The organism is Xanthomonas sp. 3307, from assembly GCF_014199735.1.
Classification (GTDB): Bacteria; Pseudomonadota; Gammaproteobacteria; order Xanthomonadales; family Xanthomonadaceae; genus Xanthomonas_A; species Xanthomonas_A rydalmerensis.
Genome location: NZ_JACHOG010000012.1, coordinates 1 through 57,671 on the forward strand (window position 1 = coordinate 1; position 57,671 = coordinate 57,671).

At 68.1% G+C, this 57,671-nt stretch carries 43 protein-coding genes and 1 tRNA gene (1 of these 44 running past the window's edge); 22 read left to right on the plus strand and 22 right to left on the minus strand.

What is annotated here, in order from left to right:
- Window positions 1–100: 100 nt before the first annotated feature.
- Genes GGR64_RS19700 through GGR64_RS19710 form a run of 3 tightly spaced genes read right to left on the minus strand, consistent with a single transcriptional unit; the run spans window position 101 to window position 7,799 of the window.
- The gene (locus GGR64_RS19700) at window positions 101–3,178 is read right to left on the minus strand and encodes an efflux RND transporter permease subunit (protein WP_184647957.1); all 3,078 of its coding nucleotides are present in this window, start codon (window positions 3,176–3,178) and stop codon (window positions 101–103) included.
- Window positions 3,175–6,681, minus strand: a complete 3,507-nt coding sequence (locus tag GGR64_RS19705) for an efflux RND transporter permease subunit (RefSeq protein ID WP_184647959.1) — start codon at window positions 6,679–6,681, stop codon at window positions 3,175–3,177. Before GGR64_RS19705 ends, GGR64_RS19700 begins: the two co-directional genes overlap by 4 nt.
- Window positions 6,681–7,799: an efflux RND transporter periplasmic adaptor subunit gene (locus tag GGR64_RS19710; protein WP_184647960.1), complete on the minus strand. Its 1,119-nt coding sequence runs from the start codon at window positions 7,797–7,799 to the stop codon at window positions 6,681–6,683. The genes GGR64_RS19705 and GGR64_RS19710 overlap by 1 nt, the downstream gene beginning before the upstream one ends.
- A gap of 194 nt (window positions 7,800–7,993) precedes the next feature.
- Here GGR64_RS19710 and GGR64_RS19715 point away from each other — a divergent pair, with 194 nt between their 5' ends.
- Window positions 7,994–8,377: a cytochrome c gene (locus tag GGR64_RS19715; RefSeq protein WP_026143839.1), complete on the plus strand. Its 384-nt coding sequence runs from the start codon at window positions 7,994–7,996 to the stop codon at window positions 8,375–8,377.
- 7 nt (window positions 8,378–8,384) lie between these two features.
- Window positions 8,385–8,846: a cytochrome c gene (locus GGR64_RS19720; RefSeq protein WP_019800789.1), complete on the plus strand. Its 462-nt coding sequence runs from the start codon at window positions 8,385–8,387 to the stop codon at window positions 8,844–8,846.
- A gap of 240 nt (window positions 8,847–9,086) precedes the next feature.
- On the opposite strand, the gene GGR64_RS19725 is transcribed toward GGR64_RS19720, so the two are convergent.
- Window positions 9,087–10,805 (minus strand): transmembrane repetitive protein, encoded by a 1,719-nt coding sequence (locus GGR64_RS19725; protein WP_184647962.1) that lies wholly within the window; start codon window positions 10,803–10,805, stop codon window positions 9,087–9,089.
- 13 nt (window positions 10,806–10,818) lie between these two features.
- A complete protein-coding gene (locus tag GGR64_RS19730; RefSeq protein ID WP_010343876.1) occupies window positions 10,819–11,415 on the minus strand; it encodes an NfuA family Fe-S biogenesis protein in 597 nt (198 codons plus the stop codon).
- Between the two features lie 85 nt (window positions 11,416–11,500).
- Here GGR64_RS19730 and GGR64_RS19735 point away from each other — a divergent pair, with 85 nt between their 5' ends.
- The 4 genes from GGR64_RS19735 (at window position 11,501) to GGR64_RS19750 (ending at window position 15,135) form a co-directional block, all read left to right on the plus strand.
- Complete coding sequence (locus GGR64_RS19735) at window positions 11,501–11,842, plus strand: 4a-hydroxytetrahydrobiopterin dehydratase (RefSeq protein WP_160969936.1); 342 nt, start codon at window positions 11,501–11,503, stop codon at window positions 11,840–11,842.
- A gap of 5 nt (window positions 11,843–11,847) precedes the next feature.
- The gene (locus tag GGR64_RS19740) at window positions 11,848–12,285 is read left to right on the plus strand and encodes an energy transducer TonB (protein ID WP_184647964.1); all 438 of its coding nucleotides are present in this window, start codon (window positions 11,848–11,850) and stop codon (window positions 12,283–12,285) included.
- 85 nt (window positions 12,286–12,370) lie between these two features.
- Window positions 12,371–13,192 carry a zinc transporter ZupT gene (gene zupT / locus GGR64_RS19745; RefSeq protein ID WP_184647966.1) on the plus strand — a complete coding sequence of 274 codons (822 nt, stop codon included), beginning with the start codon at window positions 12,371–12,373 and terminating at the stop codon, window positions 13,190–13,192.
- A 125-nt stretch (window positions 13,193–13,317) separates the two neighbouring features.
- A complete protein-coding gene (locus GGR64_RS19750) occupies window positions 13,318–15,135 on the plus strand; it encodes a DUF3300 domain-containing protein (RefSeq protein WP_184647968.1) in 1,818 nt (605 codons plus the stop codon).
- A gap of 45 nt (window positions 15,136–15,180) precedes the next feature.
- Here GGR64_RS19750 and GGR64_RS19755 read toward each other — a convergent pair whose 3' ends face one another.
- On the minus strand, window positions 15,181–16,170 hold the full coding sequence (locus GGR64_RS19755; protein WP_048490262.1) for an RluA family pseudouridine synthase: 990 nt from the start codon (window positions 16,168–16,170) through the stop codon (window positions 15,181–15,183).
- Window positions 16,171–16,564: 394 nt separating this feature from the next.
- On the opposite strand from GGR64_RS19755, the gene GGR64_RS19760 reads away from it, so the two are divergent.
- Window positions 16,565–20,089: an Rne/Rng family ribonuclease gene (locus tag GGR64_RS19760; protein WP_184647969.1), complete on the plus strand. Its 3,525-nt coding sequence runs from the start codon at window positions 16,565–16,567 to the stop codon at window positions 20,087–20,089.
- Window positions 20,090–20,750: 661 nt separating this feature from the next.
- Here GGR64_RS19760 and GGR64_RS19765 read toward each other — a convergent pair.
- The gene (locus GGR64_RS19765; protein ID WP_184647971.1) at window positions 20,751–21,398 is read right to left on the minus strand and encodes a response regulator; all 648 of its coding nucleotides are present in this window, start codon (window positions 21,396–21,398) and stop codon (window positions 20,751–20,753) included.
- A gap of 451 nt (window positions 21,399–21,849) precedes the next feature.
- Here GGR64_RS19765 and GGR64_RS19770 point away from each other — a divergent pair, with 451 nt between their 5' ends.
- Window positions 21,850–22,314, plus strand: coding sequence for a GNAT family N-acetyltransferase (locus tag GGR64_RS19770; protein WP_184648028.1), 465 nt, complete (start codon window positions 21,850–21,852; stop codon window positions 22,312–22,314).
- Between the two features lie 48 nt (window positions 22,315–22,362).
- On the opposite strand, the gene GGR64_RS19775 is transcribed toward GGR64_RS19770, so the two are convergent.
- Window positions 22,363–23,550, minus strand: coding sequence for a DUF2252 family protein (locus GGR64_RS19775; protein ID WP_184647973.1), 1,188 nt, complete (start codon window positions 23,548–23,550; stop codon window positions 22,363–22,365).
- A gap of 329 nt (window positions 23,551–23,879) precedes the next feature.
- Between GGR64_RS19775 and GGR64_RS19780 the strand changes: the two genes are divergently transcribed.
- Window positions 23,880–24,458, plus strand: coding sequence for a DUF3617 domain-containing protein (locus tag GGR64_RS19780; protein ID WP_221236302.1), 579 nt, complete (start codon window positions 23,880–23,882; stop codon window positions 24,456–24,458).
- Window positions 24,459–24,822: 364 nt separating this feature from the next.
- On the opposite strand, the gene GGR64_RS19785 is transcribed toward GGR64_RS19780, so the two are convergent.
- Genes GGR64_RS19785 through GGR64_RS19800 form a run of 4 tightly spaced genes read right to left on the minus strand, consistent with a single transcriptional unit; the run spans window position 24,823 to window position 27,835 of the window.
- Window positions 24,823–26,127 carry a hypothetical protein gene (locus GGR64_RS19785; protein ID WP_184647975.1) on the minus strand — a complete coding sequence of 435 codons (1,305 nt, stop codon included), beginning with the start codon at window positions 26,125–26,127 and terminating at the stop codon, window positions 24,823–24,825.
- Window positions 26,120–26,665 (minus strand): hypothetical protein, encoded by a 546-nt coding sequence (locus GGR64_RS19790; RefSeq protein ID WP_184647976.1) that lies wholly within the window; start codon window positions 26,663–26,665, stop codon window positions 26,120–26,122. The genes GGR64_RS19785 and GGR64_RS19790 overlap by 8 nt, the downstream gene beginning before the upstream one ends.
- A 34-nt stretch (window positions 26,666–26,699) precedes the next feature.
- Entirely contained in the window at window positions 26,700–27,275 is a 576-nt protein-coding gene (locus GGR64_RS19795; RefSeq protein ID WP_184647978.1) for a hypothetical protein, read from the minus strand.
- The gene (locus GGR64_RS19800) at window positions 27,272–27,835 is read right to left on the minus strand and encodes a hypothetical protein (RefSeq protein WP_184648030.1); all 564 of its coding nucleotides are present in this window, start codon (window positions 27,833–27,835) and stop codon (window positions 27,272–27,274) included. The genes GGR64_RS19795 and GGR64_RS19800 overlap by 4 nt, the downstream gene beginning before the upstream one ends.
- Before the next feature lie 224 nt (window positions 27,836–28,059).
- Here GGR64_RS19800 and GGR64_RS19805 point away from each other — a divergent pair, with 224 nt between their 5' ends.
- The gene (locus GGR64_RS19805) at window positions 28,060–30,411 is read left to right on the plus strand and encodes a hypothetical protein (RefSeq protein WP_184647980.1); all 2,352 of its coding nucleotides are present in this window, start codon (window positions 28,060–28,062) and stop codon (window positions 30,409–30,411) included.
- Between the two features lie 141 nt (window positions 30,412–30,552).
- On the opposite strand, the gene GGR64_RS19810 is transcribed toward GGR64_RS19805, so the two are convergent.
- The 3 genes from GGR64_RS19810 to serS all read right to left on the minus strand — a co-directional run bounded on the left by GGR64_RS19810 (window position 30,553) and on the right by serS (window position 33,515).
- Window positions 30,553–30,642: transfer RNA gene (locus GGR64_RS19810), tRNA-Ser, on the minus strand.
- Between the two features lie 212 nt (window positions 30,643–30,854).
- The gene (locus GGR64_RS19815; RefSeq protein ID WP_184447803.1) at window positions 30,855–31,844 is read right to left on the minus strand and encodes a LysR family transcriptional regulator; all 990 of its coding nucleotides are present in this window, start codon (window positions 31,842–31,844) and stop codon (window positions 30,855–30,857) included.
- A 390-nt stretch (window positions 31,845–32,234) separates the two neighbouring features.
- Window positions 32,235–33,515: a serine--tRNA ligase gene (serS, locus tag GGR64_RS19820; protein WP_184647982.1), complete on the minus strand. Its 1,281-nt coding sequence runs from the start codon at window positions 33,513–33,515 to the stop codon at window positions 32,235–32,237.
- A gap of 131 nt (window positions 33,516–33,646) precedes the next feature.
- Between serS and GGR64_RS19825 the strand changes: the two genes are divergently transcribed.
- Together GGR64_RS19825 and GGR64_RS19830 are read left to right on the plus strand one after the other, a co-directional pair.
- Window positions 33,647–34,300, plus strand: coding sequence for an energy transducer TonB (locus GGR64_RS19825; protein WP_184647984.1), 654 nt, complete (start codon window positions 33,647–33,649; stop codon window positions 34,298–34,300).
- 105 nt (window positions 34,301–34,405) lie between these two features.
- Complete coding sequence (locus GGR64_RS19830; protein ID WP_184648038.1) at window positions 34,406–34,657, plus strand: hypothetical protein; 252 nt, start codon at window positions 34,406–34,408, stop codon at window positions 34,655–34,657.
- A 393-nt stretch (window positions 34,658–35,050) separates the two neighbouring features.
- Here the strand turns inward: GGR64_RS19830 and GGR64_RS19835 are convergent, their stop codons facing one another.
- Entirely contained in the window at window positions 35,051–36,505 is a 1,455-nt protein-coding gene (locus tag GGR64_RS19835; protein ID WP_184647986.1) for a PLP-dependent aminotransferase family protein, read from the minus strand.
- Window positions 36,506–36,891: 386 nt separating this feature from the next.
- Between GGR64_RS19835 and GGR64_RS19840 the strand changes: the two genes are divergently transcribed.
- The 4 genes from GGR64_RS19840 to GGR64_RS19855 all read left to right on the plus strand — a co-directional run bounded on the left by GGR64_RS19840 (window position 36,892) and on the right by GGR64_RS19855 (window position 44,406).
- Window positions 36,892–39,360, plus strand: a complete 2,469-nt coding sequence (locus tag GGR64_RS19840) for a TonB-dependent receptor (protein WP_184647988.1) — start codon at window positions 36,892–36,894, stop codon at window positions 39,358–39,360.
- A gap of 85 nt (window positions 39,361–39,445) precedes the next feature.
- Window positions 39,446–41,218, plus strand: coding sequence for an ABC transporter ATP-binding protein/permease (locus GGR64_RS19845; protein WP_184647990.1), 1,773 nt, complete (start codon window positions 39,446–39,448; stop codon window positions 41,216–41,218).
- 46 nt (window positions 41,219–41,264) lie between these two features.
- Complete coding sequence (gene trxA / locus GGR64_RS19850) at window positions 41,265–41,597, plus strand: thioredoxin (RefSeq protein WP_184647992.1); 333 nt, start codon at window positions 41,265–41,267, stop codon at window positions 41,595–41,597.
- A 1-nt stretch (window position 41,598) separates the two neighbouring features.
- The gene (locus tag GGR64_RS19855) at window positions 41,599–44,406 is read left to right on the plus strand and encodes a S9 family peptidase (RefSeq protein WP_221236303.1); all 2,808 of its coding nucleotides are present in this window, start codon (window positions 41,599–41,601) and stop codon (window positions 44,404–44,406) included.
- Between the two features lie 208 nt (window positions 44,407–44,614).
- Here the strand turns inward: GGR64_RS19855 and aroA are convergent, their stop codons facing one another.
- The 3 genes from aroA to serC form a co-directional block, all read right to left on the minus strand.
- Entirely contained in the window at window positions 44,615–45,931 is a 1,317-nt protein-coding gene (gene aroA, locus GGR64_RS19860; RefSeq protein ID WP_184647994.1) for a 3-phosphoshikimate 1-carboxyvinyltransferase, read from the minus strand.
- Between the two features lie 563 nt (window positions 45,932–46,494).
- On the minus strand, window positions 46,495–47,643 hold the full coding sequence (gene pheA, locus GGR64_RS19865) for a prephenate dehydratase (protein WP_160970989.1): 1,149 nt from the start codon (window positions 47,641–47,643) through the stop codon (window positions 46,495–46,497).
- Between the two features lie 78 nt (window positions 47,644–47,721).
- The gene (gene serC / locus GGR64_RS19870; RefSeq protein WP_184647996.1) at window positions 47,722–48,807 is read right to left on the minus strand and encodes a 3-phosphoserine/phosphohydroxythreonine transaminase; all 1,086 of its coding nucleotides are present in this window, start codon (window positions 48,805–48,807) and stop codon (window positions 47,722–47,724) included.
- Between the two features lie 154 nt (window positions 48,808–48,961).
- Between serC and msrP the strand changes: the two genes are divergently transcribed.
- Complete coding sequence (gene msrP / locus GGR64_RS19875; RefSeq protein WP_184647998.1) at window positions 48,962–49,930, plus strand: protein-methionine-sulfoxide reductase catalytic subunit MsrP; 969 nt, start codon at window positions 48,962–48,964, stop codon at window positions 49,928–49,930.
- A gap of 105 nt (window positions 49,931–50,035) precedes the next feature.
- Window positions 50,036–50,665, plus strand: coding sequence for a protein-methionine-sulfoxide reductase heme-binding subunit MsrQ (gene msrQ, locus GGR64_RS19880; RefSeq protein ID WP_184648000.1), 630 nt, complete (start codon window positions 50,036–50,038; stop codon window positions 50,663–50,665).
- Here msrQ and GGR64_RS19885 read toward each other — a convergent pair.
- Complete coding sequence (locus tag GGR64_RS19885; RefSeq protein WP_160970985.1) at window positions 50,634–51,434, minus strand: FHA domain-containing protein; 801 nt, start codon at window positions 51,432–51,434, stop codon at window positions 50,634–50,636. The genes msrQ and GGR64_RS19885 overlap by 32 nt on opposite strands.
- A 116-nt stretch (window positions 51,435–51,550) precedes the next feature.
- Between GGR64_RS19885 and GGR64_RS19890 the strand changes: the two genes are divergently transcribed.
- A complete protein-coding gene (locus GGR64_RS19890; protein WP_184648002.1) occupies window positions 51,551–51,826 on the plus strand; it encodes a polyhydroxyalkanoic acid system family protein in 276 nt (91 codons plus the stop codon).
- Window positions 51,827–52,316: 490 nt separating this feature from the next.
- On the opposite strand, the gene GGR64_RS19895 is transcribed toward GGR64_RS19890, so the two are convergent.
- Window positions 52,317–53,036 carry a hypothetical protein gene (locus tag GGR64_RS19895; RefSeq protein WP_184648004.1) on the minus strand — a complete coding sequence of 240 codons (720 nt, stop codon included), beginning with the start codon at window positions 53,034–53,036 and terminating at the stop codon, window positions 52,317–52,319.
- Between the two features lie 87 nt (window positions 53,037–53,123).
- On the opposite strand from GGR64_RS19895, the gene GGR64_RS19900 reads away from it, so the two are divergent.
- The 3 genes from GGR64_RS19900 to GGR64_RS19910 all read left to right on the plus strand — a co-directional run bounded on the left by GGR64_RS19900 (window position 53,124) and on the right by GGR64_RS19910 (window position 56,368).
- Window positions 53,124–54,389 (plus strand): patatin-like phospholipase family protein, encoded by a 1,266-nt coding sequence (locus tag GGR64_RS19900; protein WP_184648006.1) that lies wholly within the window; start codon window positions 53,124–53,126, stop codon window positions 54,387–54,389.
- Between the two features lie 127 nt (window positions 54,390–54,516).
- Entirely contained in the window at window positions 54,517–55,167 is a 651-nt protein-coding gene (locus tag GGR64_RS19905) for a phasin family protein (protein ID WP_160970980.1), read from the plus strand.
- A 199-nt stretch (window positions 55,168–55,366) separates the two neighbouring features.
- Window positions 55,367–56,368: a restriction endonuclease gene (locus GGR64_RS19910; protein ID WP_184648008.1), complete on the plus strand. Its 1,002-nt coding sequence runs from the start codon at window positions 55,367–55,369 to the stop codon at window positions 56,366–56,368.
- A 295-nt stretch (window positions 56,369–56,663) separates the two neighbouring features.
- Here GGR64_RS19910 and GGR64_RS19915 read toward each other — a convergent pair whose 3' ends face one another.
- A protein-coding gene (locus tag GGR64_RS19915; RefSeq protein ID WP_184648010.1) for an SDR family oxidoreductase crosses the window boundary here: on the minus strand, window positions 56,664–57,671 show its 3' portion. Its footprint extends 981 nt past the window's final position; the window shows 1,008 of its 1,989 coding nt (coding positions 982–1,989); its start codon lies beyond the right edge, outside the window; it ends in the stop codon at window positions 56,664–56,666.

Genomic DNA, 57,671 nt, shown 5'->3' on the forward strand with positions numbered 1-57,671 from the left:
AGCTCCTGCACCTCGCCTATGGCGTCCTCAAATCGGGCACCGCGTTCGACCCGAAAAGGGGCCTTGCCTGCTAGGGGATAAGACGGTATCTACGAAAAGCTCATGCGGCTTGCGGTGCGGCGACACCACGCGCGCGCTGCACCAAGCCCGCCGCGCCATTGCTGAGATCGTCGAGCATCGCGTAGATGGTCGGCAGAAACAGCAGGCTGACCACGGTCGAGAACGCCAGGCCGCCAGCGATGGCGCGGGCCATCGGGTAGTAGGCCGGACCGTCGCCGAACATCTGCGTGGTGGTCAGCGAGATCGGCACCATCGCCAGGATCGCCGTGCCCATGGTCATCATGATCGGCCGCAGGCGCTCGCGCGAGCCTTCGATCAGCGCCTCGGTGCGGCCCAGGCCGCGCCGGCGCAGGTTGTTGATGTGCTCGATCATCACGATGCCGTTGTTCACCACCACGCCCATCAGCACCAGGATGCCGATGAAGGCCATGATCCCGAAGCTGGTGCCGGTGATCCAGAACAGCCAGAACACGCCGAACACCGAGAACAGCACGCCGCTCATGATCGCCGCCGGGAACAGCAGCGATTCGAACACCGCGGCCATCACCACGTAGATCATCAGCAGCGCGATCAGCAGGTTGAACAGCATCTGCTGGCTGGCCTGGTCGTCGTCCTGACCGTCCGCACCGTCGAAGCTGTAGCGGTAGCCGACCGGGAAGCTGACCGCCTTGAGCGTGTCCTCGATCGCCTGCTTGGCTTCCGGCGCGGTGACCTTGGCGCCGAGATTGGCGGTGATGGTCAGCGTGGTCTGGCGGTTGGTGCGGGCGATCTGGGTCGCGGCCGCGCGCGGTTGCGTCTCGACCAGGCTCAGCAGCGGCACGCTGCGCCCGTCCTGGGTGCGCACGTTGAAGCTGTCCAGATCCTCCGGCGAGGTTTGCTCGGCGCCGGCGAAGCGCACCCACACCGGCACCTCGTTGTCGCCGTGGCGGAACTCGCGCAAGGAGGCGCCACGCAGCGCCAGGCCGACGAAGCTGGCGACCTGCTCGGCGCTGAAGCCGAACGCGGCGGCACGCTCGCGGTCCACCCGCACCGCCAGTTCGGTGCTGCGGTCGCCACTGTCCACACGCACGTCGCGCAGTTCCTTGCGCCGCGCCAGCACCGGCACCACGTCGTCGGCCAGCGCGCGCAGCGCCTCGGTGGAGTCGCCGACCAGTTGCACCTGCACGGTCTGCCCGCCGCCGTTGCCGCCATCGCCGCCGTTGCTGTTGCCGACGTGGAAATCCACCCGCGCCGAGCGCGGCAGTTCCTTGCGGATGCGTTCCATCAGCGCCGGCAGGTCGCGGACCTGCTTCAGGTCCACGGTCAGCGTGGTGCTGCTGCCCTCCTCCTCGCTGAACCAGGAATACACCTGGGTCACGTGGTATTGCGCGCGGCGCGCATCGATGAAGCGTTCGAGCCGGGTCACTTCCTCGGCCATCTGTTCGCGCGTGTAGACGCCCTTCCACTGGTAGCCGATGAAGACCTGCTCGCCGCCGTCGCCGCCGAACATGTCCTTCTTGGTCTGCATCATCGGGATCACGCTCAGCGCGCTGATCAGCACGATCGCGCTCACGCTCCAGCCGCGGTGCGCCAGCGACCAGGCCAGCACCCGCGCGTAGCGGCGCTGCAGGCGCGGGATCAGTCCGTGCGGGGAATGCACCAGCGCCGGGGTGCGCATGCGCGCCGACAGCATCGGGATCAGGCTCACCGCCACCAGCCACGACGCCAGCAGCGACACCGAGATGGTGATGGCGATCTGCGACATGAAGATGCTGATGTTGTTGGTCTCGCCGAACAGGTTCGGCACGAACACGATGCAGTGGCACAGGGTGCCGGCCGACAGCGCGATGGCGACGTTGCGGGTGCCGACGATGGAGGCGCGCTGCGGCTGGTCGGGCATGCGCTCGCGCTCCTGGTAGATGCTCTCCACCACCACCACGGCGTTGTCCACCAGCATGCCGACCGCCAGCAGCAGGCCCATCATGGTCAGGATGTTGAGGGTGACCCCGGCGAAGTACATGAAGCCCAGGGTGATGGCGAAGCAGATCGGGATCGCCAGGGTCACCATCAGCGTCGACGGCCAGTGGCGCAGGAAGAAGAACAGCACCGTCACCGACAGCAGCAGGCCCACCGCGCCGGCTTCGGCCAGTTCCGCCAGCGACGAGGTCACCGCCTTGCCCTGGTTGTCGATGACCTTGATCTGCACGTCGCTCAGCGCCGGCTGCTTGCGGATCTGCTCGACCTCGGCCAGCACCGCGCGCGAGACCTCGACCAGGTTGGCGCTGCGCTCCTTGAACACGTCCAGGCCAACCGCTGGGCGTCCGTCCAGGCGCCGGCCGTAGCTCATCCGGGTCGGCTTGAGCCGCACCTCGGCGATGTCGCCCAGGCGCAGGCCCTTGCTGTCGATGACCAGATCGCGCAGCTCCTGCAGGTCGCGCAGTTCGCCGATCGGCTGCACCCGCAGGCGCTGGCCGTTGTCGTCGATCTGCCCGGCCGACAGCGAGAAGTTGAGCTTGCCCAGGCGCTCGCTGAGCTGGTTGAGGCTGAGGTTGTGCGCGCTGAGCCGGTCCGGGGCGATGGCGATCTCGACCTCGTTCGGCGGCGCGCCGGACACCGACACCTTGGCCACGCCGGGAATGCGTTCCAGGCGGCGCTTGAACTCGCGATCGAGCATGTCGTACGCGCCGGTCAGGTCGGCCGCGCCGGCCAGGCGCACCTTCAGCACCGGCTGGTCGCTGCTGGACCACTTGAACACGTTGTAGCGCCGCAGGTCCGCCGGCAGATCGGCGCGGATCGCGTCGATGCGCTCGCGCGCGTCGGAGGCGGCGATGGCGATGTCGCGGTCCCAGTCGGAGAACTCGATGAAGATGTTGGCGCCGTCGGCGGTGGCGGTCGAGCGCATGCGCTTGATCCCGGTCATCGTCGCCAGCGCTTCCTCGGTCGGCCGCACCAGGTTGCGCTCGACCTCGTCCGGGGTCGAGCCGGTGTACGGCAGTTGCACGAACAGGAACGGCGCGGAGATGTCCGGCAAGGCCTCCAGCGGCAGGCGGAAGGCCGCGATCAGCCCGACCACCACCAACGACACGAAGCACATGATGGTGGTGACCGGACGGCGAATGCTGAACTCGGCGACGCTCATGCCGGCGCGCCCTCACCGCCCTGCAAGCGCTGCTCGCCGTGCTCGCGCTGCCGCGCGCGGCGTCCGCGCTCGGCGTAGTACGCGTCGGCGCGGCGATCCAGGCGGTCGTAGACCACCGGGATCACCAGCAGGGTCAACAGCGTCGACACCAGCAGCCCGCCGATCACGGTGATCGCCATCGGCGCGCGCACCTCGGCGCCCTCGCCACTGGCGATCGCCAGCGGCAGGAAGCCGAACAATGTGCACAGCGTGGTCATCACGATCGGCCGCAGCCGCGAGCGCGCCCCTTCGATCAGCGCGGCGCGCTTGGCCACGCCCTCCTCGCGCAGCTGGTTGACCTTGTCGATCAGGATGATCGCGTTCTTGGTCACCAGGCCCACCAGCAGGATCAGGCCGATGAACACCACCACCGACACCGGCTTGCCAGTCAGCAGCAGCGCCAGCACCGCGCCGACCAGCGCCAGCGGGATGGTGAACAGGATGACGAACGGATGCAGCAGCGACTCGAACTGCGAGGCCATCACCAGGTACACCAGGAACACCGCCAGGCCGAACGCGAACAGCAGCGAGCGCGCGGACTGCGCCAACTCCTCGCCCTGCCCGCCGATGTGCATGCCGACGCCGGCACCGAGCGGATCGCGCGCCACCATCGCGCCGACCTCGCGCACCGCGCCGCCCAGGTCGATGTCGCGCAGGTTGGCCGAGACGATCGCCACGCGGATCTGGTCGGCGCGGTGGATTTCGCTGGGCCCGGTGGTGGCGACGACGTCGGCGACCGCGTCCAGGGTCACCGGCCGGCTGCTGCCCGGATTGACGATCAGCCGACGGATGCTGTCGACGCTGGCGCGGTCGCTCTGCTGCGCGCGCACCAGCACGTCGATCTTGCGGTCGCGGAAGCTGTAGCGAGTGGCGACGTCGCCGCGCACCTTCTTCACCACCACGTCGGCGATCTGCCGCGTGGTCAGGCCCAGCGCGCCGGCGCGCTCCTGGTCGAAGCGGATCTGGATCTCCGGGAAGCCCTCCTCCACCGTGGATTTGACGTCGGCGAAGTGGCCGTTGCCGCGCAGCAGCGCCGCCAGTTTCTGCCCAGCGTGCTGGATGGTCTGCAGATCCTGGCCGCGCAGTTCGATCTCCAGCGGCGTGGAGAAACTGAACAGCTCGGGCCGGCTGAAACCGACCTGCACGCCCGGATGGTTACGCATCGTCGCGCGCATGCGCTCGCTCTGCTGCGCCTCGAACTGCGCACTGCCACCGCCGGCCATGGCGATGGTCAGCTTGCCGATGTTCTCGCCGCTCTCGGTGGGGCTTGCGTCGAGCCGGGTGCCGCTGCCGCTGACCCCGTACAGCGCCTGCACGCCCGCATCCTTGCCGTGGACCTCCTGCAGTTCGCGCACCAGCGCGTCGGTCTGCCGCAACGGCGTACCGGCCGGCAGTTTCACGGTCATCTCGAAGCGGTCCTGCGCCAGCTGCGGGATCAGGTCGGCGCCCAGCAGCGGCGCCACCGCCAGCGTCGCGGCGAAGGCCAGCGCCGCCAGCCCCAGCACCCAGCCCGGACGCGCCAGCGCGCCCGGCAACAGCCGCAGGTAGCCGCGCTCGGCCAGCGCGTACGGCGCCATCGCCAGGTCGCTGGCCTTGCGCATCACCGGCGCGACCAGCGCCACCGCGCCGCGCCACAGCCGCACGCACGACCAGGCCACACCGAAGCACACGCCGCGCACCGCCGCACCGGCCCCGCGCCGGCTCCAGGCCAGCGGCTTCAGCCAGCCGCGCTGCGGCTGCCAGCGCGCCGCCGCCGGTTCCACCGGGAATGCCAACGGCGGGCGGCCCTTCAGCGAACTGAGCATCGGGATCAGGGTCATCGACACCACCAGCGAGATCGCGATGGCGATCGCCACGGTCAGCGCCTGGTCGCGGAACAGTTGCCCGGCCACGCCTTCCACGAACACCAGCGGCAAGAACACCGCGATGGTGGTCAGGGTCGAGGCGACCACCGCCATGCCGACCTCGCGGGTGCCGACGATCGCCGCATCGAGCACGCTCAGGCCGCGCTCGCGCGCCTTGGCGATGCTTTCCAGCACCACGATCGAGTCGTCCACCACCAGGCCGGTGGCCAGCGCCAGCCCGCCCAGCGACATCACGTTGAGGCTCAGCCCGAGCTGGCCCATGAAGAAGAACGTGGTCACGATCGACACCGGCAGCGACAGGCCGATCACGAACGTGCTCCAGCCATCGCGCAGGAACAGGAAGATGATCAGGATCGCCAGCAGGCCGCCGATCACCGCATCCTTCTTGACGTCGCCGATGGCGTGCTCGATGAAGCGCGACTGGTCTTCCAGCGTGGTCAACTCGGCGTCGGCCGGGATCTGCGCCTGCAGCTGTTCCAGGCGCTTGCGCAGTGCCGCGGCGGTGGACACGGTGTTGGCGTCGCCTTCCTTGTAGATGGCCAGTTCCACCGCTTCCTTGCCGCCCAGGCGGATGATCGCCTCGCGCTCCTTGTAGCCCTGCCGCACCTGCGCCACGTCCTTGAGCCGGATCGGCATGCCGCCGGCGACTATGGTGGTCGTGCTGGACGTCGCGCTCTGCGCGGCCGACGCGGCCGCGATCGCGGCTTCCGAACCGGTGGAGGCGGCGATCGCATACATCTGCTGCAAGGCGGCGTCCGCCGCGTTGCCGCCGGCGCCCTGGGTGGTGAGCAACAGGTTGCGGATCTCGTCCAGGTCGGCGAACTGATTGACCGTGCGCACCAGGTAGCGCTGCGTGCCCTGCTCCAGGCGCCCGCCGGAAAGATTGACGTTCTCGTCCTTGAGCCGCGCGATCACCGTGTCGATCGGCATGTTGAGCTGCGCCAGCCGCTGCTGGTCGATATCCACCTGGATCTCGTCCTCCAGGCCGCCGCCGACCTTGACCGCAGCCACGCCCGCCACCGGCTCCAGCTTCTTCTTCAGATCCTCGTCGGCGTAGCGGCGCAACTGGGTCAGCGCGCGCACCGCCTCGGCGTCGCTGTGCGCGGCGGTCTTGCTCGACAGCACCAGGCGCATGATCGGCTGGGTGGACGGATTGAAGCGCAGCAGCACCGGCGCCTTGGCCTCCAGCGGCAGCGACAGCGCCTCCATCTTGTCGCGCACCTCCAGGCTGGCCTGGTCCATGTTGGTGCCCCAGGCGAACTCCAGCACCACGTCGCTCTGCCCGGTGCGCGACACCGACTTGAGCTTGCGCAGGTTCTTGACCACGCCGACCGCTTCCTCCACCGGCTCGGTCACCAGCGTCTCGATCTCCGACGGCGCGGCGCCGGCGTATTCCGTGCGCACGGTCAGGGTCGGATAGCTCAGGTCCGGCAGCAGGTTCACCTTGAGCCCGTGCAGCGCGATCGCGCCGAACAGCAGCATGGTCAGGGTGATCATCGCGATGGTCACGCGGCGGCGGGTGGCGAATTCCACCAGGCCGCCGCCGTGCGCAGCGGCGGGCGCAGGCGGCGCGTGCGCGTCGGGATCGGCGCCGTGCATCAGCGCGCTCCGGCGGCGGTGGCCGGCGCGGCGTCGGCGACCTCACGCTGCGGCGCGATCACCTGCACGCGACTGCCGTCGCGCAGCGCGACCTTGCCGGCGGTGACCACCTGGTCGCCGGGCTGCAGGCCCTGGCGGATCTCCACCCACGGCCCTTCGGCATAGCCCAACGTCACCGGCACCCGCGCGACCTTGCCGGCGACCACGCGGAACACCGCCGGCTCGCCATCGTCGAGCAACGCCAGCCGCGGCACCACCAGCGCATCGGCGCGCTGGTCGTAATCGATGCGGATGCGCCCGAACATGCCCGGCTGCAGCGCCTGCGCGCCCTCGTCGAAGGCGCAGACCACGCGGAAGGTACCGCTACCGGCATCCACCACCGGCGCGATGCGGTCGACCCGGCCGCGGAACTGCTTGCCCGGCAGCGCATCGGCCAGCAGGGTCACCGGCTGCCCGGTCTTGAGCGTGGCCAGTTCGCGCTCGGGCACGTTGAGCGTGGCCTCCAGGCGCGAATCGTCAACGATGCGGAAGATCGGCGTATTGATCTGCACGAAGTTGCCGGTCTTGATCGAGCGCGAGGCGATCACCCCGGAGATCGGCGCCGTCACCGTGGCGTAGGACAGTTCCAGCGACGCCAACTGGTGTTGCGCGCGCACGTTGGCCAGGTCGTACTTGATCTGGTCGACGTCGGCGGCGCTGACCAGTTGCTGGCCCACCAACTGCTGCGAGCGCCGGTAGTTGTTCTCCAGCTTGCGCAGCTGCGCCTCGCTCTGCGCCAGCGCCAGCCGCGCACGGTCCGGATCCAGCCGCACCAGCGGCTGCCCGGCGCGCACCTGCTGGCCCTCCTCGGCCAGCACCGCCAGGGCCACGCCGGAGGTCTTGGCCACCACCTGCGATTCGGCGCGGGCCTCCAGCGCCGCAGTACCGCTGTAGCTGGCCGCCACCGCGCGGCGGCTGGCCGCGGCCACCTCCACCGGCACCGCCTCCGGTACCTTCTCGCTGTCGGCGGCCTTGGCCTTGGCTTCGGCGGCCGGCTTGCAAGCGCTGAGCAACAGCGTGGTGGTGACCAACAGCGCGGCAGCGCAACTGGCAGTGCGGCGCGTGAGCGGTCGCGTCATCGTCGTATCCCCGGTGGATGGCGTAAATGGTGTTGTAGATAAGTAGATCACCAATCGACGCCATGACGAATGCCCCAAAGGTCACGGGTCCCTCGCCACGGCCAGTTTCGGAGCTGCGAAAGGTGAGGCTATACTCGGGCCGTTCCGTGTTCCCCCACGCCGGAACCCCAATCCGTCCTCCGGACCACGAAACCATGCGCACGCAGCCGCTAGCCGCTTGTTTTGCTCTGGCCGTACTCGTTTCTGTTGGGGCCGCCCCGGCCATGGCGCAGACCGCGCCGGCGCCCGCCGCTCCCGCCGCCGCAGCCGCGGCACCCGCGCCCGTGCAGGGCAATGCCGCCAATGGTCGGGTGCTCACCTATACGTGCCAGGGCTGCCACGGCGTCACCGGCTACAAGAACGCCTACCCCAGCTACCGCATCCCCAAGATCGGCGGGCAGTCGGCGCAGTACCTGACCCAGGCGCTGACCGAATACCGGCTCGGCAAGCGCAAGCATCCGACCATGCAGGCCCAGGCGGAAAGCTTCTCCGACCAGGAGATCGCCGACATCGCCGCTTTCCTGTCCACCCTCAAGTAGGCCTCCCATGCCGAACGCCGCGCACGCCTTGCGTCCCGCCCTCGTCCTGCTTGCCGCCCTGTGCCTGGGGGCCTGTTCGCAATCGCAGGTGGAATCCACCAGCAAATCCGCCGGCGACCCCGGCCACGCCAGCGGCGAGCACGGTTCCGGCTCCTCCGCCGGCCTGCCCGGCGGGCGCATCGAGGCCGGCGACAAGCTGGCCCACGCCAAAGGCAAGGCCACTGGGCAGAGCTGCATCGACTGCCATGGCGCCGACGGCAACGCGCCGATCGACCCGACCTATCCCAAGCTCGGCGGCCAGTACGGCGACTATCTCGCGCACGCACTGCAGGCCTATCGCGGCGGCACCCGCACGCATCCGCTGATGAGCCCGCAGGCGGCGCAGCTGAGCGACCAGGACATCGCCGACCTGGCCGCTTACTTCGGCTCGCGCAGCAGCCAGTTGCGCGACCTGCACGGCGTGAACTGAGCGGACCATTGCCAGGCATCCGGCACGTCGCATGACGTGCCGGACGCTCGGGCGATCCCGGGCATCAGCAGCGTGGTGTGCGGTGTTCTACGCGCCGATCTCGACGTCTCGCTCGGCATAGGCCGACTCCCCATCGCGATCGGCATGACCGGTGTGCAGCCAGGCATGGCGCACGCCGTCCCGGCGCATCCCGCATCGCACAGCGACAACGAACCCGTCCCGATCCAGTCATCGCCGCGCTCAGCGGCTGCCGTTGTCCTCTTGCAGTTCGCGCTTGAACGGCACGTTCGGTGGCGGCCGCGCGCCGGCCGGCTGCTCGTTGAGATTGGGATCGGTGATGCCGCAGCCGCCACCCACCTGCAGGATCGAGATCACGCAGGAAATGCTGCTGGTGGTGCCCGGAATCGGGATCTTCACCGACTTGATGCCGCGCCGCACCCACTCCTCCAGCAGAGTCGCGTTCGGCAGCCAGTACTTGTCGAACGAGGTCGGCGTGTAGTCGTATGGCGGACGCTTGAGCCACTCCCCGGCCTTTTCGATGCGCTCGCGGGTCCAGCTGTCGGTCTCGGACCCGGGCGCGCTGCGCGCAGGCGTCTGGTCGTTGCCGCGGCCGTCGGCCAGGCGCACGCTGCCGTCGGCATTGAACAAGCCGCCGCCCTTGCTGGCGCCGGCACCGGCATCGCCGGGGCGGTTGCGCGCAGCCGCGCCCCAGTCGTCGCCACGCTGCGGCGTGGCCCAGCCACCATCGCGAGCGACCGGGGCCGGGCCGCTGCCCGGGGCCGCGGCCTGGCTCCCGGGCGGCGCGGTGCCGGCCGCGGGCGCGGTCGGCTTGGCGGGCGCACTGACGGCGGCACCGGCTGCTGCGACCGGCGCCTGCTGCGCTGTCGGCGCGCTGGCCGGCGCTGCGTCCGGAGCGGTCGCCGGTGCTGGCATGGGCGCGCTCGCGGTAGCGGTGCTCGGCGTCGGCACTTCGATCTGACGCACCTGCGGCACCTCGGCGCTGCGCGGCACCGGCGTGGGCGCCGGCGTGCGCAGCCGGGGCGCCGGAATCTGCACCTGCGGCAGCGGTGCCGGCACCTCGCGTTCGCGCACCTGCACCTGCGGTGCGACTGGGCGCGGCACCGCGATGTCGCGCGGGCGCAACTGCGCCACGGTCGGCATGTCTGTGACCACCTCGACCTCGCGCACCGGCACCTGCACGTCCGGCGGCACCACCGCGCGCGGTGTCGGCACCGGCACGCGCACGCTCGGCGGCGGCGGCAGCACGAAGTCGCGGGTGGGCGTCGGGGTCTCGGTCACCTGCAGCGGCTGCTCCGCCGGCGGTGGCGGCGCACTGGCCGTGGTCTGCGTGGGTACCGGCGGAACGGGAGCTGGAGCGGGAACCGGAGTCGGCGCAGCGGCCGGTGCGGGCGCGGCAGCAGCCGGCGGCGTCGGGCGCGAGCGCGTGGTCGCGGCATGCTGCGCACGCGGGGTCGGCGCCGCCGCCGTTGCAGCGGCGGCCGCCTCGGCCGGCGCACCGCCACCGCGTTCGGCGGGCGTGCCGCGGCCGACGAATTCCACCTGTACGCGCCCGGCGGCGTCCGCGTCGGCGCGCGGCGGCAGCCAGCGCACGAACGCCACCCACAGCAAAAACACCGCGAATAGCAGGTGCAGCAACAAGCTCAGCAGGACGGCCAGGCGCCGCCACCAGCGCTGGTCGTAGGGCGCCGGATCCCAGTGCTGCCACCACAGGCGGCGGAACGCCTGCCACAGCGGCAAGGCCGGCAGGCGCAGGGTCGCAGGCGGCGACGCCGGCGGCATCGCCGCGATCAGCTCGGGGGCCGCGAACGGCCGAGGCACGGCCGGTTGCGCCGCGATCCAGTGCGCCCACGCGTACGGCAGGCCGGTGCGGCGATCGCGCAGCAGCTTGCGCGGCGTGCGCGCCAACAACGCGTCGAGGATGTCGGTGGCGCGCGTCACCGGCAGTGGAAAGTCAGGCGGCCGAATCGCGCGGAATGTAGGGGGCGCTGCCGCTGTCGTGGTCGGTGGCGTCGCGCACCGCGGTCACGCCCGGCACGCGGCCCATCAAGGTCTTCTCGATGCCCTGCTTCAAGGTCACGTCGGCCATGCCGCAGCCGTGGCAGCCGCCGCCGAAGCGCAGCAGCACCACGCCATCGGCGGACACTTCCTGCACCGCCACGCGGCCGCCATGCTGGGCCAGCTGCGGATTGACCTCGTTTTCCACCACCCAGCGCACCCGTTCCACCAGCGAGGCCGCCTCGCCCGGGGCTTCGCCCTTGATCTTCGGCGCCTTGATGGTGAGTTGCTGGCCGGTGCCCTGGGTGACGTAGTCGATTTCCGCGCCGTCGAGCCAGCCGACGCTGTCGGCTGCCACGTACAGAGTGAAGCCGGCGCAATCGATCGCCCATTCGTCGCCGGCCAGGTCCGCCGGCTCGGCGAACTCCAGCCGCGCATCGGCGCGCGGGGTGCCGGCATCGACCGCGCTCAGGCGTACGCCCATGCCGGGCACGGCCTCGCGTTCGAGCAACTTGCGGAAATGGGCCTGTGCGTTGTCTGAGATCTGGATCATGCGGGTATTCTAGACCCTTCCACGCCCTGCGCTCGTCGCGGGCGGTATGTTGACCGGCCCTGTCCGTTCCACTGCAGAGACCACCATGAACGACCTGATCCCGCTCGTCCAGGCCCATTGCTCGCCCTGCAAGGGCAGCGAATACAAACTGACCCAGGCGCGCCTGGCCGAACTGCTGCCGCAGGTGCCCGGCTGGGAAGTGGTGGAAAACGGCACCGCGATCAGCCGCACCTTCCGCTTCCCCGACTATTACCGCACCCTGGCCTTCGTCAACGCGCTGGCCTGGATCGCCCACCGCGAGGACCACCACCCCGACCTGGGCGTGCACTACGACCGCGTGGTGGTGCGCTATTCCACCCACGATGTCGGTGGCCTCAGCGAGAACGACTTCATCTGCGCCGCCAAGGCGTCCGCTCTTCCGGAATGAACCCGATGACCGCCACCGCTACCGCCCGCCGTCTGCTCCCCCTGGCCTGCCTGAGCGCCGTGCTGCTCAGCGCCTGCGGCCAATCCCAGCAATCGCAGCAACACACCGTGGCGCAGCCGCCGACCGAGGTCGCCGCGGTGAAGACGCCGCCGCCGGACTATCCGATCGACGTTGCCTGCGCCGGTGTTGGCGGCAAGGTGGTGCTGAAGGTGGTGGTCGGCGTGCAGGGCAAGCCGACCGAGGTGGACGTGGTTGCCGGCAGCGGCCAGGCCAAGCTGGACGCCTCGGCGCAGGAGGCCGTGCGCGGCTGGACCTTCAAGCCCGCCACCCGCAACGGCCAGACGGTGCCGTGGACCATCCAGGTGCCGGTCAATTTCAATCCGCCGCAGCCGCGCCCGGACCGTTGCTTCGCGCTGGACGCCCAGGCGCACAAGGCTGGCTGAACCATGGGCGCGCGCGGCGCGCCTTCACGCGACACCCGCACCGCGCCGGGTTTGATCGACGCCTCTTCCTAGGAGCCGCCGGCGCATGCTGGATATCCCGCTGCACAATGTCCTGGTCGCGCTCGGCGTGACCCTCGCCGCCGGCCTGGCCACCGGCCTGGGCAGCGTGCTGGTGTTGTTCAGCAAGGGGCCCAATCCGCGCCTCCTCGCCTTCGGCCTGGCATTCTCCGCCGGCGCGATGGTGTACGTGTCGCTGACCGAGATCCTCGGCAAGTCGATCGCCGCCTTCAGCGAGGCCTTCGATCCGCGCCTGGGCCAGGCCTACGCCACCCTGGCGTTCCTGGCCGGCATGGTGCTGATCGTGACCATCGACCGGCTGGTACCCAATCCGCACGAAAGCCTCAACAGCCGCGATCCGCTGTTCCGCGACGACAACCGTGCCTACGTCAAGCGTGTCGGCCTGCTCACCGCGGTGGCGATCACCGCGCACAATTTCCCCGAGGGCCTGGCCACCTTCTTCGCGACGCTGGAAAGCCCGGCGGTCGGCATGCCGCTGGCCTTCGCCATCGCCGTGCACAACATCCCCGAGGGCATCGCCATCGCGGTGCCGGTGCATTACGCCACCGGGCGCAAGTCCTATGCCTTCGGCGCCAGCCTGCTGTCCGGCCTGGCCGAGCCGATCGGCGCGCTGGTCGGCTACGTCGCGCTGGCACGCTTCCTGTCCGAGGCGGTGTTCGGCGCGGTGTTCGGGCTGATCGCCGGGGTGATGGTGTTCCTGGCACTGGACGAACTGCTGCCGGCGGCCAAGCGCTATGCGCAAGGGCACGAGACGGTGTACGGCCTGGTCGCGGGCATGGCCACGCTGGCGCTCAGCCTGGTGCTGTTCCGCCTGTCCGTGCCGGCCTGAATAGGCGGCCAGCTCAGGCTGAACGCGCGCTCGCTGGCCCGCGCGGCGACGCTGCGCAGAAAGGTCGCAGACACCCAAGGCGGCGCATGCTGCGGCCACCTTCGCCCCGCTCGATGAGGTGTCGCATGGAGTTCCGTCCCCTGCCCCCGGCCAGGCTGGCCCTGTTCACCGCGCTGAGCGTGGTGGCGCTGGGCGCCTGTCAGCGACAAGAAACGCCATCCCCCGCGACCCAGGCCGATGCGCCCGCCCCCGCCGCGGCCCCCGCGCCCACCCCCTACGTACCGCCCACCGCCGACCAGCTGTATCAACTGGTGGCGCCGATCGCGCTGTTCCCGGACAAGCTGCTGGCGCAGACCCTCGCCGCCTCGGTGTATCCGGATCAGGTGGTGTCTGCGCAGGACTGGCTGCGCAACAACCGCACCCTGTCCGCCACCGACCGCCTGCAGGCGGCCGCGGCGCAGCCCTGGGACCCCAGCGTCAAGGCGCTGACCGCCTTCCCCGACGTGGTCGACCAACTGGCCGGCAACGGCGACTGGACCCGCTCGCTGGGCGATGCCTACGCCCACGACCCCAACCAGGTGCTGGACGCGGTGCAGGTGATGCGCCAGCGTGCGCAGGCGCAGGGCCACCTGCGCAGCACCCCGCAACAGCGCGTGCAGGTGGTGCAGCGCACCGTGGTCGAACCGGCGCCGGCCTATGCCGACGCGGTGCCACCGCCGACCCGCACCATCGTGATCGAACCGGCGCAGCCGGACGTGGTCTACGTGCCGCGCTACGACCCCGACGTGGTCTACGGCGCGCCGGTCAACGTCTACCGCGAGTACCGCTACCGCCCGCCGCGCCCCTACTACGACACCGGCGACCTGGTCACCGCCGGCATCATCTCCTTCGGCGTCGGCGTGCTGGTCGGCGACGCGCTCGAACACCACCACCACAGCGTGTTCGGCTGGCTGGAACCGGCGCCGCCGTGGCACAGCTGGGGCTGGAACAACTGGGGGGTGAACTGGAACGCGCCGCCATCGGCGCCGAACTACGTGGTCTACCGCAACAGCGTGTACGCGCCGCGCACCACCATCATCAACAACCACTACGACAACCGCAGCTACGTGCACAACGACTACCGCGGCGCGCCGCCGCCGGCCGCACCGATGGGTGGGCCGGGCGGTCAGCAGGCCTTCGCCGCCGCGCATGCTCCAAGTGCCGCAATGACCGCCGCCGCGATGGGCGCACGCGCCCCGGCGGCGGCGTTCGGGCCGGCCCGCGCCCAGCCGGGCGCGATGCCGCAGAGCATGCCGCACTTCACCCACCAGATGCTGCAGGCCGGCCGACCGGTCGCGGCGATGCCGCCACCGGTGCAGCGCCTGCCGGGCCCGGGCACGCCAGCGGCCATGGCCGCCGCGCGCGATCCGCGGCTGCTGCCCGGCTTCGCCCAGCGCGCCGCGGCACCGCCACATACCGTGGCGATGGCCCAGCCGAACGCACCGCGCGCGGCTCCGTCGATGCCGGTCCCGCAGTTCCATGGCCGCCCGGTCCCGCAGGCGCTGACGCCCACGCCGGTGCCGCACGAGGCCGTCGCCAATCGTGGCGGCATGCCCGAAGCGCGCGTCGCCGAACCGCCGCGGCACGGCGACCCGGGCATGCAGCCCTCCGGCTTCGCGCGCGAGATGGCACGCACGCAGCCGCCGCGCCAGGCGATGCCGGCCGACGCCCCGCGCGCCCAGGCCTGGCATGCGCCGGCGCCCGAACGCGAAGCGCGGGCGCCGGAGATGCCGCGCGAGGCGATGCGCGCACCGATGCCGGAACCACGCCAGGAGCAGCGCGTTGCCCGGTTCTCGCCGCCGCCGCGCATGCCGGCGCCGCGTCCGGCCGAGTCGCATCCGGCACAGCGGCCGGCCCCGGCCCACCACGACGGGCGCCACGACCACGACCACCACGAAAGCTGAGCACAATCCGGGGGCGGCCGCGATGCCGCTCCCGGCGCGTCCGCCTCAGCCGAGGCGGTTCAGCGCCTCGGCCAGTTCGTCGGCCAGTGGCGCATTCAATAGATAAGGCGTCTTGCCGTCGTCCAGGCTGAACTCCAGCGAGGCGGCATGCAGGAACAGGCGCTTGAGCCCGATCTGTTCGCGCAGGCGCTTGTTGACCGCCGGATCGCCGTACTTGTCGTCGCCGGCGACCGGATGTCCCAGGTGCTGCGCATGCACGCGGATCTGGTGGGTGCGGCCGGTCTCGATCCGCACCTCGCAATAGGAATGCCCGCCGCGCCGCTCCAGCACCCGGAAATGGCTCAGCGACGGCTTGCCTGCCGCATTCACCTGCACGTGGCGCTCGCCGCCCTGGCGCAGCCCAATGTGCAGCGGCGCATCCACACTCATGGTGCCGTCGGGCATGCGTCCGACCAGCAGGGTCAGGTAGCGCTTGCTGATACCGCGCCCCTGGACCCGGTCGTCCTCGCGCATCAGCGCCTGCAGCTCGGTCAGCGCCGAGCGCTTCTTGGCCACGATCAGCAGCCCGGAGGTGTCGCGGTCGAGCCGGTGCACCAGTTCCAGCGATTGATTGGGACGCAGCGCACGCAGCGTCTCGATGGCGCCGAAACTGATCCCGCTGCCGCCGTGACTGGCGACACCCGACGGCTTGTTCAGCGCCAGCAGCCGTGCATCCTCATAGACGATGGCCGCCTCCAACCGGGCCATGAAGGCGTCGGGTGGCGCACTCTTCTCGCCCTCCTCGGCCAGCCGCACCGGCGGGATGCGCACTTCGTCGCCGGCCTCGAGCTTGCGCTCGGCCTTGGTGCGGCCGCCGTTGACCCGGACCTGACCGCTGCGCATCAGCTTGTAGATCAGGCTACGCGGCGCGCCCTTGAGCTGGCCGAGCAGGAAATTGTCTACGCGCTGTCCGGCCCTGTCTTCCGGGACCTTGAGAATGCGCACCGCGCTGGTCGCGACATCGCGCGGCTTTGGAGGGATCGGGGGGGAAGTCATCAGGCAGTTTATTCTGTTACACTCGGGGGGCGAGATAAGGGTTTGATTTCGTTGGAAGTTAGTTGAGGGCCAGAAGCCCGGCTTACGACGATTCCGGCACAGTGCGCGACCACCGCCCCCGGGGCGGCCATGTTAGCGGCTCACCGGCCTACCCGGCCATCGCCGGATGCCGCAAGCGTCCGCGCTGAACATGCCCCGTGCGGCGCCCAGCCTGGCTGGAGTCGCCGCCGGTCCTGAACCACCTAAAAGCAAGAAGCGCTCCCGCGGCTCGCCGTGGTGTCGTAGCGCTGGAAACCCAAGACGCCCACCCCGCGCCTGCGCGATGGGCGACGAAGCGTGACCAGAAGCGAAACCCCATGGCGTTCCGCGCGGTAGCAGCGCGAGGAACGCAACAATGAAGCGAATGCTGATCAACGCCACGCAGGCAGAAGAACTGCGTGTGGCCATCGTGGACGGCCAGACCCTGTACGACATCGACATCGAGCAGCCGTCCAAGGAACAGAAGAAGTCCAACATCTACAAGGGCCGCATCACCCGGCTCGAGCCCTCGCTGGAAGCAGCTTTCGTCGAATACGGCGGCGAGCGTCACGGCTTCCTGCCGCTGAAGGAAATCTCCCGCGATTACTTCCAGGCCGGCGTCGACCACAACAAGGCGACGATCCGCGAACTGCTGCGCGAGGGCCAGGAAGTCGTGGTCCAGGTGGACAAGGAAGAGCGCGGCAACAAGGGCGCGGCCCTGACCACGTTCATCTCCCTGGCCGGCCGCTACATGGTGCTGATGCCGAACTCGCCCACCGCCGGCGGCGTCTCGCGCCGGATCGAGGGCGAGGACCGCGCCGCGCTGAAGGAAGCGCTGGACAAGCTGAACATCCCCGACGACATGGGCGTGATCATCCGCACCGCCGGCGTCGGCCGCGATGCCGAAGAACTGCAGTGGGACCTGGACTACCTGCTGCAGGTGTGGAAGTCGATCGCCGAGGCCGCCCTGGCCAAGCCGGCGCCGTTCCTGATCTACCAGGAATCGCGGCTGATCATCCGCGCCCTGCGCGACTACCTGCGCGCCGACATCGGCGAGATCCTGGTCGACACCGCCGAGATGTACGGCGACGCCCAGGAGTTCATGCAGCAGGTGATGCCGCAGAGCCTGCGCAAGCTCAAGCACTACACCGACGACATCCCGCTGTTCAATCGCTTCCAGATCGAGTCGCAGATCGAGGCCGCCTACGAGCGCAGCGTGCGCCTGCCGTCCGGCGGCTCGATCGTGGTCGACCAGACCGAGGCGTTGACCGCGGTGGACGTCAACTCCTCGCGCGCCACCAAGGGCAGCGACATCGAGGACACCGCATTCCAGACCAACCTGGAGGCGGCCGAAGAGGTCGCGCGCCAGCTGCGCCTGCGCGACCTCGGCGGCCTGGTGGTGATCGACTTCATCGACATGGCCTCCAACAAGCACCAGCGCGAGGTCGAGAACCGCCTGCAGAACGCGCTCAAGTACGACCGCGCGCGGGTGCAGATCGGCCGTATCTCGCGCTTCGGCCTGCTGGAGATGAGCCGCCAGCGCCTGCGTCCGTCGCTGGGCGAGTCCAGCCAGATCGTCTGCCCGCGCTGCGATGGCCACGGCCGCATGCGCAGCGTCGAGTCGCTGTCGCTGTCGATCATCCGCGTCGCAGAAGAGCACGCGATGAAGGAGAACACCGGACAGGTGCTGGTGCAGGCCCCGGTGGAGATCGCCAACTACCTGCTCAACGAGAAGCGCCGCGCGCTCAGCGAGATCGAGAAGCGCCACGACGCGCCGATCGTCATCGTCGCCGACGAGCAGATGCACACCCCGCACTACGAAGTGACCCGCCTGCGCGAGAACGAACTGGGCGAGGAAAGCACCAAGCCCAGCTACCAGCGCGGCACCCCGCGCAAGCTGCCGGTGCATGCGCTGACCAAGGCGCAGTTGAACATTCCGGCGCCTGCGGTGACCAATGTGAAGCACTCGCAGCCGGCCCCGGTGCGCGAACCGGCCGAGGAACCGGTGGCCGCGCCGGCACCGGCGCCGGTCGTCGCGCCGACCCCGGTCGCACCGCCGGCCACCGGCGTGGTCGGCTGGCTGAAGCGCATCTTCGGCGCCGGCGACAACCCGGCCGCCGCCCCGGCCGCCGCCGAGCCGGCACAGCGCCAGCGCCCGCAGGACGGCAACCGTAACCGCAACGACCGTGGCGATCGCAACGACCGCAACGCGCGCCGCAACGGCGGCCAGGGCGGCAATGCCGCCCGCGGCAACGGCAACGGCGGCAATGCGCGCCGCGACGAACGCCGCAACGGCAACGGCAATGGCGCCACTGCGCCGGCCGCGCAGCAGAACCAGCAGCCCAAGGCACCGCGCAACGAGCAGGCCGCGCAGCAGGCCAAGCCGCAACAGCAGCCGCAAACGCCCAAGCCGCCGAAGCAACAGCAGCCGCAGAACCCGCCGCGCCAGCCGAAGCCGCAGCAGGATCCGGCACAGGCCGCCGTGCAGGGCGACAAGCCGCCGCGTCAGCCGCGCGCCGACGAGGCCGTGGCCAAGCAGCAGGCCGCGCCCGTCGCCACCGCACCCGTGACGCCGATGCAGGACGCCACCACCCTGGCCGCCGCTGCGGTCGCCGGTGGCGCGAGCGCCGCGTCCCAGGAGCCGGCAGTGGTTGTCGAAGCCGCCGCCGCACCGGTGCAACAGGCGCCTGCCGCCGCAGCAGCCGGCATCGATGAACGCGAAAGCGCCGCGGAAACCGCGCAGGCTGTGCCCGCCGGCGAAGGCGCCGAGGGCGAGGACGGCACCGGCGACGCCGGTGGCCGCCGTCGTCGCGGCCGTCGCGGTGGACGTCGTCGTCGTCGTGGCAATGGCGAAGCCGGTGCCGCCGGCGATACCGCCGGGCTGGACGATGCCGATCTGGATGCCGGCGACAGCGACGGCGAAAGCGCGCCGGCGCCGAGCCGCAGCCAGCCGGAGTTCGACTTCGACGACGACGGTGCCACCGACGCACCCGCACCCAAGCCGCCCGTGCAGGAAAAGCGCGAGCCGCAGGAAAAGCGCGAGCGCCGTGAGCGTCCGGCTGCCGTCAGTGCAGCGGCACCGGCCAGCGACGCAGCCCAGGCCCCCGCGCCGATCACCGTCGACCCCGTGCCTGCGCCAGCCACCGCACCGATGCAGCCGTCCGCGCCTGCCGACACCGTGATCGCATCGCCCGCGCCGACGGCGCCGGCCGCAGCGGCCCAGGGTGTGAGCGATGCGGCCGTTGCCCATGCCGACACGGTGGTGGCGGCACCGGCAGCACCGGCGCCGGTCGCCGAGACCACGCCGGTCGCACAGGAGACTGTGGTCGCCCGCGCCGCGGCACCGGCCGAACGCGCCACGCCTGCCGTCGCCCCGACCACGCAGCAACCGCAGGCAGTCACCACTGCCGTCGAGCAAGCGACCGCCACCGCCGCCAAGGCGACGGTCGCGGAGCCGGACGCCGCAGATACCACGACCAAGGTCGAGGATCCGGCGGGCGTCACCGCGCCGGCGGAAGCTGCCGTCGTTCCGCCGAGCGCAGCGCCGGCCGTCACCGCCGCGCCCACCGCTCCCGTGGAGCCGCGTGCCGAAGAGGCTGCCCCGGTCAAGCCGGCTTACGCCCCGGTGCAGACCACCCTGCTCGACGCCTTCGCCGATGCACCGGCGCAGGCTCCGCACGGTGGTGCAGCAGCGGCCGCAGCGTCGACCGAGAGCGTATCGGCCACGCCGGCAAGCGACGACACCGCGACGTCCGTTGCCGCCCCGGCTGCGCAGGCGCAGGTCGTGTCTGCAGACGAGGCGGCGAAGACGGAACGCGCCGCCACTGCCGCGCAATCCGCAGCGCATGCGCCGCATGCCGCGGACAAGGCGGACGGCGACGAGCACAAGGATCGCAGCTGATCCACGCTTTTCCCGTTGCAGCATGAAAGAAGCGGCCTTCGGGCCGCTTTTTTTTATGGGCGCGCTGAAGCGCAAACAGCGCAGCGGCTCAAGGCGATATGCCCGCATGCGCGAATAGTCGGCTCGATCCAGTTGCGCTGCACCGCCGAAGCAGCAGCTTCACGTCACCTCCAAAACACGCTTTTGCGGCAGCAACGACACTCGATCACCTCGTAGGTGCGGCTCTTCCCCTTTGCGGGATTAGCCGCGACAGAGCATTACCGGTCGCCTGTCGCGGCTGAAGCAACTCCTACAAGAACACGCGGTGCGCGGCGTACATAGCCCGTGGCGAAAGCAGGCGACTGGAGGTGTCCTGCAGACACGACACACATGCGCGCGCGCTTCCTTGGGAGCACGCACGCGCGCTTCGCCAAAGATTGCCGTGATGGGCGCTGCGCCCGCACAGAGTGCCGTGCTGCTTCGCCGCCACACCTGCGTCGAGCGCTGCCACGCGAAGGCACTCAGCCATTGCGACCGCTACTGTCGCGAGGCTGTGTGCGGCGTGCGCGAGGCCGACGGCGATTGCAGTCGATCGACACCGCGAACGGATCTTCCTTCGCGCCCGCACAACGCAAGAGCGGCCCGAAGGCCGCTCTCGTGTCACTTCGACAGGCGCCGCCGATTACAGCGGATGCGTCGGATCCAGCAAGCCGTATTGCGTGGCCAGGCGCGCCAGGGCGATGTTGTCCTGGATGCCGACCTTCTCGAACAACCGCGCCTTGTGCGTATTGACGGTCTTGGCGCTGAGGCTCAGGCGCTTGGCGATGTCTTCCTGGCGCAGGCCGCGGGTCAGCAGCAAGGCCACTTCCAGTTCGCGCGGCGACAGCGCATCGAACGGCGAACCGCCGCCTTCCAGATTGGCCAGCGCCAGGTTCTGCGCGATGTTGGCGCCGAGGTAGCGCTTGCCCATCGCCACGTCGCGGACCGCGCGCAGCAATTCCTGCGCGTCGCCGGCCTTGCCGACGTAGCCGGACGCACCGGCTTCCAGCAGGCGCTTGGGCAGCGGGCCGTCTTCCAGCACCGAGACGATGATGACCTTGGTGCCGTGGTCGCCCTTGACGATGCGCTCGGTGACTTCCAGCCCGCTGACGCCGGGCATGTGCAGATCGCACAGGACGATGTCCGGCTTCAACTGCCGGATCTGCGGGAGCGCGGCTTCGCCGCTGTCGGCTTCGCCGACGATTTCGATATCCGTTTGATTCGACAGGATCAGCTTCATGCCCGTGCGGACAAGAGCGTGATCATCGACCAGAAAAACCCTGATGGCCATCTCGTATAACCCCAACGCAGCGGATACCGCACTATCCAGACTATCTGCGTGAATTATTCAGGGCAATACGAATTTGTAGACAAACGAAGACGCTTCACGGTGTGCTCATCTGCACCTCGCGAAACGTCATGTTGTCGTCATCAAAACCCTGCCGAGCTTACTCAAGGCTCGGCACGCAGGGTCGAGTGACCTGCCAGCGCTTTCCTCGTAAGGCGCGCGACGGTCCCTGCGTCAGGCCGAGGCCAGTATGCTGCCGCGGCGGGGAAAGCGTTATCAGGACAATCCTGATCTCACGTCAGAATTATCTGACCCTCCCCCTTCCCGCTTCCGGACACCACCGCGCTGCGGATCCCGGACAGGCCCGGCGAAATTTTCCGACATGCACTTCGGAAATGGCCGATGCACTCGACACAACCACGACTTGACCGACCGCCTGCGGCACACTGCCCGGGTGAACACCGTCCGTCCGTATGCCGCGCAGGACCAAGCCGCCTGCCTGGCGCTGTTCGACAGCAACGTCCCGCAGTTCTTCGATCGCAGCGAACGCGCCGCCTTCGAGCACTTCCTGCAGCACCACACCGGTGCCTGGCATTATCTGGTCATCGTCCGCGCGGGCACGATCGTGGCCTGCGGCGGCCACGCGCTGAGTGCCGACGGCCGCGTCGCCAGCTTCGGCTGGGGGATGGTCGAGCGTCGCCTGCACCGCCAGGGCCTGGGCCGCGCGCTGACCGAGGCCCGGCTCGACGCCTGCCGGCGCAGCGTCGGCGTGGCGCGGATCGAACTGGACACCAGCCAGCACACCCAGGCGTTCTACGCGCGCTTCGGCTTCAGCGTCGACCGCGTGGTCGCGAACGGCTACGGCCCGGGCCTGGATCGTTGGGACATGGCGTTGAACCTGGACAACGCGCGCGACTGAAGCGGATCGCGATGCGACGCCAGTCGGCCGCACCTCACGGAACTGCCGTCATGCGGCCAGTGCGTAGCGGCGGCAATGTTCGAGATAGCCGGCCTCGTGAAGGCCGGCGAGCGCGACCACGCTCTCCCACAGCCACGACGGCGTGTCGATCGCCTTGCGCCGGTCGGCGTCCAGCAGGTGCAGCCACGCGGCGCGCATTTTGGGCTTCATCTGCCGCGCATGCGCCTTGCCGACGACGAAGGCGAGATAGCGCGCCGAGCGCATCGCCTCGACGTGATTGAACTGGTCGACCTCCAGCTTCAGGTCGCGCGGCGAGAGTTCGCGAATGAACAGCGAGCGGCCCAGCAGATGCACCGGCAACATCCTGCTGCCCAGGTACGGCGACAGCGCGCGCGCCGCGGCGGTCACGCGCTCGGCGTTATCCGCCGGCATCCGTGCATCGGGCGCCGCCGGCGCGATCGGTGCGATCGCCTCCTTCAGATCGACCAGCGCGTAGGACCAGTGGCCCTTGCCGGTCTTCAAGGCGACGATCGCCGCATAGCGCAACAGGCCCAGCGAACTGCAGCCCTTCATCCAGTACGCCGCATCGACCAAACGCACCTCGCGGTCCTTGGGCTTTCCCTTCAGCGACAGCACCATCTGCGCCACCGCCGGATCGGCGAACAGCCGCTCCAGTGCCTCGCGTTCTTCCGGTGCCAACGCCCAGAACTTCTCGCCCAGCGGAATGTGCGGCTCCACCGCCTGCAGACGCTCCTTGGCCAGGTGGCGCCAGCGCCGGCCGAAGGCCTCGCGCCGGATGCTGCGCACGGTCTCAGATTCGGCACCAGGGTGATCGCGCGTCGGATCCTCGATGGCCGCGCAATAACCGTCGATCATCGCCTCCATCATCCGCGCGGTGGTGACGCCGGGCAGGTCCGAACCGCGTGCCGCGGTGGCCAGCGACAGGCCCAGGCGGATGAGGTCGTGCGCGGGATTGCCGATCACGCCCTGGTCGAGATCGCGGATCTGGATCTCGACGCGCCCCTCGCCATCGGCGACCGGCCCTAGGTTGCCGAGGTGGCAGTCGCCGCAGATCCAGATCGCCGGCCCCATCGGCACACGCCGCGCCGCCGGCGACGCTGCCAGCCATTCGTAGAACCTGGCGGTATTGCCGCGCACGTAGGCGTGTGCGGAGCGCGCCATCTTCAAGGTGCGCTTGCGTTCGAGGATGACGGGGCGTTCGGCGAGACTGGGCATCGAAGGTGGGACCTGGAGCAGATGGCGTGGGGGTGACGCGCGGCGGCGCAGACGCTAGCAGAGCCGCATGGAATGGGCCGTGCACGTCGGATACGTCGGCATGCGCTCGGCGGTGGCCGGGATCGTACGGCTTGGACCCGGATGCGGGCGGCTGAACGACTGCGCGATATGTCCGGCTGTCTTCCATGCCACTGAGCGCGCCCTCAGCGATAGCCCCTCACCCTCGCGACGCCTGCTGGATGGTCAGGACGCGGTCTCCGACGTCGACGTGATCTTAATCACGCCCCCGGCTATGCTCCGCGCACCTCACATAACTTAGGGAGAAGTTCATGCGTCTGACCATGCCGGCAACGGTTGCTGTGTGTGTGCTGCTCGCCGCCTGTAGCAAGGGCGGCGACAAGAACGGCGACAACGTCGCCATGTCCAACGCCTCGGTCGCCGACGTGGCCAAGGTGCAGGCGGCCAAGCTGCAGCCCGGCCAATGGGAGATGCGGATCGAGCAAGTGAGCAGCGAGACCAGCGGCGGCTCCGGCAACATGCCGCAGATGCCGAAGGTCCCACCGAGCACCGCCAAGGTGTGCCTCACCGCCGAGCAGATCAACGATCCCGCCAGCCTCTTCGGCAGCGCCTCGCCGATGCAGAAGAACTGCGTGTACGACAGCTTCACTATGAAGGACGGAAAGATCGACGCGAAGATGCACTGCACGATGGGCGACATCAAGGTCGCGGGCACCAGCACCGGGACCTTCAGCGCCACCGAGATGGCCTCCGAATCGCATTCCACGATCACCGGCCTGCCGGGCGGCATGTCGATGAAGACGCACATGAAGATGGACGGCAAGCGCCTGGGCGAGTGCCAGCCGGGCGACATCAAGGCGGGCGACACCAAGGCGCCCGCTGCCGGCTGAGTCAGCCTGTTCCCTCGGGGCGTTCCGAGGCACCCGCTCTGAGTTTCTGCCTTGTGTTGCAGCGCCGCGATGGTTCGCCATCGCGGCGCTTTTTATTTGCCACGGCGCAGCGCTCGATCGTTCTCCTACGTTGCCGCCGTCCGCTCCGGTCACGGGACACGTGAGCGCAGTAAGGCCTGGTCCCACATGCTGTTTCCCACGCCACCCGCGGTGGCGAGTGCCAGCCACGCGCCGCCAGCTTCCGATGCCGGCCTGACCGTGCATCGACGCTACTGGGATGCACCGGCTAACGCACCATCATTCGCGCCGAAGCCAGATATGCGCCAGGTCCGCGCCGCTGCGAAACGGCGCGCAACACTCCGGGCTACTTCAACGCCCGCCAGCTTCGACCGGCACGGAAGGCACGCTCGAGCGTCGCCGCGAGCAGGCAGATCTTCAGCGTCTGCGGCACGATGCCGTCGCCGGGATCGCTGGGCGTACCCAGCACCACCGACAGCTGATTGGCGATCGCCTGCCACACCACCTGCGGATGCGGGCCGATCAGGCGGGTCAGGCCCATCCAGGCCCAGGCCGAGGCCCAGTCCAGCGCGCGATAGAGCACGATCAAGGTGACCAGCGCGGACAACCCGGTGGCACCGGCCAGTTGCACGCTGTTGGCCGCGGCGCGATAGCGCGAGACGGTGCCCGCCCAGAAATGGCCGATGAAGTCGCGCAACCAGGTCGGCAGTTTCCGCCACAGCCCCAGCGTGCCGTCGACCTTGCTCGACCACCTGGCGGGCGCATTCAATTCGGCGTTGTGCACGTCGTAGCGGTAGATCAGCGCGGCCAGCGCCAGCCAGACCACCGGCAACAAGGCCGAGAAGAAGATCACCACCAGCGTGTCCGCCACGCCCGGCGGCGCCTGCTCCACCGCGCCTGGCAGCGCGGCATGCGCGACGCCGATCGGATGGCTGATGCCTTGCCACAGTTGCTGGCCGAGATCGGCGATGCGCAGATGCGCCAGCCAGCGGAACACCCCGCCCTTCCATTCGGTGAGCACGTACATGCCGACGAAGGTCCAGCCGGCCTCGCACAGCACGATCAGCACATTCCACGCCGGATGCGGGCTGCGCTGCTTCTGTTGTTTCGCGCCGCGCCGGATCAGCCACAGCAGCGCCACCGACGCCGCCAGCCACCAGCCGCCCGACACCTCGAACAATGAACCGCGGTAGGTCGGGTCGAACGGGTTGAACTGACCCAACCCTTCGCGCCCGTAGGCACGAATCGTCTCGCCGAGGAACCCCCAGGCGGCGTAGTAGGCGAAGAACGGCACCAGCGCCTGCGAAACGATGGCCGACAGGCGGCGCCAGCGCGCCCTGCCCTCTTCCTCTGCGGCCGTCGCATCGGCCTGGTCGGCCAGCGCCGCACTGGCGATCCCCGGCAAGGCCGGGCGCAGCGTTTCGAACAGCAGCACGAAGATCACCAGCTTGACCAGCACCACCAGCGTCAGCGACAGCAGACCGGCGAGCCGGTTCTGGTAGCCGATCCACACCGCGGCCTGCAGCAGCAGTTCGTTGAGCAACACGCCGGCCAGCGCCACGGCGAGCAATTGCGGCAGGTAGCGGACCCACAGCCGCAGCGTGTCGCCGATCAGCCCCAGCGGCCCACCCCGCAGCGCCAACTCAGTCATGGGCGTGCTCCCGCGCGAAACGCAGATAGTGCGGGCGACCGCCGCGCGTGCTCACGGTGAGTTGCAGTTGCGCGACCGCCGCGCGCGGGACGAGGTAGTAGCCGTCGACCGCCAACGGCACGCCCGGCTTGGCCGCAGACACGGCCAGCCCATCGCAGGCGACGCCGGGCGGCTCACCCGGCTTGGCCAAGGCACGCTGCAACAGGTCCGGCACGGTGTCGATCGCGGACCAGGAACGGCCGCTGCCGTCGACCAGCTTGAGCGTGCAATCGCTCCACTGCGCACCGGAGGCACCCGGCACCAGCGTCAGCCGCGTGCGCACGAACGTGCGATCGGCGGGCAGTCCCGCCTCGAACGGCAGCACATCGACCGACGCGAGCCGAACGGCGGCACCGTCGTAGTCCACGGTCTGCGCCATCGCCACATCCACCGGCCGCCATTCGCGCGCATGCAGCAGCTCCCGCACGTCGCGCCAGCCGGTCGCGGCCATCGTGCACGGCACCAGCACCACCAGCGCCGCCAGCGCGAGCCAGCGCATGCGGCGTTCGGAAACGGCCGGGGCCACATCGCGGTCAGAGGCGTGCATGCAGCACATCCAGATCGAGCACCTCCACCGGAGACCCGGCGGGAATTGGCGGATAGCGCACCCGCGCCTCGGCCGTCAGCTGCGGGTCGCGGTCCTCCGACAGCACCAGCGTGCCGCCTGCCCTGGCAAGCGCAGACGGCAGCTCGAAGACCAGCACGTCCTTGCGTTCCAGCCCGGGCTGCAGCGTCTTGATCGACGACAGCACTGCATCGCCCATCTCGGCGCGGCCGCTGGCGCGGTAACGACGGCCGTCGGGCGTCGCCCAGACCCGGCCGTACACGCGCGCCGTCGCACGCACGACCTTCGACCGCACCGGCACCACCAGCCACACGCCGCCGGTGTCGCGTTGCTGCACCGCGCCCGCCGCCTTGAAACGGATCGTGCGCGCGAGTTGCGGCGTGCCGGCGTTCACGGCCAGATTCTCGGTCTGCACCCAACTGTCCGGCGCCCCGGACACCGCGATCGGACCAGTGATGCGCTCATAGCGCGGCATCGTCCAGCGCATCTCGGCAAGCAGCACGAAGCCGAGCAGCAGGATCGCGATGGTGGCCAGCCGCTTCACGGTTCACCCGCCTGTGCGCCGGCACGCGACACACCAAGCGGCAACTCCACGACCCCGACCGGATGCGGATCGGTCCACAGCGGCTGCGCATAGAGATTGTCGAAGGCCTTGAAGGTCCTGGCAGTGACGTCGAAGCGCACACGCGCGGCCGACTGCTCCGTCGCCGGATAGGTCCAGACCAAGGCGACCTGCTCCGGCAGGCCCGGCTGCAATTCGGTGGTCGCCGCGCGATCGCGCAACAGATACGCCGTCGGCCGCGCATCGGCCCCGCGCGGCGGCGTCTTCAACGCCACCGCCTGCACCAGCGAGCCGCTGGTCTGCGTGGTGCGATTGGTCGCCTGCAGATACAGCACGATCGCCTTGCGACCGTCGCGCGACACCACCTCGCCATTCGGCAGCCGGTCACTGGTTTCCACGTGGTCGAAGCGCAGCGACCACTCGCCGGCGGCAATATCCTTCCCGGCCTGCAGCGCGGGCGGCACCGGCACCTCCTTGGCCTCGAACAACCCGATGCCCCACCCCACCACGATCGCGGCAACGCCACCGATCCCGGCCAGCATCCGTGTCCGCCACTGTCCTAGGGAAGCTTTGCTCACCAAACTAGGTGACCCTTTTGGAAGCTCGGACGGAAGGTATCATTGGGTTGCAAAAAAATGCAACATCAAGCGGAATACGGTGTAGCACCGCATTGGACAGTCAGATTCAGAACGAGCGATCAAACTTCACACAAGGCACTCGCTAAGCTGGTTGAAAATTCCCAAATGCGACTTCCAGAGGATGGAAAATGAATTTTGAAAACAACCCATTGATCGGCAACATCTACGAGATAGTCATAAAGACTGACACGAACGACGGGCGATTCGAGTCTTTCGCTTGCGGTGTCGTTTCTCAACTTGAAGGAAACGGCTCTATCCTTACTACTAGACCGAAATGGGACCTAGGACGTGACGGCGTAGGCTTCGGCGCAAGTAAAGGTATATTTGTCTGTGCCAGCCTACGAGATGACGTTGACGCAAAGGCGTTATCAGATATGTCCCGTCTTGAAGATAAAACATGTGGAATCAAGAAAGTTTACTTCTGCTCCAGTCAGCTCTTAACGGAACATGCCCGAAATAAAATTACATCAGCACTCATACAAGAATATGGCAGCACATATGAATATGAAGTACTTGGCGCGCATCAACTTAGAGAGCTAAGCCTTCGAGATCCGGATTTAATAAAGACAAAATACGCCGCAGAAATAGCAAATTGCAAAGCAGCGATCGAACCGGAGGATGATGACTCCGCCGAAACAGCGGGACTGCGACTTGCTCTCATGACATCGGGAGCGGAGAATTCTCTAGAAATTCGCTCTTCAATCTATGCTGCAGCCATTCTTGATTCACTGAATGAATCAAAAAAAACTATACGGGCGATTTGCAACTCAATTTCACAGCGACTTCGTCTTCCAGGAACTCTCGACGAAAAAACGCTCGCACCTTATCTTGGCCCAATGGCTGCGGAAGGACTCATTGAACTACACCGGCACGACCGCGACAAGAGCAAAGACACATACGCTATCACACAATCAGGCATCGACAGACTCACTGAAAGAGAGACATCTGCAGCTCAAAGCCTGATGGAGGGGCGCTCCAAAATTCAAGTAGCGCTCGAAACAGCCATCGGCATGAAAATGCTTCCTGACGCTTTCGCTTCTATATGGAATGTTTTCGAAGAAAAGCTCGCATATGCCCTTTATGTACGCGGAGCATCAGTAGTCGCGGAGATTAGCGCATTAATCGAACCAAATTCATCTAGTGGCAACGACGTCATCGAGCCATTAAGCTTTGTTGAGGATATCGCCGAAGCAGTTTCAGCTGTAGCAGGACATCAGCAGCGTCAAGCCGAGATCCAGCAGGCGATCAAGGATCTCTTCTCGAACAGAGTCGGCCCAGCAGCCGATTGGCTGGTGCAGGTTTGTGCGGGTTTTATCGCAGCATGCACTATGGGGTTAGAGCACAAAAGCGCAAATGCTATTGGCAAGTTACTCGCTAGAACGACAATTGTACTGGACTCTGACGTCGTTTTATCTCTACTGGGAGAAGGTGAGCCGGATCATGAGGCAGTCCAGACTATAGTCAAGCATTGGAAAAAAAACAAAGGCACAATTCTTGTTGCTGAGCCTGTACTACAGGAACTTGCTCATCATGCATGGATTGCGGATAACGACTACCATGAAGTAAAACATTTCCTTCCTGGCACTCCCCAAGATCGACTCAATTCTGTTGACAACGTGTTCGTTCGATCATTCGCAGAGCTTCTAAGTCGAAACGGCATTCGCAGAGATGGCTGGAGATCCTATTACCTGCACTTTGCAGGCAAGAACAAGGATGACTATAGTTCCATTCAGCAAACTCTTTCCGCCGACTATTCGATCCTCAGACTTCCGGGAAGGTCATCAGTTCAGGGCGACCTCGCGCAGCAGGTCTATAAGTATTCTCTAGACCTCTTTGAAAAAAGCCAATTGAGAGTTACAAAAATAATGCGTGACAAAGCCGCCCGCGACTCAGAGCTATATACAGCATTTGTGAATTACGTGAATTCCGTAAGAGAAGCTGATCCAGGCGCCTCTTGCTTATTGGTCAGTTCGGGTCGACGTCTGTCGCAAGTTGAGGATCATTTCAAAGAGACCGGCGAACGTCAAATGATCATTTCTGTGCAAAGCACTCTCCTACTTGTCTCTCTCCTGCCAAATCTTGCATTAGGGCTTTCACAAATGAAAGCATTCCTGTTTGATGAACATCGCCATAGATTTACTACGGGATTCGAGCGAAAGCTCATCCGTATTGTGCGATCAAGCCGCGAATTGGAGATGCCGTGGGCAAAGCGCGGAATATTGATGCGCAATGTCAGAGATCGCCTCCTTACTAATGCGAAGCAGGAAGGACGCCCTCGAGCCGAGCAAAACATGGATGCACTGGAGAGAGATGCGCTGAGGGAAGACAATAGAGATTTGACTGTCCAAATGTTGAGAGACTCTTTAGACGCACTAGCCATTGATACGCGCCAGGATAAGCAGATCCGAGAGCTCAAAAGAGAAAATGAGCGCCTAGAAGAAGAAATCAAAAAACTCCGGAAGGTTCGAGGCAAGAAATAACTCAAAACAAAAATACAGCAAACAAAGTATTCGGCAACCCCAGTCGCACCACTCAGATCGCACACTTAGAATATCTACATCGACTCTAGATACTTACCCAGAAGTGAGAAATAAAAATATAAATTAAATTTATATCAATAATGGCGGAGAGAGTGGGATTCGAACCCACGGAAGGTTTGACCCTTCGCCGGTTTTCAAGACCGGTGCCTTAAACCGCTCGGCCATCTCTCCGTTTGCGAACGCGGCGGTGCTGCGGAAGAACATCGCAGCCGCTTGAAGCGCAACGCCGCAGCAGCGCGACGTTGTAGTGCCTGCCCCGCCTGAAGCGATCGGTGCCGCTGACGACACCCGATGCACCCGAACCCAGAACCACCGGCACGGGCACGCATTTTCGCATGCCCGCGGCGGTTTTGCTCGACCGACGTACTCGGCCGGCGTCTTGATCAACCCGCCTCAACCGCCATGGCGCCCAGGGTCGAGTGCCGGGCCTTGGTGCGTTCGGGGCAGTCGCCGCCGCAGTCCAGGCGCGATGCCTCGATCTGGCGCGGCAGGTGTTCGGCGAGGAAGTCGATGAACACGCGCACCGCCGGCAGCAGGCCGCGGCGCGAGGCGAACACAGCGTGGCAGATGCCCTGCGGCAGCGACCATTCCGGCAGCACCACTTCCAGCTCGCCGTTGCGCACGGCTTCGGCGCAGACGGTCTCGGGCAGCAGGGTGATGCCGAAACCGTCCTTGACCATGGACTGCAGCAGCGGGAAGTCGAAGCCGGCCACGCGCGGCTGCAGGTCGACGCGGCGCACTTCGCCGGCCGGGCCATGCAGTTCCCAGCGCTGCCGGGCTTCGTCCTCGCTGATGCTGAGGGTGACGTGCGAGGCCAGTTCCTCGGGGTCCTTGGGGCGGCCGGCGCGGTCCAGGTACTTGGGGCTGGCGACCAGCAGTTCCTGCACCTGGCCGAAGCTGCGCATCACCAAGCTGCCGTCGTCGTCCAGGCGCGAACGCACGCGCAGGGCGACGTCGTAGCCTTCGTTGATGATGTCGACGCGGCGGTTGCTGATGTTCAACTGCAGCCGCACCTTCGGGTACTGGTCCAGGAACATCGGCAGCAGCTTGGGCAACTGCATCTGCGCCAGCGACACCGGCACGCTGACCCGCACCAGCCCGCGCGGCTCGGCGCTGAGCCGGTCGACCACTTCGCGCGCGGCCTGCGCCTCGGCCAGCATGGTCTGCGCGTGGCGGTGCACGCTCATGCCCAGGTCGGTGACGGCGAAACGACGCGTGGAGCGCTGCAGAAGGCGCACGCCCAGGTCGCTCTCCAACTGGCTGATGCGACGGCTCAGGCGCGACTTGGGGATGCCCAGGGCGCGCTCGGCGGCGGCGAAGCCGCCGTGGTCGACCACCATGGCGAAGTAGTACAGATCGTTGAGGTCGTGCATGTTCTTTCGATATTTAGAACGATGGGGACAATCGGATCCGGTTCATTCTACTCCTACAACGATTCGCGCTGCAGGGACGCCGGTCGCGCTCGCGCGGTGGCTCAGGCACGGATGTGGACGCACCCAGGATAACCCCGGCTTGGCTAGCGCGAAGTGACGGGGACGGGGACGGGAGTTCGGCGCACGCGGAACGCCGTTTGCGGCGAGTGCGGCAGTGGGCAATGCATGCGAACGCCCTGCCCCGTCCGGGTCGAAGACCCACTTGTGGCGCAAGGCGGGGCATTGCCCGCATCAGGACAATTTGCGTGAGCGCAGGGACGGACAGGAGGGCGTCGCCGCAGCAACGGCGACGCGAGGCGCGCCCGAGGTGGATGCCCCGGGCCCGGTCGATCAACCGATCCGCTCGGCCCCACCCATGTACGGGCGCAGCGCGTCGGGCACGGTGATCGAGCCGTCGGCGTTCTGATAGTTCTCCATCACCGCGATCATGGCGCGGCCGACCGCGGTGCCGGAGCCGTTGAGCGTGTGCAGCAGTTCGGGCTTGCCGGTCGCCGGGTTGCGCCAGCGCGCCCGCATGCGACGCGCCTGGAAGTCGCCGCAGTTGGAGCAGGAAGAAATCTCGCGATAGGTCTGCTGCGACGGCAGCCAGACTTCCAGGTCGTAGGTCTTGCTGGCGGAGAAGCCCATGTCGCCGGTGCACAGCAGCATCTTGCGATACGGCAGGCCGAGCGTCTCCAGCACCACTTCGGCGCAGCGGGTCATCCGATCGTGTTCGGCGACGCTGTCCTCCGGGCGGCACACGCTGACCAGTTCAACCTTCTCGAACTGGTGCTGGCGGATCATGCCGCGGGTGTCGCGGCCGCCGCTGCCGGCCTCGGAGCGGAAGCACAGCGAGTGCGCGGTCATGCGCAGCGGCAGGCGCTCGGCCTCGACGATCTCATCGCGCACCAGGTTGGTCAGCGAGATCTCCGAGGTGGAGATCAGGTAGCGCTTCTGTTCGCCCAGCGCTGTGGCGAACATGTCTTCCTCGAACTTCGGCAACTGGCCGGTGCCGTACAGGCTGTCGGCGTTGACGATCACCGGCACGTTGGTTTCCTGGTAGGCATGCGGGCCGGTGTGCAGGTCCAGCATGAACTGCGCCAGGGCGCGGTGCAGGCGCGCGATCGGCCCACGCAGCACGGTGAAGCGCGCGCCCGACAGCTTGGCCGCCGACTCGCCGTCCAGCCAGCCATGGCGCGCGCCGAGTTCGACGTGGTCCTTGACCTCGAACTCGAAGCTGCGCGGGGTGCTCCAGCGCTGCAGTTCGACGTTGTCGGCCTCGTCCTTGCCGGCGGGTACGTCGGCCTGCGGCAGGTTGGGAATCTCCAGCGCCAGCGTCTCGAGTTGCGCACGGATCTCGTCCAGGCGCCGCTCGGAGGCCTTCAGCTCGTCGCCGAAACCGGCCACTTCGGCCATCAGCGCACTCGCATCCTCGCCCTTGGCCTTGGCCTGGCCGATCGCCTTGGAACGGCTGTTGCGCAGGCTCTGCAGCTCCTGGGTCCGCACCTGGATGCGCTTGCGGTCGGCCTCCAGGGCGTCCAGGGCGGCCACGTCCAGCGCATAGCCGCGGCTGGTGCGCAGGCGCTCGGCGAGGTCGGCGGGCTGTTGGCGAAGCAGAGCGGGATCGAGCATGGGCGCGGGGTGCCAGGGGAACGAACCCGGGATTATCGCCTGTCCGTCGCGGTTTTGCCGACTCGCTCCCGCCGCGGCGCGCGATTCACCGCGGCTATGCCAGAATCGAGCGGTTCCCTACGGTGAGTCCCATGTCCACGTCGCCCTCGTCTTCCAAGTCCGGCATCGTGCTGCATCTGCCGCGGCGCCTGCTCGCGATCGTCGGCATCGCCTTCGGCGTCGGTCTGCTGCTGTTCCTGGTGGTGTGGCTGGTCGGACGCAAGGACAACGATTTCTACAAGCCGCAGCCGGCGCAGGTGCAGCAGGAGACCGAGCAGGTGAAGCCGCTGCCCGAGCCGCTGCCGGCCGGCAGCGCCGCCAGCAGCATGCCGCAGGCCAAGCCCGCGCCCGCTGGCGATGCGCCGAAGCTGGTGGAGACCGCGCCGACGCCGCCGCCGACTACGCAAGGCCCTGCCCCGGCTGCGGGCAGCGATACCGCCGGCGGCACGGCCACCGCGCTGGCCCCGGGCGACCGTCCGGTGCCGCTGGAAGGACAGACCCCGCCGCCGCGCTATCCGCCGGCGGCGCTGCGTCGTGGCGATGCCGGCACCGTGGTGGTGCGGGTCGAGGTCGATGCCAGCGGTGCGCCTGCCGGCGTGGCGCTGCTCCGGCGCAGCGGCTCGCGCGACCTGGACCGCGCGGCGATGGAGACCGTACGCCGCTGGAAGTTCCGCCCGGCGCAGCAGAACGGCCATGCGGTGCCGGCCAGCATCGAGATTCCGTTCGACTTCAAGCCGGGGCCGTAACTGAATCGCCACCCGGACGCGCGGGCGGCGTTCACATGGGGGTGACACCCCTGAGCCGGGTCCTGGGCGACACTGGACCCGTCCCACGGCACCGGAGTTGCCGCCATGCCCACCCCGTACAAGTCGACACAGCCGCTGGATGCGTGGAAGCGCCCGGCCCGCCCGTCGTCTGCGCGCCGGGAGTCGCATGCGCGCGCCGATCATGGGTCGCCCTGGGCCTGGATGATCGTGATCGCGCTGGCCCTGGCTGTCGCCGGGTGGTGGCTGGCAGTGGATCGCGACGACGACGGTCGCAGCGAACGGGCGACGCAGTCGACGCCTGCCAACGATCCGCCTCGCCCGCAGCCGTCGCACTAATTTCCCGAATCCACGCATCGATGCTTGCACCGGCCACGTTCGTACGCGGCCTGTGCCATTAGCGCGCTTACACAGTGCGCAATCCGGAACCGGTGCCGCGCGCCAGCGTGTCGAAGCCCGGGAGCGACGTCGCCACGTTCGCCACATGTTTGATCCGCACCCTCGCCCTGCAATTCGCTGCCTGCCGAAGGCGAAGGCGAAGGCGATGCTGTGGTCGCGGTGGCTGCCGAGAATGTCCGCGCCCAGTTTGATGCGCGATGCCGCCGAGCGTTTGTATCCAGCGGTGCATTGCCGCGGGTCCATCGCCACCGGTTGGCAGGACCTGCCAGATTGGGCAAGACAGATCGCCAGGCGTCCGCACGCCTGCCGTCAGGACATGGCGTGCCGCCGCGGCTATTCGGCGACCTTGGCGACCGCAGCGGCGATCCGATCGAGCATCGCGTCGTCGGTACGCGCGACGTTGAGGCGCACGTGCCGATCAGCGCCATCGCTCGAGAACACGCTTTCGGTGGCAAGCATCATGCCGTCCGCGCGCAGCACGTCCGCAACCGCGCGTGCATCGACGTCGTCGCCAAACGACGTCCACAGGTACATGCCCGCTTCGGTGTCGCGCGCCTGCCAGCCGCGGGCCCGTATCTTCGTCAGCAACGCCTTGCCGCTGGCGGCCAGCTTCCTGCGCAGCCTCTCGCAGTGCGGCTCGTAGCCGCCCTCGGTGAGCGCGTGGTGCACGAGTTGGTCGGTGAGTAGCGAGGAGTGGATGGCGCCGACCGATCGCATCAGCAACAGGCGCTCCATGCGCTGGCTGTTGGCCGCCAGGAACCCCGACCGCAGGCCGGGCGCCAGGGTCTTGGAGAAGCTGCCGACGTGGATGACGCGCTCGAAGTGATCGAGCGCCGCCAGGCGCGTGACCGCCCCCTGCCGAGCGCGTGGGAGCAGGTCGCCGCAGGCATCGTCGTCCACGATCCACAGGTCGTGCTGCTCGGCGAGCCGGAGCAGTCGATGCGCATTGCGCGGAGACATGCTGGTGCAGGTCGGGTTCTGCAACACCGAGCTGCAGAACAACGCCTTGGGCCGGTACTGCTCGCATAGCTGCGCGAGCTGCTCCAGGTCGGGTCCGTCCTCAAGGCGACGCACGCGCAGGATCCACAGGCCATTGGCCAGGAGTCGCTGGGTGTGGATGAAGGGTCCAGGCTCCTCCACCACCACGTACTGGCCCTGGTAGAGGAACGACCAGACGATCAGGTCCAGGGCGTCGGTGGCGCCGGCCGTGGTCACGATCTGCTCGGCGGCGGCGCCGATCCCGGCCGTGCGCAATCTGGCGCTCAGCGCCTCCCGCAAGGGCAGCCAGCCCCGAACGTCGGCATAGTCGAACAGGCTCCTGCGCGGCCGGGCCGCCACGGCCCGCAGCGCCTCCGACAGCACATCGGCCCCGCCCCATTCGGCGGGCAGCGTGCCGAGCGCCGAGCCGTCATGTGGTCCCTCCGCCTGCAGCAGATGGCCCCAGGCGACCCGAGCAGAGGGGCCGTTCCATCGCTGCTGCGACGCCGGTGCCCCCGCCTGGCGAGCCCCGGGCGACACATAGAAACCCGATCCGCGGCGCGCTTCCAGATAGCCCGCCGCCGTGAGTTTGTCGTAGGCACGCAGCACGGTCTCGTTGCTGATGGCCATGCTGGCGGCCATTGCCCGGACCGACGGCAGGCGCTCGCCGATCTCCAGCGACTGCTGCTCGATCAGGCTCCTGACGTCGTCGAAGATCCGGTCGATGAGCGGGCCACTGGCGCGGGCAGCCGGCGCGGCTGCCTTCCGCGTGCGCTTGGCGCCGGGCTTCGATGGAGGAGAGGCTGGCATGGGCTGGGAGCAATGGGGAAGGCAAAGCCCAGGATGATAGACCGTCGGCAGCACTGGCTGGCGGATTCGAAAAATTGATGCGGACAGTTGCGCGGCGCCATGTTGCGCCGCAGCGGTGCACAGACCGCACCACCCTGGGGCGCAGCACTGCCGTCACCTGCACTTCCAAGCCACTAGCGCGCCCCAGCGAGGTGCACTGCGGCGCAGGTGGCCGGGCTTCTACATCCCACCCCCTACACGCGTGTGACATGACATGAATTTCAACTGTACCAAACACTTTTGACGTGGCATGCTCGGCCCGAAGAGCTTTCCGGCAAGCCATATATGGCAGGGAATCGCCCGAGGTAGATCGCATGAAAAGTGTATGGAACAGCTGAATTGCACCCATGGACCATGAATCGCGTCCGTCGATCGCGATTCCGCACGCCACGCCACGCCACGCCATCGCAGAGGATTCCACCGTGTTTCCCATCAAGTCCCTGACGCTTCGCCCGGCACCGTCCCGTTCCACCGCGCTCTATGCGGCCCTTGTGCTCGCGCTGTCAGGCGTTGCCCACGCCCAGCCGCAGGACAGCGCCGGCGCGACCAGGCAGGCGGCGCCGGAAAGCCGGAATTTTTCCATCCCGGCCGGCCCGCTGTCCGCCACTCTGCAGGCGATCGAGCGGATCAGCGGAACGCCCATCCAGTTCCAGGCGTCGGACGTGAAGGACATCCTCGCCCCGGCCATCGCCGCCCAGACGACCGCGCAGGGAGCCGTGCAGGCGGCGGTCTCGGGCAGTGGCCTGACCATGGCATCGGCGCCTGACGGCTCGATCCGGGTCTTCGTGCAGCAACTGGATTCGGTCGTGGTCACCGCCAAGCGCGACGAAGCCGAGACCGGCTTCCGCGCCTCACGTTCCTCCACCGCGACACGCGGCGACGCCGACCTGCGCGACGTGCCGCAGTCGGTCACGGTGCTGACGGCCAAGGTGTTCGAGACGCAGCAGACGGCCACGGTGGAAGACGCGCTGCGCAACGTGGCCGGCGTGGTCGTGCGCCCCGGCGCGCAGGGTACCAGCGGGTTCAGCATCCGCGGCTTCGGCACGGCCAGCAGCACACTGTCCAATGGTTTGAGCGATCCCAACTCGGTCAAGACCAACATCGCCGGCGTGGAACGCGTCGAGGTGCTGAAAGGACCGCAGGCATTGCTCGCCGGCGCCAACGCCCTGGGCGGCACACTGAACATCGTCACCAAGAAGCCGACGACCGACCCGATCCGCGACGTGACGCTCAGCTACGGCAGCCATGCCGAACGCACCGGCACCGTCGACCTGGCAGGCGCCCTGAACGACAGCAAGGAACTCAGCTATCGGCTGATCGTCTCGGGCACGCGCGCCGGCAGCAGCGCCGGAGGTTACGACGGACGCACGCAGAACTACGGATTGGGCGAGATCCGCTGGAAGAATGCGGACACCGATTTCATCGCCGGCATCTCGGCCGACCTGTCCCGCGTGCCGCCGGACCGGTACACCGTGGCGATCCGCGGCTTCATCGAACCTCCTGCCCCTACCCGGCCCGGCAACCGCGACGATGGCGCGGATACCTATACGCACTCGGCGTTCTACACCCTCGAGCATTCCTTCACCGACGCGCTGCAGTTCACCAGCCGCATGCAGCGCACGCGCAACGACCTGGATCTGGCGATATGGACGGCGCAGTACCCGGTCGACACGGCCACCCTGCTGCTGAACTACAGCGGTACCTTGGCCCAAACGAAACAGACGACCACCAGCGGCGACCATTACCTGAGCTACACGTTCAATACGGGGCCGCTGGAGCAACATCTGGTGGCGGGCGCCAACCACATCGACTACGACTTCGATACGACGCAGTACTCGAGCGTGCGGATCAACAACCGATTCGATGCGCCCACGCAATACCCTTTCCCCAAGCTCGAACGCAGCGATGGCAACCGCTCCTTCGGCAGCGCCCAAGCGCAAACCCAACGCGGCCTGTACCTCCAGGACACGGTGAAATGGGACAAGTGGACCCTGGTGGCAGGCCTGCGCCATTCCAGCATCGACGTCGGCCAGGGAACGACCATCGTGTATCCGGCGCCGCCGGCGCCCGGTGCCGTGCTCACTTCGAGGGCGCATTCGCTCAGCAAGAACACCGTCAATGCCGGGCTGATCTACAACCTGAGCTCGAACACGTCCGTCTACGCCAGCTACGCCGAAGGCTTTTCGCCGCTGTTTTCGGATCTGGTGGTCTGCGGCACCGATTCGACGTCCGTCCCGCCCACCCAGTCGAGAAGCAAGGAGCTGGGCATCAAGAGCAACAACGCGGACAACACCTTCTCGTGGTCGGCCGCCGTCTTCCAGATCGATCAACTCAACCTGCTGCAGCGCAACCGCCCACGCAACTGCAACGACCTGATCGACGGCCAACGCTCCCGCGGTGCGGAACTGGAAGCCTCGGGCAAACTCATGCCCGGGCTCAACCTCATCTTCAACTACTCCTATGTGAAGCTGGAGAGCCTGTTCGATCCGACCCTGCGGCCGGGCGGACAGCCGCGCACCCAGGTGAGCCTGTGGAGCACCTACGACTTCCAGTCCGAACGCCTGCGCGACCTGAGCCTGGCCTTCGGCATCAGCGGCTGGAGCGACTCCATCCTGGGAGTACGGGAAACCGACCCGCGTTCGCCGGGCGGCGCCCGCCTCGATGCCGGCATCGCCTATACCCGGCCGACGTGGTCGCTGCGGCTCGGTGCGAAGAACCTGGCGAACCGCACGCTGTACGGCTACTCCACCAGCAGCGGGTACGTGCCCATCTACGACAAGCGCACCTTCACACTGACGTACGAACGCAAGCTCTGACCATCGCGTCGCCTAGCGCGCGGCAACGCCGCGCGCCACGCACTCCACGGCCTGTCCCTGCGCCCCTCCCAGGTTCCCAACGCCCATGAACGCCCCCCACCACCACCGTCCCCGTCTGCGCGACCTGATCCTGCCCTATTGGACGTCGCGGGAAAGCTGGCGCGGCTGGATCCTGCTGGCGATCAGGCTGACGCTGATGTTCACGAGCATCTATCTGGCGGTCTGGAGCAACCAGCTCCAGGGCCAGGTGGTGGATGCGCTGGTGAAGCGGCAATGGGACGACATCTGGCACAGCCTGGGCCTGTCCTGGATCGCCGGCATGCTCACCATGCTGCTGGCGATGGTGCTCCTGTTCGCGATCACGCAACTGCAGCAATACGAATGGCGTACCGCCATGACCCGCTGGCTGCTGCGCGCGTGGACCCGCCGGCGCGCGTACTACGCCATCGAGCGCGACGGGCGCCTGGACAACGCGGACCAGCGCATCTCGCAGGACGTGGCGCGCTTCATCGAACTGACGCTGCAGCTGTTCCTGGATCCGATCCATGTGCTGGTGTCGGCCATCTCCTTCACCGTCGTCCTGTGGAACCTGTCCGGCACGCTGCACTTCACGCTGTGGGGCATCGATTTTGCGATTCCGGGGTACATGGTCTATCTGGTGTATGCATACTCGGCCGGCATGCTGCTGGTGTCGCACCTTACCGGGCGGCCGCTGATCCATCTGTTCAATCTCCGCCAGACCGTCGAGGCCAACTTCCGCTACCGCGGCATGCAGTTGCGCGAGAACGCCGAGCAGATCGCCTTCTACGATGGCGGCGCGCAGGAGCACAAGCGCCTGGACGACGCATTCGAACAGGTGCGCGCCAACTGGCGGGACATCATCGCGCGCAACGCCAAACTGATGCTGGCGCGCGAAACCTACAGCAACACCTTCTCCTCCCATCTCCTGCCGACGGCGGCGGCGATGCCGCGCTACCTCTCCGGCGCCATCACGATGGGCGACGTGACGCGCGTGGGCGGTGCTTTCAGCGCCGTCAGCAGCAGCCTGGCCTTCTTCAGCCAAGCCTACGTCACCTTCACCGAGTGGTGGGCACTCGGCAACCGACTGCGCGACCTGCTGGGGGCACTGCAGGATGTCCACGCACAGCCTACTGGCATCCACGTCTCGCAGACGCCCGAGCCTGCCATCGCCACGCATGGCCTGGCCCTGCAACGACCCGATGGCGCGCCGCTGGCCACCATTCCCGCGCTGCAGATGCGCCGTGGCGAGCGCTGGCTGCTGCGCGGCGCCTCCGGTGCCGGCAAGAGCACGCTGCTGCGCGCCGTGGCCGGCATCTGGCCCTATGGCGAGGGCGAGATCGGCAAGCCGCAGGACGGCCGGCTGATGTTCCTGCCCCAACGCAGCTACATTCCGCAGGGCACGCTCAAGGCGGCGCTGTGCTATCCCGGACAACCCGAGGACTTCGACGACGCACGCGTGCGGCAAGTGCTGCATGAAGTCCGTTTGTCGACGCTGGCCGAACGGCTGCACGACAGCGACCGCTGGCAGCAGACGCTCTCCGGCGGCGAACAGCAGCGGTTGGCGATCTGCCGTGCGCTGCTGCAGCGCCCCGACTACCTGTTCCTGGACGAGGCGACCAGCGCACTCGATCCGGACACCGAGCGGGCGCTCTACCAGGCCCTGGTGCATGCGCTACCGGGCAGCACCCTCATCAGCGTGGCGCACCGCGAATCGCTGACCGCCTATCACGACCACGTGCTGGACATGACGCCGCAACGCAGCCAAGGCGGAGGCGAGGACGGCCACACGCACGATGGCGACGGCCACGGCTTCAGTCCCCCTCCGGTACCCGCCTGAATCCCCCTACTCCCCCCCCTTTCCGACCACTGACAGAGGCCGAACCATGCCCTCCAAGCTCATCTCACTCACCGACGCGACCTTCGCAGAACAGGTCCTCCAATCCTCCGGCCCGGTCCTGGTGGACTTCTGGGCCGAATGGTGCACTCCCTGCAAGCAGTTGCTGCCCATCGTGGACGACATCGCCGAGGAATACGCGGGCGAAGCCCGCATCTGCAAGATCAACGCGGACGAGAACAAGGACACTGCGCAGCAGTTCCAGGTGCGCGGCCTGCCCACCATGATCCTGTTCATGGACGGCAAGGAAAAGGCCCGCCTGGTGGGCCTGGTCTCCAAGACGCGGATCGCCCAGGTCATCGACGAATGCCTGGAGGCCTGACATGAGCATGCACGCATACCACGGCGACCCGCAGCTGCGTCAGCAAGTGATCGACCAGCTGTACGGCCTGGAACACGCGGGCCGCTGGGAGCACCGGCCTCTTTACTGGAACGGCGAGGTCGGCAGCGTCGTCGGCAGCCTGCTGCAGAGCGACGACCTCGACCGCTGGGAGGCGGACTTCGGCCTGCCGAAGTGGCTCGCCCTGGCAATCGACTCCATGGTCGCCGGCAATTCGACCCTCGGCGTGGCATGGGGCATCCACCTGCTGCAGGGCATTCCGCCCGGCATGCCGATGGATACGGTGGGCAGCCGTACCCTGCTGGAGCTGTTGAAGGGCAAGACCCACGGTCTGCACGGCCTGGAAGCGGCCGCAGGCCTGGCCGAGGCGCTGGAAGGCGTTGCCGCGCTGCATGCTGCACGCCTGGAGGGCCAGGACGTCGACGGCGCCCGCTGGCGCAAAGCCCGCCGCGCTGCGGTCGAGCAGACCAATGCCCGGGACCCCGGGTCGGTCGCCGCGGCCGTGGGATCGTGCATCGAAGCCGCCGCCTGGGACCCGACGCAGTCCCGCAGTGCCGTGTCGGACACCCTGCGCGGCTGGATGAACGCACGGATTGCGGCAAACATGGCCGACTATCCCTGGAGCAAGGCGGACGAGGACGACATGACGCAGGTGCTGGGAGCCCTGCATGAGGAAGATAAGGCCAGCCGCGAGCCGGGGGACACCGAATACACCAATGTCTTCCTTCTACTGGAGCAGAAGCATCCGGAGAAAGCCAAGCGGCTGAGGGCCTTCTACAGGTACCAGAGGAACCAGTACGCCAAGCAATGGCGCCAGGCAGCGCTGGCGCTGCAGAACATCCTGCATGCCGCCGACGGCTCCGCGCCCGCCGCGCTCATCCCGCGCAAGCACCTGTTCGCCAACCCGGCGCGTGCCGCCATGAGCATCAGTCCGGACGGCCAGTGGTTGGCCTGGCTGGCCGACGGCGATGGCGTCATGAACATCTGGGCCGCACCCAGCAGCAACCCGCAGGAGGCACGACAGATCACCCGCGACGCGCGACGCGGCATCCAGGGCTTCCACTGGACCTACCTCCCCGGCATGCTGCTGTTCTCGCAGGATCGCGACGGCGACGAGAACTTCCAGCTCTTCGGCGCAGACCTCACTGATGGATCCCTGCGCGCCCTGACGCCCGCCACGCCCGGCGTGCGCACGGGCGTGCAGAGCGTCAGCCGACAGCGGCGCGAGGAGATCGCCATCGTCTCCAACGCGCGCGACGCACGCTTCTTCGATGTGCACGTGCTGCACCTGCGCACCGGCCAGATGCAGTGCGTGCAGGAGAACACGGGCTTCGCCGGCTTCGTGCTGGATGACCAGTACGGAGTGCGGCTGGCCGTGCGCAATACCCAGGACGGCGGCAGCCAATGGCTTCGGCGCGATGCCGCCGGGGCCTGGCAGCCGTGGCAGGTGTTCTCGGCCGAAGACGGGCGCAGTTCCGGCCCCTCCCATTTCGATGCCGAGGGCACAACGCTGTACGCCTACGACAGCCGCGGGCGCGACACCGCCGCGCTGGTCGCGATCGATTGGGACAGCGGCACCATCAGCGTGCTGGCCGAGGACCCGCGCGCGGACATCGGCGGCATGCTCACCGATGCCGCCAGCCACCGCCCCCTGGCCTACGGGGTCACCTACGAGCGCTTCAAGCTGCACATGCTGGACGAGGCTCTATGGCTCGACATCGAAACCCTCGACGATGCCGCCGGCAACGGCGAATGGCGCATGACCGCACGCACCGAGGACGACCAGCGCTGGATCGTCGCCCTGTCGTCGGACACGCGCCCCTCGTCGACGTGGCTGTACGACCGCCAGGCGCGCACGTTGCGGCACCTGATGGACCTGCGGCCCCGGCTGACCTGGGCGCCGCTGGCGCGGATGCAGCCGGTGGTCATCCCCGCGCGCGACGGGCTGCCGCTGGTGTCCTACCTCACCGTGCCCGTGGATGCCGACGCGGGCGATCTGCGCGCCGCCAATCCGCTGCCGCTGGTGCTGCTGGTGCACGGCGGCCCGTGGTCGCGCGACGCCTTCGGCTTCAACCCCATGCACCAGTGGCTGGCCAACCGCGGCTATGCGGTGCTGAGCGTCAACTTCCGCGGCTCGACCGGATTCGGCAAGCGCTTCGTCAACGCGGCAGACGGCGAATGGGGCCGCAAGATGGACGAAGACCTGGACGACGCCGTGGCCTGGGCGCTGCAGCGTGGGATCGCCGATCCGCAACGCCTGGCCATCTTCGGCGGCAGCTACGGCGGCTACGCCGTGCTGTCGGCGCTCACGCGCTATCCCTCGCGCTATGCCTGCGGCATCGACGTGGTGGGGCCGTCCAACCTGGAAACGCTGCTCGCCTCTATTCCCGCCTACTGGGAAGCGGACCGCGTGCGCCAGCACCGCGCGCTGGGCGACCCGAGCACTGAGGAGGGATTGGCCCAGTTGCGCGACCGCTCGCCGCTGCACCGCGCCGCGCAGATCCGCACGCCGCTGCTCATCGCCCAGGGCGCCAACGATCCGCGGGTGAAACAGGCCGAATCCGAACAGATGGTGGCTGCGCTGCGACAGAACGGCATCGCGGTGACCTACGCGCTCTACACGGACGAGGGCCATGGCTTCGTGCGCGAGGCCAACCGCATGTCGTTCAACGCGCTGTGCGAGGACTTCCTGAGCCGCCACCTCGGGGGCCGCGCGGAAGCCTGGTCGGAAGCGGACTATCCGGGCCATTCGCTGCTGCTGGCACAGCACTCCGCACGCCAGGTCGCGTAATCGGCGCGGTCTTCGCCACCTCGCCGCGCTCTGCGTCGCGGCGGGTGGCCGGGATCGCGCACGCGAGGCTCCAGCGCCTTGCCCCGATCACGCCCACCAAGGCCGGTGGCGCGCTCGACACGGACGCTCCGCCAGATGGATCGGGCATCTGGCGATCGATGATCGAGGCACGCACCGCGGCCTGCGCTCGGCAGGCCGCAGTCATGCCTCAACCGGCAGCGCGCAACCCGAATCCAGCGCCGCGCGCCAGCGCGTCGAAGCCCGGGAACGACGTCGCCACGTTCGCCACGTCCTCGATCCGCACCTCGCCTTGCGCCAGTTGCCCGGCGATGGCAAAGGCCATGGCGATGCGATGGTCGCCGTGGCTCTCGATCTTCCCCGCACCCAGCGTACCGCCGTGGATGGTGGCGCCGTCGGGCGTTTCGTCGACGACGATGCCCAAGCTGCGCAGGCCGGTGGCCATCGCCGCCAGGCGGTCCGACTCCTTGACCCGCAACTCCGCCGCACCGCTGACCACGGTCTGTCCCTGCGCCGCGGCCGCGGCCACGAACAGCGCGGGGAATTCGTCGATCATGTCCGGTACGACGGTCTCGGGAATCGTCGCACCGCGCAGCGGCGCGTAGCGCACGCGCAGGTCGGCGACCGGCTCGCCGCCGTGCTCGCTGTGGTTGTGCTCGACGATGTCCGCTCCCATCAGCCGCAGCGCGGCCAGCAGACCGGTCCGGCGCGGATTGAGTCCGACCGCCTTCAGGATGATGTCCGAGCCGGGGATGACGCTGGCGGCGACGATGAAGAACGCCGCCGAGGAGAAGTCCGCCGGCACCGCGATGTCGGTGGCGCGCAGGCGCTGGCCGCCGCGCAGGCGCGCCTGGCCCGGCGCGAAGTCGATCTCCACGCCGAACGCGGACAGCATGCGCTCGGTGTAGTCGCGGGTGGGATGCGGTTCCTGCACCGAGGTGACGCCCTCGGCGTACAGCCCGGCCAGCAGCACCGCCGACTTGACCTGGGCACTGGCCACCGGCGAGACGAACTCGATGCCGCGCAGCGGCTGGCCGCCATGGATGCGCAGCGGCGGCACCCCGTTGGCCTCGGTGTCGATGCGCGCGCCCATCAGCGCCAGCGGCTCGGTGACCCGGCGCATCGGCCGCTTGGACAGCGATGCATCGCCGACCAGCACGCTATCGAACGGCTGCGCCGCGAGCAGCCCGGCGAGCAGGCGCATGCCGGTGCCGGCGTTGCCGCAATCCAGCTCGCCCTGCGGCGCCTGCAGCCCATCCACGCCCACCCCAAGTACGACGCGCTGCGACGGCGACGGCGTCTCGATCCGCACCCCGAGCCGCGCAAAGATCGCCGCGGTCGAACGCGTGTCCTCGCCCTCGAGGAACCCCTCGATCCGCGACGTGCCATCGGCCAACGCCGCGAACATCACCGCCCGGTGCGACACCGACTTGTCCCCCGGCACCGTCAGCGTGCCCTGCAGCGCAGTGCCACGCGTTGCGATCCAGCCTTGCTCGTTGCTCATCATCGTTCCTGAAAGTCCAACCACCCGAAGGTCCACACCACCGCAGCCCAAGACAATCACCGCCACCGCTGTTACTACGGCTGTTGCTGTTGCTGTTGCTGCTGTTGCTGCTGTTGCTGCTGTTGCTGTTGTTGCTGTTGTTGCTGTTGCTTCTCTGCTTTTGCTGTTGGGCCCCCGTGAGGGCTGGCGGACACGGCGGGTAAAACCCCGTGAGGGGCGACGCGCAGGATGCGCGTCGTTTTCGGAAGGCACATGGATGTGCCTTCCGATGTCCCGCCGTGGCCGCGGACCCCGCGCGAAGCGCGGGGCAGCCCGTTAGGGGTGTGCTTTCTTTTGGTTACTTTGATCAGCCTCCGGCTGCTGTAAAGCGCTTCTTTGCACAAGCAAAGAAAAGTGACTCGCGCAAAGCGCGAAAGCTGTTGCTGTTGCCTTTGCTGTTGCCTTTGAAGAAGAAATCATCCCGAAGAACGCCTGGTCGCGGCTGAAGCCGCTCCTACACAGGCGCACCTCTTTTCGTCATCAAAGCGCCCTGCCGCGATCAGAGCCGAAGCAACAGCGCAACCACCTCAAGGCACCGCCACCGGATACGACCCCAACACCTTGATCTGCGCCGAATGCGCCTTCAACTCCGCCAACGCCGACTTCATCGCCTCATCCTCCACATGCCCCGCCAGATCGATGAAGAACCCGTACTCCCACTTCGCCTGATGCGACGGCCGCGACTCGATCCGATTCATGCTGATCCCATGCCGCGCGAACGGACTGAGCACATCGAACAGCGCACCCGGCTTGTCGTGGATGAACACCAGCACCGACGTACGATCGTGCCCCGACGGCGGGAAGATCTGCCGCCCGATCACCAGGAAGCGCGTGGTGTTGTCCGCGTCATCCTCGATCGACTTCATGATCACCTTCTTCAGCGCATACACATGCGCCGCGCTCTCCCCGCCGATTGCCGCCGCATCGTCGGCGTTGCGCGCGCGGCGCGCGCCCTCGGCGTTGCTGGAGACCGGAATCTTCTCCACCTTCGGCAGGTTCGCGCGCAGCCAGCCGGCGGTCTGCGCGAACGACTGCGGATGCGCGTAGATCCGCTCGATCGCGTCCAGCCGCCCGCTGCGCGAGAGCAGGAACTGGTGCACGCGCAGCTCGGTCTCGCCGCAGATCTTCAGGTTGGAGGTCAGGAACATGTCCAGGGTGACCTGGATCGTGCCCTGCCCCGAGTTCTCCACCGGCACCACGCCGAAGTCGGCATTGCCGCTTTCCACTTCCTGAAACACTTCCTCGATGGTGGCCATCGGCAGGCCCACCGCGGAGCGGCCGAAGTGCTTGAGCACCGCCTGCTGGCTGAAGGTGCCTTCTGGCCCCAGGTAGCCGATCTTCAGCGGTTCCTGCTGCGCCAGGCACGCGGACATGATCTCGCGGAACACGTGCACCAGCACTTCGTCGCTGAGCGGGCCCTGGTTGCGGTCCACCACCATGCGCAGCACCTGCGCCTCGCGCTCGGGGCGGTAATAGTCCACCGCCGCGGCGAGCTTGCCCTTGGCCTTGCCGACCTGGTGCGCGAACTGCGCGCGCTCGGCGATCAACGCCTGGATGGTGCGGTCGATCTCGTCGATCTTGGCGCGGACGTCGGCCAGGGCCGGCGTGGCGGCGGGCTTGGCCGACTTGGACGATTTCGGGTCGGCGGCGGGGGATTGCTTCGGCTTTGCGGCCATGGATCAGGGGTTCCTCGGTGGTCCGGATCGCCGAGCGATCCGGTCGCGGCTGAAGCCGCTCCTACAAAAATCGGCGACTCAGCCGTGGCGCTGCTGGAAGTCGCGCATGAACGCCACCAGCGCCTGCGCGCCGGCCAGGGGCATGGCGTTGTACAGCGACGCACGGATGCCGCCGACCGCCTTGTGCCCCTTCAACGCCAGCAGACCGGCCGCCTTGGATTCGGCGACGAAGCGCGCGGTGAGGGTCTCGTCCGGCAGGAAGAACGGGATGTTCATCCGCGAACGCACCGCCGCCGCGACCTCGTTGCGGTAGAAACCGCCGGAGGCGTCGATCGCCGAATACACCAGCGCCGACTTGGCCTGGTTGCGCTCGGCGAACGCCTGCACCCCGCCCTCGGCCAGCATCCACTTGAACACCAGCCCGGCCAGGTACCAGTTCCAGGTCGGCGGCGTGTTGAGCATGGAGTCGCGCGCCACGTGCGAGCGGTAGTCGAAGATGTCCGCGCGCGGCTGGCCGGCGCGTTCGAGCAGGTCGCGGCGGATGATGACCACGGTGACGCCGACCGGGCCGAGATTCTTCTGCGCGCCGGCGTAGATCAGCGCGTACTTGGACACGTCGATCGGCTCGGAGGCGATGCTGGAGCTGAAATCGGCGAACAGCGGCACAGCGCCGACATCCGGCGTGTCGCGGAACTCCACGCCGTGGATGGTCTCGTTGGCGGTGATGTGCACGTAGGCCGCATCGTCGCGCAACTGCCAGGCGGCACGCGGCGGGATGTCGCGGAAGCCGTCGGCCTCGCTGCTGGCGGCCACGTGCACGTCGACGTAGGGCCCGACCTGCTTGATCGCGGTCTTGCCCCAGTGTCCAGTCACCACGTAGTCCACGGTCTGCCCGGGCGCGGTGAAGTTCAGCGCCAGCAGCGCCTGCTGGGTGGTGGCGCCACCGGCCAGGAACAGCACGGCGTAGTCGTCGGGAATGCCGATCAGCCGGCGCAGGTCGGCGTCGGCCTGCGCCGCCACCTCCATGAACTCGGCGCCGCGGTGGCTCAGCTCCACGATCGAGGCACCGACGCCGTTCCACTCCAACATCTCCGCCTGCGCCTGGCGCAGGACCGATTCCGGCAAGGCAGCGGGGCCGGCACTGAAATTGAACGCGCGCGTCATGGGGCACCTATCGGACAGGACCCCTAGTATGCCGCAGCGCAACAGCTTGCGGCCCGGGCAATTTAGGTTGCATTTGCATCCATTCGCCCTGCGCATGCGTAGTCTGTGTTGAAGTCCCCGCCACTGCTCGCCCCCTTCGCTCCAGGAGTCCGCCATGTCGTTGCGCGATGCCCTCACCGTCCCCAGCCGCGAGATCACCGACGAGGCGGTCTACCGCGACCGGCGGCGCCTGCTGCAGATCCTGGCGATGACCCCGATGGCCGGCCTGGTCGGTTGCGCCGATGCCGAGCCGCCGGCCCCGCCGAAGACCGTGGTGACCCCGGAGCAGGCGCGCAGCGGGTTCCGTACCAACGAGGAGCTGACCCGCTACGAGGACGTGACCAGCTACAACAACTTCTACGAGTTCGGCACCGACAAGACCGATCCGTCGAAGGCGGCCAAGACCCTGCGCACCTCGCCGTGGTCGGTGAAGGTGTCCGGCGAATGCGAGAAGCCCGGCACGCTGTCCCTGGACGACCTGCTCAAGGGCCACACGCCCGAGGAGCGCATCTACCGCCTGCGCTGCGTGGAAGGCTGGTCGATGGTAATCCCGTGGCTGGGCGTGCCGCTGGGCGATGTACTGAAGCGCTTCGCGCCGACCTCCAAGGCCAAGTACGTCGCCTTCACCACCCTGGCCGATCCGCAGCAGATGCCCGGCATCCGCTACAGCTCGATCGACTGGCCGTACAAGGAAGGCCTGCGCATCGACGAGGCCATGCATCCGCTGACCCTGCTCGCCACCGGCCTGTACGGCAAGCCGCTGCCGCAGCAGAACGGCGCGCCGCTGCGGCTGGTGGTGCCGTGGAAGTACGGCTTCAAGAGCATCAAGTCGATCGTCGAGATCCGCTTCGTCGAGCGCATGCCGGAAACCGCCTGGCACGAACTGCAGCCGTCCGAGTACGGCTTCTTCTCCAACGTCAATCCGGCGGTGGACCACCCGCGCTGGAGCCAGAAGACCGAACGCCGCATCGCCGGCAAGGCCAGCAAGCTGTTCGCCGAGCGCATCCCCACCCGCCCGTTCAACGGCTATGCCGACCAGGTGGCGTCGCTGTATGCGGGGATGGATCTGAAGAAATGGTATTGAGCCGGGATTGGGGATTCGGGAGTGGGGATTCGTGGAGCGGTCGCTGCGCGCGGCGGGTTTGCTCGTCCTCCCTGGCATCGTTGGTGCGCATTGGTTTGAGACTGCATGGCTAAGACCTCCGCTTCGTTGATCGCCGCCAAGGCGGTGGTGCATGCGTTGGCGCTGGCGCCGATGGTGTACCTGGGCTGGCAGTTCTGGCAGGTATGGCAGGCCGGCAGCGACGCGCTCGGCGCCGATCCGGTGGCCGAGGTCGAGCACCGCACCGGGCTGTGGGCGCTGCGACTGGTGCTGCTGACCCTGGCGATCACGCCGCTGCGGCAGTTGACCGGGCAATCGGTGCTGCTGCGCTTCCGGCGCATGCTCGGGCTGTATGCGTTCTTCTACGCGACCGTGCATCTGGCGGCCTACCTGGGGCTGGACCTGCGCGGTTACTGGACGCAGATCTTCGAGGAGATCGTCAAACGCCCGTATATCACCGTCGGCTTCCTCGCCTGGTTGCTGCTGGTGCCGCTGGCCATCACCTCCACCCAGGGCTGGATGCGCCGGCTCAAGCGCAACTGGGGCAAGCTGCACAAGGCGATCTATGCGATCGGCGTGCTCGCCGTGCTGCACTTCTGGTGGCTGGTGAAGTCCGATATCCGCGAACCGCTGCTGTACGCGGCGATCCTGGCGGTACTGCTGGGCTGGCGCGGCTGGCGGGCGCTCAGCGCGCGCCGAACCACAGCAGGCCGCTGAGTGCGGCGGCCAGCAGCAAGGCGCTGAGCAACAACCACGGCCAGCGCCGCGCGGTGGCCGGGCGCGGCGCCACCGCCGCCGGCGTCAGCGCCAATGCCGCCAATGCCGGGTCGTCGCGCAGCGGCTCGGCGCCGACCACCTGCGGGACTTCCAGCACGAACCGGTGCTGGGCATCGAACACCACCTGATCGCCAGGCTGCAGCCAGCAGCTGCGCACGGTGACGCCATTGACCTGGGTCTGCGCATCGCCGAAGCCGCGCAGCAGCACCCGCTCGCCGTGCCGCTCCAGGCGCGCGTGCTGCTCGGCGCAGGCCGGATCGTCGATGCGGATGTCGCACTCGCGCAGGCGGCCGATGCTGCGTACCCGGTCCACGGTAAAACTGCGGCCGTGGTGCGGACCGCCGACGCCGCGCAGCACCAGGCGCGGATCGTCGTGCTCGGCCTCGCTGACCTCGGGCAGGCGCTGCAACGGCTCGCACTTGCCCTGCACCACCATTTCCACGCCGTCGGCGTAGACCGCGTCGCCGGCGCGCAGCAGGGCCATGCGCCGCACCGGGCGGCCGTTGACGTGGATGCCGCGGCTGCCGTTGGCGACCTGCAGCCACAGGCCGCGCCGGTCCAGGCAGAACTGCGCCAGCAGCAGTGCGCCCTGAGTGTCGTCGACCACGCTGACCTGGCCGGAGGCCAGGCGCACGATGCGATGCACGCCCGCGCGCAGGGGCCGGTCGGGATGTTGGCGGTTGCTGAAATGGACTTGCAGATCGTGCACGGCGGGCAGCCTAGCAGGTTGCCTGCGCGCGCAGAAGCGCGCGTGCTGGACAATGCACCGCGCATACGCACAATGCCTGATCGTTCACGCGGGCGCCCGCCCGCACAGGAGCCAGCATGTCCAGCATCGACATCCGCCACGACCACAGCAAGACCCCCGCGCAGGCCCGCAAGGCCATCGAGACCGCCGCCAAGAAACTGGCCGAGCGCTTCGACCTGGAATCGCACTGGGATGGCGATTCCTTGTTGTTCTCGCGCTCGGGCGTGGACGGACGCATCGAACTGCTGCCCAAGCAGGTGCACGTCACCGCCGAACTGGGCTTCCTGCTCTCGGCGATGAAGGGCACGGTGGAAAGCGAGATCCGTCGCGTGCTGTCGGAGAAGCTGGGCTGATAAGTGGATCGAGCCCCTCTCCCGCTGGGAGAGGGGTTGGGGTGAGGGTGCGGAGCGCGCAGCGCCTGCATGGATCTGCCGTTGCGAGGCTGCGCCCGTACCCTCATCCGCCCCTTCGGGGCACCTTCTCCCGGTGGGAGAAGGAACAGCTGAAAGCCCCTCTCCCGCCGGGAGAGGGGTTGGGGTGAGGGTGCGGCGCGCGAAGCGCCTGCACTACTCTGGCAATGCGAGGCTGCGCACGTACCCTCATCCGGCCCTACGGGCCACCTTCTCCCGGTGGGAGAAGGAACGGCGTAAGCCCCTCTCCCCTCGGGAGAGGGGTTGGGGTGAGGGTGCGGCGCGCGAAGCGCGTGCACCAAGCTGGCTACGCGAGGCTTCGCCCGTAGCCTCATCCGCCCCTTCGGGGCACCTTCTCCCGGTGGGAGAAGGAACGGCTAAAGCCCCTCTCCCACCGGGAGAGGGGTTGGGGTGAGGGTCCGACCGCCCGCAGTCACTCCAACGCAAACGGATCCGGATCGCCCGCGAACAACCGCCGCGATACAGCACGCTCGGTGCTCTCGATATCGCCGATGAACCCTTCGGCGTCGCCCAGGGTGGAAAACGCGTCGAAGCCGCGTTCCAGAAACCCCTGCAGTTCCGACAGCCCCGCCGCCTTGGCCGGGCCGCGGGCGAAGCGCAGCAGCATGCGCACGCCCGGCGTATGCACCGCCTTGGCCAGGCCCAGGCCGACGCGGGCGATCAGATCGATCTGGCGCTGGCGCAGCCGCGGCAGTCCGGCCTGCCGATAGGCCTCGGCATACAACGCCTCGTCCAGGCGCTTGCGCCGCGGTGCCAGGGCCTGCAACGCGGCGGCCATGCGCAGATCCAGGGCGTGGGTCAGCGCGCCCAGTTCGATGCCGTCGGCGACCGTGTCCAGCAGCGACGCCGGCATCAGCCGCTGCATCATCGGCAACACCTTGACGATGTCGGCGTCGCGGCGGCTGAAGTCGCGGTCGCCATAGACGTCGGTGAGGAAGAACATCGCCGCCGGACGGCGCTGCGGATCCTCCAGGAAATGCTCGAAGCTGTGCTCCAGCCGCTGCGACTGCCAACGCCGCAGCTCCTGCAGCCAGCGCAGCGTGTTGCGCGGTTCGCGCGCGGGATCGTGCAGCGCCTGGTGCCACGCCAGACGGCGGCCGAGTCGTTCCAGGACGGGAGTGCTGCGCGCCATGGGCGCCGATGATGGTCGCAGCCCGGCACGACCGCAAGCGTCACCGTGCTCGGCTACACTCGCGCCACTGCCTCCAGCGGACCGCGCATGCTTTCCCTCCACAGCGCCTCGCCCCGTCCCCACTCCAACGGCCGCATCGGCCTGGCCATCGCCGGCGGCGGCCCGATCGGCGGCATGTACGGCCTCGGCGCGCTGCGCGCCCTGGACGAAGCGCTGGACGGACTGGACCTGACCCGACTGGATTGCTACGTGGGCGTCAGCTCCGGTGCGTTCCTGACCGCCGGTCTGGCCAACCGGATCAGCAGCGCCGAGATCTGCCGGATCTTCGTCACCGGCAACAGCGACGATGCGCGGTTCCGCCCGGAAGATTTCCTGCGACCCAACGTCTACGAATACCTGCGCAGGGCCGCGACCCTGCCAGGGCTCGCCTACGGCTGGTGGCACGACCTGCTCACCGAGCCGCGCAAGACCCGCTGGTCGGACCTGATCACCCGCTTCGGCGGGCTGGTGCCCAGCGGCCTGTTCGACAATGCCGGGGTCGAGCGCTTCCTGCAGGACGTGTTCAGCCGTCGCGGCCGCAGCAACGATTTCCGCGACCTCGACGCCAACCTGTTCGTTGTCGCGGTGGATCTGGACAGCGGCGGCACAGTGCGCTTCGGCGAGCCGGGCATGGACCACGTGCCGATCTCGTTGGCGATCCAGGCCAGCGCGGCATTGCCGGGGCTGTACCCGCCGGTGCAGATCGACGGCCGCCATTACGTGGACGGCGCGCTGCGCCGCACCATGCATGCCTCCACCCTGCTGGAGCGCGGCATCGACCTGATGATCGGGATCAACCCGCTGGTGCCCTACGACGCCACCCACGCGCCGCGCCGCAACGGCCACGTCGACCGCGCGCGGCTGCTCGCCGGCGGCCTGCCGGCGGTGCTGTCGCAGACCTTCCGCACCCTGCTGCAATCGCGGATGCAGGTGGGGCTGGAGAAGTACGCGCGGCAGTACCCGCAGGTGGACCAGTTGGTGTTCGAGCCCAACGCCGACAACGGCGAACTGTTCTTCACCAATCTCTTCAGCTATGCCGCGCGCCACCGCGTGTGCCAGCTCGCCTACCGCAACACCCTCTCCGACCTGCGCCGCAATGCGCAGACGCTGGAGCCGCTGCTGGCCGCGCACGGCATCGCGCTGCGCCATCCGATCCTCAACGACCGCAAGCGCACCTTCCTCGATGGCGTGGACGTGCAGCCGCGGCGCATGACCGAGACCACCGCGCGGCTGCGCCGGGCGCTGGACGACGTCGACCAGGTCATCGCCAACCGGCGTGCCACGCGCGGTACCCGCCGTTCGCCGGGGGCGTAGCCAACGCCGCGCCTGCCGACGTCGGCATCGCGTTCCGCGCACCCCACGCGCACGCTGGTGTGATTACTCTAGTCAACCTCCCGAGTCTCGACCTCCGCCACTCATTCGCCGAAGGAACCGCACCGTCATGGCCACTCTGAAGAAATCCGCCCGCAAGAAGCGCAGCACCGCCCCTGCCGACGACACCCTGCAGGCGCAGGCGGAGAAGCTGTCCAAGCGCCTGGGCGAATCGGCGCAGCAGGTCTGGCTGGCCGGCGTCGGCGCGTTCGGCCGCGCCCAGGCCGAAGGCGGCAAGCTGTTCGAGACCCTGGTGAAGGAAGGGCTGAACCTGGAGCAGAGCACGCGCAAGCTGGCCGGTGGCGGCGTCGACGCGGTGCGCGATGCGGTGGAGAACCGGGTCGGCCAGGCCCGCGAGCGCGCCGCCGACACCTGGGACCGCCTGGAGAAGGTGTTCGAGGATCGCGTGCAGCGCGCCCTGCGCCGCCTGGAAGTGCCCAGCCGCGAGGACCTGGGCGCGCTGATCGACCGCGTGGATGCGCTCAACGGCGAGCTGCGTCATCTGCGCGGCGGCCGTGCGCCGCAGGCATCGGGCAAGGCGCCGGCAGCGAAGAAGGCCACCAAGAAGACCGCCGCGGCGCAGCCCGGCGCCGCCAAGCGCGCGGCACCGGCACGTCGACGCGCCGGCCCGGTGGTCGCCAAGGTCGCGCCCGCCAAGAGCGCCACCGCGCCCAAGCGCGCCAGCCGCAAGCGCAATGTGGCGCCGACCCCGGCCGAGTAACCGGATTGTTGCAAAGCAGCACGTTTTTCCAGACAATCGAAACGGACCCGCCAGTCCATCAGAAGACCGTTTGCTCCCCTCCCCTCTCGGCTTCGGACTGGCGGGTCTTTTCTGTCCGCCTCCACCGCTGTCGCCTTGCCGGCGCCGTGACACGCTGGCGATACACTGACTTCTTTACGGCGCGTGTGCGGGTGCAAGCATGTTTTCCTGGATAGCGGCAGCGATCTTGGCGGTCGCGGCATGGCTGGCGGCCAGCCTCTACCTGTGGCTGGTGCGGCGCCGCGAAAACGAGACCATGGCCGGGCTGCACGCGCTGGCCGGGCTGCACTGGCGCGATTTCTCCTACATGGTGCGGCGCGCGATGCGCGAGCAGCGCGACCTGCAGGACGCCGCCGTCGACGAGCACGCCAGCCAGGAACCGCAAAGCGACTTCGTGATGACCCGCGGCGACGCGCGTTGGCTGCTGTCGTGCAAGCACGGACGGGCTTACCGGATCGGCTCGGCCGCGGTCAACGAACTGGGTGCGGCAGCGCGGCTGATGGGCGCGCAGGGCGGCATCCTGATCACCGAGGGCAAGGTGCAGCGCGACGGCATCGCCGCGGCCGAGAAACAGGCGGTGGAAATCCTCGACGGCCGGCGCATCTGGCCGATGCTCAAGCCCTACCTGCCCAGCGAACTGGAAGACGGCGTGATCGGCGCCAGCCGCCGCCGCGCGCAGCGCCACATCGCCATCGCCGGCCTGGCCTCGCTCGCGCTGGGCGTGGTGACCGGCGTCGGTGCCCTGGCCCTGCAGCAACCCGCCGAGCCGCCAGCTTCCGTGGCCGCACCTGTGCCACCGCCGGCGCCCGCCGCACCGGCAGCCCCCACGCAGGCCACCGCCGCGCCAACGAACAGCGCCGTCGCCGCGCCGCAACCAGCACTCGACGACACCGGCAACCTGGCCGAACCCGACCCCGCCACCGAACAGCGCCACCGCCAGGCACTCTCCAAGACCCTGGCCGGCACCCCCGGCGTAATCCGCGGCATCTGGCAGACGCAGATGACCCTGGTGGTCGACCGCAGCGGCGACGACGCCCAGGTGTGGCCGCGCATCTGCCGCGAAGTGGAGCGCTACCCGAGCCTGCGCACCGTCCGCATCCAGCTCAACCCGCGCCCCGGCCACGCCGAGCCGGTGCGCTGGCGGCAATGTAGGACGTTTTGAGCGGGGATTGGGGAGTCGGGATTGGGGATTGGTAAAGGCGGCGGCGCTGCGACGGGTGGGCTGTTGCGAAGTCCTGCATTCCAATCAGGGCTCAATCACGCAGACGCCGCGTCGGCGCGGTCATTGCCATTTGCCCTAGGTCGCCTAGTTCTGAGGCAGCGCCTGCGCTGGCCGCTGCACGCCCCGCTGCGTCCCAGCGGAACGACAACGAGACCTCAGCCCACGCGAACGCGGATCCGATATCGGGAACCCGCTTTTGCGAATCCCCAATCCCGCCTCCCCAATCTCGGCCCCATCACCAATGCACGCCCCGCATCAGCGCAGCAAACGCGATCTGCTCCTGGCTGGGCTTGGCCTCGCGTAGCGCCTTGCGGTCGCCCTTGGCCGCGGCCGAGTCGGGGAACAGCTCGAAGGCGGTGTTCATCACCACCTCGTAGGCCTTCGGCGCCACCGCGTTGACCAGGGCGGCGAAGATGCCCAGGCGCGTGGCCACGCGGCTGGGGCGTTCGATGATCGCCTTGACCATCAGGTCGGCGGCCTCGTCCACGCTCAGGGTCGGCACGCTGTCGTACATCTTGGTCGGGGCGATCATCGGCGTCTTCACCAGCGGCATGTTGACCGTGGTGAAGCTGATGCCCTTGCCCGACAGCTCGCCCTGCGCGCAGCGGCTCCAGGCGTCCAGCGCGGCCTTGGAGGCGACGTAGGCGGAGAAGCGCGGCGAGTTGGCCAGCACGCCGATCGAGCTGACGTTGATGATGTGGCCCTTGCGCCGTGCGGTCATGCCCGGCAGCACGCCCATGATCAGGCGCAGGCTGCCGAAGTAGTTCAGCTGCATGGTGCGCTCGAAATCGTGGAAGCGGTCGTAGCTGAGTTCGATCGAGCGGCGGATCGAGCGGCCGGCGTTGTTGATCAGCACGTCGACATGGCCGTGCGCCTCCAGCACGGTCTTGAGCAGGCGGTCGCAGTCGGCCAGGTCGGACAGGTCGGCGGTGTAGGCGAAGACCTTGCCGCCCTTGGCGTTCATCGCGTCGCGTGCGGCATGCAGTTCCTGCTCGCCGCGGGCCACGATGACGGTGATGGCGCCGGCCTCGGCCACCCGCTGCGCGGTCGCCAGGCCGATGCCCGAGGAGCCGCCGGTGATCAGCACCACCTTGCCGCGGACCTTGCCCTTGAGCGAGCGGTCGACGAACAGATCCGGGTCCAGGTGCCGCTCCCAGTGGTCCCACAGGCGCCAGGCGTAGTCCTCCAGCCGCGGCACGGCGATGCCGCTGCCCTTCAGCGCGCGCTCGGTCTCGCGGCTGTC

Excerpts from the sequence above, each read along its gene's own strand:
- GGR64_RS19895 (WP_184648004.1), bottom strand. The coding sequence starts at position 53,036 with ATGGCGCGCAGCACTCCCGTCCTGGAACGACTCGGCCGCCGTCTGGCG.
- GGR64_RS19730 (WP_010343876.1), bottom strand. The coding sequence starts at position 11,415 with ATGATCCAGATCTCAGACAACGCACAGGCCCATTTCCGCAAGTTGCTC.
- GGR64_RS19700 (WP_184647957.1), bottom strand. The coding sequence starts at position 3,178 with ATGAGCGTCGCCGAGTTCAGCATTCGCCGTCCGGTCACCACCATCATG.
- GGR64_RS19760 (WP_184647969.1), top strand. The coding sequence starts at position 16,565 with ATGAAGCGAATGCTGATCAACGCCACGCAGGCAGAAGAACTGCGTGTG.
- pheA (WP_160970989.1), bottom strand. The coding sequence starts at position 47,643 with ATGGCCGCAAAGCCGAAGCAATCCCCCGCCGCCGACCCGAAATCGTCC.
- GGR64_RS19805 (WP_184647980.1), top strand. The coding sequence starts at position 28,060 with ATGAATTTTGAAAACAACCCATTGATCGGCAACATCTACGAGATAGTC.
- msrP (WP_184647998.1), top strand. The coding sequence starts at position 48,962 with ATGTCGTTGCGCGATGCCCTCACCGTCCCCAGCCGCGAGATCACCGAC.
- GGR64_RS19825 (WP_184647984.1), top strand. The coding sequence starts at position 33,647 with ATGTCCACGTCGCCCTCGTCTTCCAAGTCCGGCATCGTGCTGCATCTG.
- GGR64_RS19710 (WP_184647960.1), bottom strand. The coding sequence starts at position 7,799 with ATGACGCGACCGCTCACGCGCCGCACTGCCAGTTGCGCTGCCGCGCTG.
- GGR64_RS19780 (WP_221236302.1), top strand. The coding sequence starts at position 23,880 with ATGCGTCTGACCATGCCGGCAACGGTTGCTGTGTGTGTGCTGCTCGCC.
- GGR64_RS19830 (WP_184648038.1), top strand. The coding sequence starts at position 34,406 with ATGCCCACCCCGTACAAGTCGACACAGCCGCTGGATGCGTGGAAGCGC.
- GGR64_RS19735 (WP_160969936.1), top strand. The coding sequence starts at position 11,501 with ATGAACGACCTGATCCCGCTCGTCCAGGCCCATTGCTCGCCCTGCAAG.
- GGR64_RS19775 (WP_184647973.1), bottom strand. The coding sequence starts at position 23,550 with ATGCCCAGTCTCGCCGAACGCCCCGTCATCCTCGAACGCAAGCGCACC.
- trxA (WP_184647992.1), top strand. The coding sequence starts at position 41,265 with ATGCCCTCCAAGCTCATCTCACTCACCGACGCGACCTTCGCAGAACAG.
- GGR64_RS19855 (WP_221236303.1), top strand. The coding sequence starts at position 41,599 with ATGAGCATGCACGCATACCACGGCGACCCGCAGCTGCGTCAGCAAGTG.
- GGR64_RS19740 (WP_184647964.1), top strand. The coding sequence starts at position 11,848 with ATGACCGCCACCGCTACCGCCCGCCGTCTGCTCCCCCTGGCCTGCCTG.
- GGR64_RS19790 (WP_184647976.1), bottom strand. The coding sequence starts at position 26,665 with ATGCGCTGGCTCGCGCTGGCGGCGCTGGTGGTGCTGGTGCCGTGCACG.
- GGR64_RS19755 (WP_048490262.1), bottom strand. The coding sequence starts at position 16,170 with ATGACTTCCCCCCCGATCCCTCCAAAGCCGCGCGATGTCGCGACCAGC.
- GGR64_RS19765 (WP_184647971.1), bottom strand. The coding sequence starts at position 21,398 with ATGGCCATCAGGGTTTTTCTGGTCGATGATCACGCTCTTGTCCGCACG.
- GGR64_RS19750 (WP_184647968.1), top strand. The coding sequence starts at position 13,318 with ATGGAGTTCCGTCCCCTGCCCCCGGCCAGGCTGGCCCTGTTCACCGCG.
- GGR64_RS19715 (WP_026143839.1), top strand. The coding sequence starts at position 7,994 with ATGCGCACGCAGCCGCTAGCCGCTTGTTTTGCTCTGGCCGTACTCGTT.
- GGR64_RS19835 (WP_184647986.1), bottom strand. The coding sequence starts at position 36,505 with ATGCCAGCCTCTCCTCCATCGAAGCCCGGCGCCAAGCGCACGCGGAAG.
- aroA (WP_184647994.1), bottom strand. The coding sequence starts at position 45,931 with ATGATGAGCAACGAGCAAGGCTGGATCGCAACGCGTGGCACTGCGCTG.
- GGR64_RS19900 (WP_184648006.1), top strand. The coding sequence starts at position 53,124 with ATGCTTTCCCTCCACAGCGCCTCGCCCCGTCCCCACTCCAACGGCCGC.
- serC (WP_184647996.1), bottom strand. The coding sequence starts at position 48,807 with ATGACGCGCGCGTTCAATTTCAGTGCCGGCCCCGCTGCCTTGCCGGAA.
- msrQ (WP_184648000.1), top strand. The coding sequence starts at position 50,036 with ATGGCTAAGACCTCCGCTTCGTTGATCGCCGCCAAGGCGGTGGTGCAT.
- GGR64_RS19845 (WP_184647990.1), top strand. The coding sequence starts at position 39,446 with ATGAACGCCCCCCACCACCACCGTCCCCGTCTGCGCGACCTGATCCTG.
- GGR64_RS19785 (WP_184647975.1), bottom strand. The coding sequence starts at position 26,127 with ATGACTGAGTTGGCGCTGCGGGGTGGGCCGCTGGGGCTGATCGGCGAC.
- GGR64_RS19905 (WP_160970980.1), top strand. The coding sequence starts at position 54,517 with ATGGCCACTCTGAAGAAATCCGCCCGCAAGAAGCGCAGCACCGCCCCT.
- GGR64_RS19840 (WP_184647988.1), top strand. The coding sequence starts at position 36,892 with ATGGACCATGAATCGCGTCCGTCGATCGCGATTCCGCACGCCACGCCA.
- GGR64_RS19815 (WP_184447803.1), bottom strand. The coding sequence starts at position 31,844 with ATGCACGACCTCAACGATCTGTACTACTTCGCCATGGTGGTCGACCAC.
- serS (WP_184647982.1), bottom strand. The coding sequence starts at position 33,515 with ATGCTCGATCCCGCTCTGCTTCGCCAACAGCCCGCCGACCTCGCCGAG.
- GGR64_RS19890 (WP_184648002.1), top strand. The coding sequence starts at position 51,551 with ATGTCCAGCATCGACATCCGCCACGACCACAGCAAGACCCCCGCGCAG.
- GGR64_RS19800 (WP_184648030.1), bottom strand. The coding sequence starts at position 27,835 with ATGCTGGCCGGGATCGGTGGCGTTGCCGCGATCGTGGTGGGGTGGGGC.
- GGR64_RS19705 (WP_184647959.1), bottom strand. The coding sequence starts at position 6,681 with ATGCACGGCGCCGATCCCGACGCGCACGCGCCGCCTGCGCCCGCCGCT.
- GGR64_RS19720 (WP_019800789.1), top strand. The coding sequence starts at position 8,385 with ATGCCGAACGCCGCGCACGCCTTGCGTCCCGCCCTCGTCCTGCTTGCC.
- zupT (WP_184647966.1), top strand. The coding sequence starts at position 12,371 with ATGCTGGATATCCCGCTGCACAATGTCCTGGTCGCGCTCGGCGTGACC.
- GGR64_RS19910 (WP_184648008.1), top strand. The coding sequence starts at position 55,367 with ATGTTTTCCTGGATAGCGGCAGCGATCTTGGCGGTCGCGGCATGGCTG.